Below are 52249 nucleotides of genomic sequence, written 5' to 3' on the forward strand. Positions count from 1 at the left end.
GAACTTGTTTCCGCTGTAAGCGGCTGCAAATATACAATGCTTTTTCTTTACCCGCCAAATCTTTTTTAGAAAAATTTTTGACTTTTTTTTTAAAGCTTTCCATTCTCAAAAGAACTTTAAAAACAACTCCCGTTTCCTATAAAAACCTTCGCTGTTTTTGCGGCTGCAAATATACACCCTCTTTTGATTCTGGCAAGTAAAAAAATAAGTTTTTTTACTTTTATTTTTTTAAGCTTTTATTTCCTTAAAAAATCACCGTATCCCAATATGTAATGAACTTCCCCGCTTCTCCTCTCAACCCTCGTTGTGTCCCAAAGCGGGTGCAAATATACTGCTGTTTTATTCCCCCGCAAGCTCCAAATAATAATTTTTTAAAGAAATCTTAAAACAAATTCCTAAACTTCTCAATAAAAGGAACTTGTAAGATAAAAAATTTTAAAGAAATATTGGGGAGACAAAAGTTAATGTTTCAGCATAAAGAAAAACTACTTCTTTTTAATATTTCAGCAATAAATATCCTCCTTTATATATAAGTATATTGCGCAGGCAAAATCAACCTATTATCTTTGCGCTCATTAAAACTACATATACATGATTAAGGTAAGCTTGCCCGATGGCAGTATAAAAGAATTTGAAAAAGGTACCACTCCAATGGATGTTGCTAACAGCATTAGCTCTGGACTGGCCCGAAACGTAATTTCAGCAAAATTCAATAATAATATCGTAGAAGTTTCTACGCCATTAACTACAGATGGAAGTTTAACCTTATTTACCTGGAAGGACGACGACGGCAAAAAAGCTTTTTGGCATTCTACCTCTCACGTAATGGCCCAGGCTATAGAAGAAATGTATCCCGGTTCTAAATTAACCATTGGTCCGGCAATTGAAAATGGATTCTATTATGATGTAGATTTTGGCGAACATAAGATTTCGGAAAACGATTTTAAAAAGATCGAAGACCGCATGCTTGAGATTGCCCGTGAAAAACATGACTTTAAATTAAGGGAAGTTTCAAAAGCAGATGCCCTCTCCTATTATAAGGAACAAAATAACCAGTTTAAAGTAGAGTTAATCGAAAACCTGGAAGACGGTGAGATCACTTTCTGCGATCACGACAACTTTACAGACCTTTGCCGCGGAGGCCATATTCCAAATACCGGCTTTATTAAAGCGGTAAAGTTAATGAGTGTTGCCGGCGCGTACTGGCGCGGCGATGAAAACAATCCGCAGTTAACTCGTGTTTATGGAATTTCATTTCCGAAGCAAAAAGAACTAAAAGAATACTTAGAACTACTTGAAGAAGCTAAGAAAAGGGATCACCGTAAGCTTGGAAAAGAACTTGAGTTATTTACTTTTTCTCAAAAAGTTGGACAGGGACTTCCATTATGGTTACCAAAAGGAGCGGCTTTAAGAGAACGACTGGAAGATTTCTTAAAAAAGGCACAGAAAAAAGCAGGTTACGAGATGGTGGTAAGTCCGCATATTGGTCAAAAAGAACTTTATGTAACTTCCGGCCATTATGCTAAATACGGTGAAGACAGTTTTCAGCCAATTCATACCCCTAATGAAGGTGAAGAATTCTTATTAAAACCTATGAACTGCCCGCATCACTGTGAGATTTATAACGCTAGCTCCTGGAGTTACCGTGATCTTCCAAAACGTTTTGCTGAATTTGGCACCGTTTATCGCTACGAACAGAGTGGAGAATTACACGGCTTAACCAGGGTTAGAGGTTTTACCCAGGATGATGCTCATATTTTTTGTACTCCAGATCAATTAGATGAGGAATTCAAAAAAGTGATAGACCTTACCTTATATGTATTTGATTCTTTAGGTTTTGAAAATTTCACCGCCCAGGTTTCCTTAAGAGATCCGGAGAATAAAGAGAAGTATATAGGATCTGACGATGTTTGGGAAAAAGCCGAAACTGCCATTATTAATGCAGCTAAGGAAAAAGGGCTAAATTATGTTGTTGAAACCGGGGAAGCCGCGTTTTACGGACCTAAGTTAGATTTTATGGTGAAGGATGCACTTGGCAGAAGCTGGCAACTTGGCACCATTCAGGTAGACTACAATCTGCCAGAACGTTTTGAACTCACTTACAAAGGAAGTGACAATGAGACACACCGCCCGGTCATGATTCACCGTGCGCCATTTGGTAGTATGGAACGTTTTATAGCCATATTACTGGAACATACAGCAGGTAACTTTCCATTATGGTTGATGCCCGAGCAGGCTATGGTGCTCTCAATCAGTGAGAAATATGAAAAATACGCCCAAAAAGTTTTAACTTTGCTGGAAAATAACGAAATTCGCGCTTTGGCAGACAACCGAAATGAAACCATTGGGAAGAAAATTAGGGAAGCCGAAATGAACAAATTCCCATATATGTTGATTATAGGGGAACAGGAAGAACAGGATGGTACGGTTTCTGTACGAAAGAGAGGGGAAGGCGATATTGGCACTATGCCAGTAGAAGACTTTGCCGCAATTATAAATAACGAAATCAAAAAAACGTTGAAGACGTTTGAAGTTTAACCAAAAATAGATCAGCCATAGCAATACGTAGAAAAAAATCGAAAAGACCGCTTAGAGCAGTTAAAGAGGATCAACACCGGATTAACCAAAAAATCAGGGCAGAAGAAGTTCGCCTTGTAGGTGATAATGTAGAAATGGGCGTTTATCCAACCAAAGAAGCATTAACCATAGCCGAAGATTTAGGTTTGGATTTGGTAGAAATATCTCCAGATGCTAAACCACCGGTGGTAAAAGCGATGGATTACAAAAAGTTTCTTTACGAACAAAAGAAACGCGAAAAGGCAATGAAAGCCAAAGCGAGCAAAGTTGTTGTAAAAGAAATACGTTTTGGTCCTAATACAGATGATCACGATTACGAGTTTAAAAAACGTAATGCAGAGAAATTTTTAAAAGATGGTGCAAAACTAAAAGCTTTTGTATTTTTTAAAGGTAGATCTATCGTTTTTAAAGATAAAGGGGAAATCCTATTGCTTAGATTAGCTCAGGATCTTGAAGAACTTGGAAAAGTAGAACAAATGCCAAAACTTGAGGGAAAACGTATGACTATGTTTTTATCTCCAAGAAAAGCAAAATAGAATAAAGAATAATAAGAGAGTTATAATATAAAAAGAGGATAACATGCCGAAAATGAAAACAAAGTCTAGTGCCAAAAAGCGTTTTAAGCTTACCGGTACTGGTAAAATAAAAAGAAAGCACGCGTTTAAAAGTCACATCTTAACAAAGAAGTCTAAAAAACGTAAGCTAGCCTTAACGCATAGTACTTTAGTACACGATGCAGATAAGGACAATGTTAAACTTATGTTGCGTTTAAAGTAACAATAAGCTCTTAACGGTTTAATTAATTTAAAAACCCTGGAGTTGGGCAACACTTCGACTGCGCTTAGTGTGACAGATTGAAGTTTAAGTTAAAAGTGTCGATTATCGACCGCCTGCTACAAAACACATATAAATATGCCAAGATCAGTAAATTCAGTTGCAAAGAGAGCCAGAAGAAAAAAGGTTCTTAAGCAAGCAAAAGGTTACTTCGGACGTCGTAAAAACGTTTGGACAGTAGCCAAAAACGCGGTAGAGAAAGCAATGCTTTACTCATATAGAGACCGCAAAGTAAAGAAACGTAATTTCCGTTCACTGTGGATATTGCGTATCAACGCTGCAGCCCGTGAACACGGTATGTCTTATTCTCAATTTATGGGAGCTGCAAAAGCAAATGGAATAGGTTTAAACCGTAAGGTACTTGCCGATTTGGCAATGAACCATCCAGAAGCTTTTAAAGCAGTTGTAGATAAAGTAAAGTAAATACAAACAGTTATACACTCTCTTATTTAAAAATCCGGTTCTTTTGAGCCGGATTTTTTTGTACTTATATTTACTAATGATCTATTATTTGCCACCAGTACACTAATATTATCAGCCAATTCAGCGTATAGGTATCTCCGCTTAAACTCCGTAAAGGCTTAAAACTAATTTTCGGGAACCGCCATTATTTCTATGTTCTGCCAAATAAATTCCCTGCCAGGTTCCTAAATTTAATCTTCCATTTGTAACAGGAATTTGAAGCGAACTGCCAAGTAAAGATGCTTTTATATGCGCAGGCATGTCATCTGCCCCTTCTAAAGTATGTTTGTAATATGGCATGTTTTCCGGAACCATTTCATTAAAATGACTCTCAAAATCATCGCGCACCGTAGGATCGGCATTTTCATTGATGGTAATTCCTGCTGAAGTATGTTTAATAAAAACATTCAACATTCCAGAATTAATTTCCTTCAATTCGGTTAATTCATTTTCAACTTCGCCAGTGACAATATGAAAACCTCTTGATCTCGCTTTTAATTTTATTTCCTTCTGAAAGAATTTCATAGTTACTTCTTATTATTTTCTTTTAAATAAATTCCTGTTGCAGTTAAAATCCCAACTGAAATTAATAATATTCCATATACCGAAGAAGGCAATGTAATTATATTAGTTAAATCTAATATGAGAAATATTACAAAAATTAAGTTGACCACACTTAGTATTTTCAATAAAAGACTTAGTTTCATCTTAGGTTTTTTGAGGCTTTTTCTTCGCCGCCGGGAAGAGCACATTATTTAGGATCAGCCTATAACCCGGGGAAGTTGGGTGTAAATCAAGTTCGGTCTTTGGATCCCCAACCCTATGCTGATAATCTTCAGGATCGTGGCCTCCGTAAAAAGTGAAAAATCCTTTTCCTTTTATTCCGTGAATATAACGTGCTTCACCATTTAATTTACTCTCTCCCATCACCAGGACATTGGCTTTAATATTATCAGGGTTATATGCTGTAGTTTGCCCCATAAATCCTTTAACCAATCGCGTGTGGTTTTGAGTTAACATAGTTGGCACTACATCCCATTTTGCTGAAAAATCCATCAGCGTAAAATAATCGGTTTCCTTCGGAATATTTCTTTTAGCAGTCATATCTATTGAAGAAAACTCGTAAACCATTGGGCTTCGTTCCAGAGTAAAATCGGTAAAAGCGAAAGTATTACTGAAATCGATTTTAGATTGATAACCGGGTTCGCTGGGGTCACCATCAAACATAGTTTCAGCAATATCCACGCCTTCTGCGGCGAGAGCAATATCAAAACTATCGGTAGCGCTGCACATGGCAAACATAAAGCCGCCACCAACAACATAATCCCTTATCTTTAGAGCTACGGCTAATTTCTCTTGTGAAACCTTATCATAGCCTAACTTTTGCGCCAAAGCTTCAGATTCTTCTTTTTCCTGAATATACCAGGGCGTGGCTCTAAATGTTCTGTAAAATTTCCCGTATTGGCCTGTGAAATCTTCGTGGTGTAAATGAAGCCAGTCAAATAAAACCAGGGCATCGTTTAGAACGGCTTCATCGTAAATAGTTTCGTAAGGAATTTCAGCATAAGTAAGCGCCATAGTAACCGCATCGTCCCAGGGTTTATTTCCCTGGGGAGAATAAACCGCAATTTTTGGAGCTTTCTCTAAGACCACGGTCTCCATATTTTGGGAAGGACTACTGATTTCTTCTAAAATAGACTGCGTTTTATCGTCACTTATTACTTCAAAAGAAACTCCTCGTATTTGGCATTCTTTACGTAATTCTTCGGTATCTGAAATTAAAAACGAACCACCGCGATAATTTAACAACCATCTAACTTCTAACTCTTCTTCTAAAGCAAAATAGGTTATTCCGTAAGCTTTTAAATGATTCTTCTGAGAGTCTCCGTCCATAGGAATAAGCAATTGTGATGCTAAAACCTGAATAGAATTTAGAAACAGGAAAACAAAAAAGACCAGAAGAACGGTAAATTTCCCGCTTTTCTGGTCTTTTAAAACAATGTTATTAAGTGTACTCCTCTTTATTTTATCAGAATTTTTAGAATGGAACTTCGTCATCGTCATCATTATTAAACCCACTATTCATAGAGCTACCAAAAGCTTCGTTCGCACTTGGATTAGGCAGGTTTGGAGAATTAAATTCATTCTCATCATTTTCGCCGGTATTCATTTTTGAATGATATTCAAAAGGCGAATCGAACTCTTCTAAGTTATCAAATTTACCAAGATGACCAATAAATTTAAGACGTATATTTTCCAGTCCACCGTTCCTGTGCTTGGCAACAATAAATTCTCCCTGCCCATCGGTTGGTGTACGTTCTTCATCATCCCACTCTTCAATTTTATAATATTCGGGACGATAAATAAAGGAAACAATATCGGCATCCTGCTCAATCGCTCCAGATTCCCTAAGGTCAGAAAGCAATGGTCGCTTGCTTCCTCCCCTGGTTTCCACGGCACGTGATAACTGGGAAAGTGCAATTACTGGGATGTTTAATTCTTTGGCAAGTGCTTTAAGGTTACGCGAAATTGTAGAAATTTCCTGCTCCCTGTTTCCGCCACCTTTCTGGCTTCCACCGGCAGTCATTAACTGCAAATAATCAATTACAATAAGCTTAATCCCGTGCTGGGAAGCCAACCTCCTGGCTTTTGCCCTAAGGTCAAAAATTGAAAGTGAAGGCGTATCATCTATAAATAGAGGTGCATTTTCAAGATCTTTTACCTTCACATTAAGTTGTTCCCATTCGTGCTTTTCAAGATTTCCCGTTCTTAATTTTTCTGAAGAAAGACCGGTTTCCGAAGAAATTAATCGGGTAATTAGCTGTACTGCCGACATCTCCAAAGAGAAAAATGCTACCGGCATATTCTGGCCAACAGAAATATTTCTGGCCATAGATAAGGTAAGGGCCGTTTTACCCATACCCGGACGTGCAGCAACAATAATAAGGTCACTGGGCTGCCACCCGGAAGTTAACTGGTCTAACTTATCAAATCCTGAAGGAACACCACTTAAACCTTCTTTATTCGAGATCTCTTCAATTCTATTCTTCGCCTGAATCACCAAACTTTGAGCAGTCTCTGTAGATTTTTGAATATTCCCCTGGGTTACTTCGTATAATTTGGCTTCAGCACTGTCTAAAAGATCAAAAACATCTGTAGATTCATCGTAGGCTTCTTCAATAATTTCGTTTGAAATTTTAATCAAACTACGCTGAATATATTTCTGAAGAATTATACGCGCATGAAATTCAATATGCGCTGAAGATGATACTTTTTGAGTTAACTGAATAAGGTAATAATCGCCCCCGGTTTTTTCAAAATTGCCATCTTTCTTTAATTGGTTAGAAACGGTTAATAAGTCAATCGCCTCTGTATTTTCGAAGAGTTTATGTATGGCTTCAAAAATTAATTTGTGGGAGTTTTTATAGAAAGCATCAGGGCTAAGGATATCAATAATTTCATCTACCCCTTTTTTATCAATCATCATTGCCCCTAACACAACCTCTTCTAAATCAACAGCTTGTGGAGGAAGTTTTCCTTTTTCAAGGCTAATTACGTTGCTTTTCTTTGCCGAAAATTGTTGTGGGGCGGTGATTTTTTCCATATCACGAAAGTATAAAATTTGTTAAGAGCATCTTAATTATAATTCACTTACTTAATTAACCAGTCATCAACAATCTGCCTGTTGAAAACTTAATAATAGTGTTGATAAGTGCAAAAAAAACCGAAACCAGGGTTTCGGAAATTTAAGAAGTTATGGTATGTAAGGTATTAGCTTTTAAAAACCCCCATATCTAAATACTTATCCATTCTTTTATTAACTAAATCTGTTGGTGATAAGTTTTTAAATTCAGAATAAGCTCCTAAAATTGCATTTTTTACCGTATTAAAAGTTTCCTCTCTATTGCTATGAGCACCTCCAATTGGTTCTTTTACAATTTCGTCTATCAATTTCTGTTTTTTCATATCCTTAGCGGTAAGTTTCAAAGCATCTGCCGCCTGCTCTTTATACTCCCAGCTACGCCAAAGAATAGAAGAACAAGATTCAGGAGAAATTACCGAGTACCAGGTGTTTTCAAGCATCATTACCTTATCGCCAACTCCAATTCCTAAAGCACCTCCACTGGCACCTTCTCCAATGATAACTACAATAATTGGCACTTTTAGCCTTGTCATTTCCAGGATATTGCGGGCAATAGCTTCTCCCTGGCCGCGTTCTTCAGCTTCAAGCCCAGGATATGCTCCCGGAGTATCTACAAATGTCACTACAGGAAGACCAAACTTCTCTGCAGATTTCATTAAACGCAAAGCTTTACGGTAACCTTCAGGATTTGCCATCCCAAAATTCCTATATTGTCTCGTTTTAGTATTATAGCCTTTTTGCTGACCTATAAACATAAAACTCTGATCTTCAATTTTACCAAGCCCGCCAATCATTGCTTTATCGTCTTTTACATTTCTATCGCCGTGAAGCTCTAAAAAAGTATCACCACAAATTGCATTTATATAATCTAAAGTATAGGGGCGGTTTGGATGCCTGGAAAGCTGAACCCGTTGCCAGGCCGTTAAATTCTTATATATATCTTTTCGGGTTTCCTTTAATTTCTTTTCAATTTGTCTGCAGGTAGCCGTAACATCAACATCGCTCTCTTCACCTATGTTACAGGCTTTTGCGTACTGCTCTTCCAACTCTTTAATGGGTAATTCAAATTCTAAATATTCCATAAGTTGATATGGTTTGTTTTTTATTAGCCTACAAATATAACAAACTTTAAAAGGAAGAATTATACAGAAAGACCATTAAATTTTGAGAAATTTCTTCTCTTATCTTTTGGCTCTATAAAGTAGAAAAATTGCCAGAATACCAAAACTGATATTAGGAAACCAAACAGCAATTAAAGGAGAAAAGGTAGATTGCTCGGCCATAGTCCCAAAAACCTTATCGAAAAATATAAATATAAAGGCTAAAGTAATTCCAACGGCAAGGTTTACACCCATCCCTCCACGACGTTTCATAGAGGAAACAGCTACCGCAATTATGGTAAGAATAAATGCGGAAACAGGAATGCTCCATCGCTTATAAGCTACCACCAAATATCTATTTATATTTCCAGAACCGCGGCGGCGTTCTTGTTCAATAAACTCGTTTAGCTCGGTATAGTTTAAAGTTTCAGCGATATAAGTTTCAGGGGTTAATTCATCAAATTCAAAAGGAAGAATGGTATCCAACTTATTCTGATGAATTATAGAATCTTCATCTACCCCAACAATTCGTTTATTTACATTGGTTAAAGAATAAGTAGTGTCTTCGGGATTAAATCTTAGGCTGGTGGCACTTATTTTATATTCAAGTTTATTGCCTTCAAAATGTTCTAAAGTGAAATTTCTAGCCGATTTCCCCAATGGCTGAAAATGGCTGGCATAGATAAATTCGTTATCATTTATTTGCCTATAAACATCCCTGGTTTCCTGGGTTTCGGCTCCTTTTTTAAGATATTCATATTTAAATTCATTAAAACCTTTACTGGCTTTTGGCGCGAGGAACATACCAAGAATGAGCGCTAAAATACAAACAATAGTTGCACCAATAAGATAAGGTCTTAAGAACCTCCAAAAAGAAACCCCACTACTTAAAAAGGCAATAATTTCAGTATTATTTGCAAGTTTGGAGGTAAACCAAATCACCGATAAAAACAGGAAAAGCGGAAATAATAAATTGGCAAAATAGATTGTAAAGTCTACATAATAAAGAGCCACTTCTATAAAAGGCACTTCATTATCCAGTATTTTCCCAATTTTTTCAGCAAGATTAACTGTAATTCCAATTGGTATAAATAGTAAAAGCATAAGGAAGAAAGTTCCCAAATAACGTTTTAATATGTACCAATCTAAAATTTTCAAAGTCTAAAGTCTTTTATCCATTTGTTTAACCATCATATTCTTCCATCTGGCAAAATCTCCGGCTAAGATATGTTTTCTGGCTTCACGTACCAACCACATGTAAAATCCGAGATTATGAATAGTAGCAATTTGCTTGCCGAGAAGTTCATTTACACTAAATAAATGCCTAACATAAGCTTTGCTATAATCTTTATCTACAAAAGTAGTTCCCATTTCATCTAGAGGAGAGAAATCGTCTTCCCACTTTTTATTTTTAATATTAATTGTCCCGTGAGCCGTAAAAAGCATCCCGTTACGGGCATTTCTGGTAGGCATCACACAATCAAACATATCTACTCCCAGTGCAATATTTTCCAAAATATTAATAGGTGTACCTACTCCCATTAGATATCGCGGTTTATCTTCCGGAAGAATTTCAGTAACAACTTCTGTCATCGCGTACATTTCTTCAGCAGGTTCTCCAACTGAAAGTCCGCCAATCGCATTACCCTCTGCTCCTACTGAAGCTATATATTCTGCCGATTGTTTCCTTAAATCTTTATAAGTACTTCCCTGAACTATGGGAAAAAGCGTTTGATCAAACCCGTATAAAGGATCTACTTTTTGCAAATGATTTACACACCTGTCCAGCCACCTATGCGTCATATGCATAGAACGTTTTGCGTATTTATAATCACAAGGATATGGTGTACATTCATCAAATGCCATAATGATATCGGCACCAATAGTCCGTTGAATTTCCATCACATTCTCTGGAGTGAAAACGTGGTAAGAACCATCTATATGTGATTTGAATTTTACCCCTTCTTCCTTAATTTTCCTTCTCGCAGAAAGGGAGTATACCTGGTACCCACCGCTATCGGTTAAAATATTTCGATCCCAGTTCATAAACTTATGTAAGCCACCGGCTTTCTTAAGAATTTCGGTTTGGGGACGTAAATATAAGTGATAGGTATTCCCTAAAATTATATCAGGATTAATGTCTTCTTTAAGTTCCCGCTGGTGTACTCCTTTAACCGAAGCTACTGTACCAACAGGCATAAAAATAGGAGTTTCAATCTTACCGTGATCGGTGGTAATGGTCCCGGCGCGGGCTTTACTACCGGTATCGGTACTCAACAAATCAAATTTCATAATACTTTTTAAGTGAGTGCAAAGATACTCAAGTAAACTTCCTTTTGACAAACCCAAGGGGTATTAAAATTTTTTTTTGATTTAAAGACAGCCGAGCTTTCAAATATCGCAATCGATTGAAAATTTAATAAAAGAAGTTTACACCAGGAAATTGTTAGTTACTTGGTTAGTTTTCTTAATAACTGGAAGGCAAGCACTTTGACAAAGCTTTATAAAAAGCTATTTTTGTGGCTATCATTTTAACAACACAATTTTACTTTAATGTCAAAGATCAAAGAATTAGAAGATTTTGCCACCCAGGTACGCCGGGATATTTTAAGGCAGGTTCACAAGGTGAATTCGGGACATCCGGGAGGTTCGCTTGGTTGCACAGAATTTTTCACCGCTTTGTACCAGGGCGGAATTATGGAACACAAACCCGAGTTTAACATGGACGGGAAAGACGAAGACCTTTTCTTTCTTTCCAACGGTCATATTTCACCGGTTTTCTATAGCGTTTTAGCTCGTAGTGGTTATTTTCCTGTAGATGAATTAAATACTTTCCGACTTATAGATTCCAGGTTGCAGGGGCACCCTACAACGCACGAAGGCCTGCCGGGAATTCGTGTTGCCTCAGGTTCCTTGGGCCAGGGAATGTCGGTTGCTCTTGGAGCTGCTCAGGCTAAAAAACTGAATAAGGATAAGCATTTAGTATTTTCCCTTCACGGAGATGGTGAATTACAGGAGGGTCAAAACTGGGAGGCTATTATGTATGCCGCCGGTAATAAGGTAGACAATATCATTTCTACAGTAGACGTAAATGGCCAGCAAATAGACGGAAGTACAGAAACCGTTTTACCAATGGGTAACCTGAAAGCTAAATTTGAAGCTTTTGGTTGGGATGTAATGGAGATTGAAGATGGTAACGATATGCAACAGGTAATTGATGGATTAACTGAAGCCAAATCCCGTACCGGAAAAGGAAAACCGGTTTGTATACTTATGACTACCGTTATGGGTAATGGTGTAGATTTTATGATGCATACCCACGCCTGGCACGGAAAAGCGCCTAACGATGAGCAATTAGAAACTGCGCTTTCTCAAAATCCTGAAACTTTAGGAGATTATTAAAAGCCCCACCTAGCCTCCCCGAAGGGGAGGAATTTGATTTTAAGGGGAATGGATATAAAATAATATAGATTTCCAGAAAAGTGGAAATGACAAAGAAATTTAGAATGAAGACATATACAGATACAGGAAAAAAAGATACCCGTTCCGGTTTTGGTGCGGGACTTACCGAGCTTGGCAGAACCAATCCTAACGTAGTAGCACTTTGTGCCGACCTTATAGGATCGCTTAAAATGCAGGATTTTATTGATGAAAATCCGCAGCGTTTCTTTCAGGTAGGAATTGCCGAAGCCAATATGATGGGAATGGCCGCAGGTCTTACCATTGGCGGGAAGATTCCATTTGCAGGTACTTTTGCAAATTTCGCGACGGGAAGAGTCTACGACCAAATTAGACAATCTATCGCCTACTCGGGGAAGAACGTAAAGATTTGTGCTTCTCACTCTGGAGTAACTTTAGGAGAAGATGGAGCAACCCACCAAATCCTGGAAGATATAGGCCTTATGAAAATGTTACCAGGAATGACGGTAATAAATACCTGCGATTTTAACCAGACCAAAGCCGCAACTTTGGCTATTGCTGAGCACGATGGCCCGGTTTACCTTCGGTTTGGACGACCAAAAGTAGCTAATTTCACTCCGGAAGATCAAAAGTTTGAAATTGGGAAAGCAGTTCAACTTTATGAAGGGGATGATGTAACTATAATTGCTACCGGCCATTTGGTTTGGGAAGCGATACAGGCGGCCCAAAAACTTTCAGAAAAAGGAATTAGTGCTGATGTGATCAATATTCACACGATCAAACCTTTAGATGCAGAAGCCATTATCAAATCGGTTAAGAAAACCGGATGTGTGGTAACTGCCGAAGAACATAACTTCCTTGGCGGTCTTGGAGAAAGCGTTGCCCGCACTTTAGCCGAAAATAATCCGGCACCACAAGAATTTGTGGCCACCCAGGATACTTTTGGAGAAAGCGGCACCCCGGAACAATTATTTGAAAAATACGGACTTAACGCAGAAGCGATTATTAAAGCCACAGAAAAAGTGCTAAAAAGAAAATAAAACTTCTTTTTAATTATCTTTAAAGCCTTTGAGAATGTGATTCTTAAAGGCTTTTTTTATTCAGTAAAAAATAACAGGCACTATTTGTGCGTTATTTAAACCTAACAATAAAACAATCTACTATGAAAAAATTAATGTTTATCGCTTTTTTTGTGTGCTCCTCTGCTGGACTCATAGCACAGGAAGCAGATTTTGGAATTAAAGGTGGTTTCAACTACGGGGCTACCGGAGATCTTAAAATGGAAAATGCTTCTAACGATTTAGGAGATATCATTGAAGGTAAAGAAAAATCAGGGTATCATATAGGGCTTTTCAGTCGTTTTGAGATTGTGGGAATTTTTCTTCAGCCAGAACTAATGTTCACTCGCCTGAATACCGAATATGAAACTTTCAACTATAAAATTGATAAAATTGATGCGCCTATTTTATTGGGCGTAAATGTTTTAGGACCCTTAAATATAAAAGCAGGTCCTTCATTTCAGTATATTATAAATAATGAGCTGGAAGATACTCCGCTAAAAATTGGCGATGTTGAAAAAGATATAACGGTAGGTTACCAGGTAGGTGCCGGTATAAATCTGGGTAGATTAGGTTTTGATGTAAGATATGAAGGCGCTTTTACCGAAAATACCGCTTTTAGTGAAGAAGCTTCAGATAATTTTTCAATAGATTCCAGACCTTCTCAATGGATTTTGAGTTTGTCTTACGCTTTTTAAGTTAAAAGTAACCAAACAGGAAAGTTCTATTCTGTTTAATAAAAAAGGAGAGGTTAAGTAAAAAGACTTTCTTCGTCAAGCTGAACTAGTTTCAGCTTCTAATATGTTTTAAAACAACTTAGATCCTGAAGCAAGTTCAGGATGACGTTTAAGTTAACTTTCTACTTAACCTCTTTTCTATATAAAATACTTAAGCTTTTACTTATTCAAAAGTATCGGGATCTAAATAATCTGGAGTTCCATTTCCGTTAGAATCTGGAAACTCTATACTACCATCTTCATTGATAATTATTTCATCACGGGTTGGTTTTCCATCACCATCATCATCGGCATCAGCAAAATTTGGAGTGTCGTCACCATCGCTATCATCGTCCAAAATATTGTTATTTTCATTTAAATCTTCCATCCAGCTGGGAATACCATCCCGATCGTGATCGGTTTCATTAACACGGAATAACTGCACGTTAAAAACCAAAGGACTATAAGGTGGAATACTGGTTTGTGAACTTGAAAAATATCCTAAACCTGAAGGAAAAATTAAAGCTCCAATGCCATAATCGTCATTAAAATCTACCGTATTATCTGGATTTACCTTATATCCAGAAGCTCCTTTAAATTCTATAATTCCTTCAGTAAAGCCTTTTATTAGTGTGGTAAGATCAAACCAAACAGGTGTATTTGCATTATCAAAAGCGGTAAGGTTTAATAGTTCCCCGCGGTAACTAACAAGAGTAGAATCGGTGAATTTTGGTTGTTGGCCTTCCCCTTCTCTAACCTTTAATACATACATATTGTATTCTACATCATTATTCACCACCGTTTTCATAATCAGGTTTTCCTCTTCAGAAAGTGGTGTTTTATCTGCATTTTCACCGGCAATTGTATCAAGACGAACCATATAATCAAAATCATCTGAAGGATTTTCAAACTCTTCGTAATTGTAAAAATGGGTGTCCAGGAAATTATTTATTGAATCGGCATCAGTCAAAGCCTGCTCTTCAGGGTCTCTTTCCTCAATTTGCGGCGTATTTCTATTATCATCATCGTTACAGGAAATTAGAGTTGAAGCTGAAATAAGGCTTAGAATAAAAAATTTGTTTAATCGCATTGTCTTTATTTTTGGCGCGCAAGATACAATATTCTTGTATTTTTGTTTAAGATTAACGCAGTTTTAAAGGAGAGATTTTATGAGAGTTGACAAGTTTTTATGGTGCGTAAGATATTTTAAAACCCGAAGCATTGCCACCAACGCATGCAAGCAGGGAAAAGTGAAAGTAGATGGCGCTAATGTAAAGCCCTCTAAAGAAATTTTTCCAAACGATAAACTTACCGTAAGAAAAAACCAGATAGATTATCAAATTGAAGTTTTAGACCTTCCTCCCAACCGGGTTGGCGCAAAACTGGTAAATCTTTATATAATTGATGTAACCCCAAAAGAAGCTTTTGAAAAATTAGAGCTTTTAAAATACTCTAAAGATTATTATCGTAAAAAAGGTACAGGAAGACCTACTAAAAAAGATCGTCGTGATATAGACGATTGGTTTGAAAACACAGATCCCAATCCAGATGACATCAAATCGTAGTTTTTCTTCGGCATTTTGGTCGCAACGCTACGAAGAAAACCAAACCGGCTGGGATATTGGCGAAATATCTCCCCCACTGAAACAGTATATAGATCAGCTTGCAGACAGGGAACTTAAAATATTAATTCCCGGCGCCGGAAATGGCTATGAAGCCGAATATTTATTTAAACAGGGTTTTAAAAATGTATATGTAGCCGATATTAGCAAAAATCCCCTAAAAAATCTAAAAAACCGTTTACCCAATTTTCCGGAAGAACAATTATTGCCCATTAATTTCTTTGAAATTGAAGATTCTTTTGATCTTATTTTAGAGCAAACCTTCTTCTGTGCGCTTCCGGTAAGTTCCAGGCAGGATTATGCAAAAAAATCTGCTGAAATTTTAAATGAGAATGGATTGCTAAGCGGACTGCTTTTTAAATTTCCGCTTACAGAACAAGGTCCGCCTTTTGGCGGAAACAAAGAAGAATATTTAACGTATTTTAGTCCGTATTTTAAAATTGAAATCCTCGAAACCTGCTACAATTCTATAAAACCAAGGCAGGGAAACGAATTATTTTTTAAATTCAGAAAAAAGTCAGTTTGACGCTGAACCCAAACATATAAGCAAATGAAAGAACGTGTACTTATTTTAAATCACGAACAAATTCAGCATAAAATTAAACGTATAGCCTACCAGGTTTACGAAAGCAATATTGATGAAAAGGAAATTATTCTTGCCGGTATTTCTAAAAAGGGCCATCAATTAGCCTTGCATTTAAAAGAAGCTTTAGAAACGATTTCTCCGCTAAAAATCAAGTTGTGCGAAGTTTACGTAAATAAGAAAAATCCGCTGGAAGAAATTACTACTTCGTTGGAACCCGAGGTTTATCAAGATAAATCGGTTATTTTGGTAGATGATGTTTTAAACTCTGGGACCACCTTAATTTATGGCGTAAGACATTTTTTAAATGTTCCGCTTAAACAATTTAAAACAGCGGTTTTAGTAGACCGAAATCATAAAAAATACCCTGTAAAAGCCGATTTTAAAGGAATTTCGCTCTCCACTTCTTTAAACGAAATGGTAGAAGTTTCTTTTGAAGCAAATAAATTTAAAGCAGAGCTTTTATAGTTTTTCTATAATTTGATCTACAATAAATTCAGGTTCTTTTTCGTCTACGTTTACGGTAATATCCGACTGGCTGTAATAATAGGCGCGCTCAAAGAGATGTTTCCTAATAAATTCTTCTAAAGTCTCCCGGGAGTCTAAATGACTAATTACCGGTCTATGAACTTTTTCCTGGAAAAGCCTTTCGGTTAATGTTGGGATAGATGCTTTTAAGTAAATACTTTTTGCATCTTTTTGGGCACAAATTCGGTCAAAATTATCTCCGTAACATGGCGTTCCCCCTCCTAAAGAGATCACCATATCTGAATTATTTTCCAAAATATCGTCTAAAATTTGTGATTCCAGTTTTCTAAAATAAAGTTCGCCTCTATCCTCAAAAATATCATTAATACTTTTTCCCTGGATCACTTCTATTTGATCATCGAGATCTACATATTTGTAATTCAGATTTTTAGCAAGCTTCTCTCCTACCACCGACTTACCCGATCCCATATACCCGGTTAAAAAAATTTTCATAGTTAAAGTACTTATTATTAGAAGGATTCAAATCTAATATAAATTTATCTCAATTTAGGCTTGAAAAATAAATTAATGAATGTATATTTGCACCCGCATTCGCAAAAAGACGGATGCTTTTTATTGATCTGGTAGCTCAGTTGGTAGAGCATCTCCCTTTTAAGGAGAGGGTCCTGGGTTCGAGCCCCAGCCAGATCACAAAATAAATTTTGATTTAGTTGGCGAGAAACCTGTCCCTAACGAAACGCAGTAAAGTAGAGTTTCGGGAAGCCCCAGCCAGATCACTTTTTAAGTTCAGAATTCTTAATTGAATTTATTTTTTTGAAATATTCACAACCGATCTGGTAGCTCAGTTGGTAGAGCATCTCCCTTTTAAGGAGAGGGTCCTGGGTTCGAGCCCCAGCCAGATCACTTTTTAAGTTCAGAATTCTTTGAATTCAATTTTTTGCAACAGCCCTAGGAAATGTACTATTTCCAGACTTGTTTTAAGCCCGGGTGCTGGAACTGGTAGACAGGCATGGTTGAGGGCCATGTGTCCATTAGGGCGTGCGGGTTCGACTCCCGCTCCGGGCACTTTCTAAATTCCTATCCTACTATTTTCTTTATTAATCCAAAAAACTTATAAGGTGGATACTTTAATGGTATATCCAGTTTTGTAGTTGAATTTACCACGCCTCTTTCGTGCGTAAAAGCCAGGAAACTTTCTTTACCGTGATATTTCCCCATTCCGCTATTTCCCACACCTCCAAAAGGCAATTTATGGTTCGCTACGTGTAAGAGCGTATCGTTTATACAGGCTCCCCCAGAACTTGTTTCCCGCAAAACTTGATCTGCGCCATTATCTTTTCCAAAATAATAAAGTGCAAGCGGTTTTTCATTCTTGTTTATATAAGATAAAGCTTGCTCTATTTCTTCAAATTCCATTACCGGTAAAATAGGCCCGAAGATTTCTTCCTGCATAATCTCATCTTCAGGTTTTACGTTATTTAAAATCGTAGGAGCAATATATTTTTCTTCTAAATTTACTTTTCCGCCGTAATATATATCGCCATCTAAATATTTCATTAACCTATTCATTGCATTTGGGTTTACAATTCGGCCATAATGATTAGAATTTGCGATATTATCTCCCAGCATTTCTTCAAAAGATTTAGAAATTTCAGCTAAGAGATCTTTCTTAATATCCTTGTGAACCAGCAAATAATCTGGTGCGATACAGGTTTGGCCTGCATTTATAATTTTACCCCAGGCAATTCTTTTTCCGGCAATTTTTAGGTTTGCCGCTTTATCTACTATACAGGGGCTTTTACCTCCCAGTTCTAAAACCACTCGGCTTAAATGCTCGGCAGCAGCTTTCATTACGGTTTTCCCCACACCCGGACTACCGGTAAAAAACATAACATCAAATGGAAATTTAAACAGCTCCTGGTTAGCTTCCTTCCCTCCCTGCACTACCGAAATATATTCTGAAGGAAAAAATTCTGAAATCATTTCTTTTATAACCCTGGCTACATTTGGTGTGTCTGGTGAAGGTTTTAGCACCGCACAGCATCCGGCAGAAATGGCACCAATTAATGGATTTATAGTAAGCTGAAACGGGTAATTCCACGGCGCGATTATTAGACCAATGCCCAGGGGCTCAAAATAGATTTTTGAGCCGGAAGGTTTAATTTGTAAAGGTGTCCCTACTTTTTTAGGCTGTGACCATTTCTTGAGGCTTTTAATATGATAATTCAACTCTTCTATAAGCAAACTGGTTTCGGTAAGAAAAGCTTCTTCCTTAGATTTATGAAGGTCTTCCCATAAAGCTTTATTCACTTTATCTTCATATTGAAGAATGGCTTTTTTTAATTTCTTTAACTGCTGAAGCCTGAAATCTATACTTTTAGTTTCCTGAGAAGCGAAAAACGTTCTTTGATTCTTATATATTTCGGCTATCTCTTTTGCTGAAGTTTCTTCCATATCCTTATTTTTTTCGACCTTTAAATTCATCCATTGTTTTATACACCCCAATTACCCTTCCTACAAACCAATCGTAAAACCAAATTGGAAAAAGTCCCTGTGAAAATCTTACAAAACGCATACTCCACGGCATACTTAGATAGATCCTGTTCTTTTCAATTGCTTTAATTATTTTTTTAGCCACTTTAGTTTGATCCAGAATAGGGATATTAGATTTCACCCCGTCAAACATTCCGGTATTAATATAATAAGGAGTAACCGTGGTTAGGCCAACGCCCGTTTTAAGCTGTTCCATTTCCAACCGTAAACTATCAGACCAACCGGTGGCAGCCCATTTGCTGCCGGCGTAAACCGCCATTTTTGGATTAGAGACCAGACCGGCAGAAGAGGTTATATTACAAATATGACCTCTTTTCCTTTTGATCATACCGGGAAGAAAAGTTAATGCAAGTTGCATTGGGGCAATGGCATTTACCTTCATTGTCTTTTCTATTTTTTCTGAAGAATTCTCGTGAAAATAACCACCATACACAATTCCGGCATTATTGATTAAAATATCAATTCCTCCAATTTCTTCCTCTACCTGCCTGGCCATTTCCTTTACCCACACGGTATTGGTGATATCTATGGTGTATCCATATACCTCCCCCAATTCCTCAAATTCATTAAGTGTTTTTTGTAAATTGAGTTTATCCACATCCCAAATTACCAATTTACCCCCATGCTTTAATACTTCCCTGCCCATTATTTTTCCTATACCAGATGCGCCACCGGTTATAAGGACAAGTTTTGAAGAAATCGTCGTCATAAATTTTAGTGTTTAACTTTTTAACTAAACAATTAAACATTTTAACACTTTCGTAAAGTGTTTAATGTTCAATTTTAATTAGATTTGACTATCTTAAACACAATATGGAACTAATTAAGCAAAATTTCAGTATAAAAGACCTTGAAAATTTAAGCGGAATCAAGGCTCATACCATAAGAATTTGGGAAAAAAGATATAATATCTTAAATCCCGATCGTACTTCTACAAATATAAGGACATACGATAGTTCTAATCTTCAAAAGATCTTAAACGTTGCTTTCTTAAACGAACACGGCTATAAAATCTCAAGGATTTCCAAACTCAGTGATGAAGAAATTGCTAAAATGGTAAGAAGTATTTCTGCCAGTACAAGTAAAGAAAACCGAGCTCAAAATTCATTTAAACTTTCTATGATGAATTTTGATGAAGAGCTTTTTAATAATACATACGAGACGCTACAGAAAGATAAAAGCTTCAGGCAAATTTTTCACCAGGTTTTTCTTCCCTTACTGGAGCAAATTGGTATGTTGTGGCAAACCGATACCATTAAGCCAATTCACGAGCATTATATTGTAGATCTTATTAAACAAAAATTATATTTTAATCTCGCTGAAATAAAGAAAGAGGTCAAACCAACTTCCGATAAGTTATACGTACTCTTTCTTCCCGAAAATGAAATTCACGATATTGGGATTATTTACCTGTATTATGAACTTCTATATCACGGGAACCAGGCAATTTATCTGGGCCCAAGTTTACCTTTAACCGATCTTGGCTATCTGTTAGAGCGCCACGACAACCTGAGTTTTGTAAGTTATTTTACCACCGCACCCGGAGATGTAGAAGATTTTATAAATCAATTTAACGAGGAAGTTTGCGAAAAGAAAACTTACGAATTATTACTTTTTGGGCATAAAATAAGGGAAATTCAGCATAAAGAGCTTCCCGCTTTTGTGAAAACCCACACCAACCTAAACCAATTTATAGATAACCTTTAAATATGAAGAAGAAAGTTGCTGTTATTGGTTCCGGATTTGCTTCCCTCGCTGCGGCCTGCTACCTCGCAAGAGATGGCTATAGGGTAGATATATTTGAAAAAAATGCAAACATCGGCGGGCGGGCACGCCAGCTAAAAAAAGACGGATTCTGTTTTGATATTGGTCCTACATGGTATTGGATGCCCGATGTTTTTGAACGTTTTTTTGCCGATTTTAGCAAAAAACCTTCAGATTATTATGAGCTGGAAAAACTAAGTCCCGCTTATAAAGTTTTCTTCGGAAAAAATGATAGCATTACCATAGAAGACAGCCTCGATAAAATTTGCGCGGCTTTTGAAGCCGAAGAACCCGGAAGTTCAATAAAGCTAAAACAGTTTATTGAGGAAGCTAAAAACAATTATGATATAGCCATTAAAGATTTGGTATATCGCCCCGGCGTTTCTCCTTTAGAATTAATTACGCCCACCACCGCAGGCAAAATAGGCCAGTTTTTTAGCACAATTTCTAAAGAAGTCAGGAAAGAATTTACCAACCAGAAACTTATTCAAATTCTTGAATTTCCGGTACTATTTCTTGGAGCTAAAGCCAGCCAGACCCCGGCTTTTTATAGTTTTATGAATTACGCCGATTTTGGCCTGGGCACCTGGCACCCCAAAGGCGGAATGTATAAGGTGATTGAAGCCATGGAAAACCTGGCTAATTCCCTGGGAGTTAAAATAAATACGAATGCCGCGGTTTCTGAAATTTTTGTTGAAAACAATACCGCAACAGGAATGCAGGTAAACGGTGAAAAAATAGAAGCCGATTATATTCTTAGCGGTGCCGATTATCATCATACCGAAACTTTACTGCCGGAATACAAAAGACAATACAAGGAGTCTTACTGGCAAAAAAAGACCTTTGCTCCTTCAGCTTTATTATTTTTTGCCGGTTTTAATAAGAAATTAGAGAATGTAACGCATCATACCTTATTTTTTGATACCGACTTCGAGAAACACGCAAAAGCAATTTACGATGATGCCGAGTGGCCAGAAAATCCGTTGTTTTATGCAAGCTTTCCATCAGTTACAGATGATGCCGCCGCGCCAGAAGGAAAAGAAGCCGGTATATTTTTAATTCCGCTGGCACCCGATGTGGAAGATACTCCAGAAATTAGGGAGAAATATTTTCAGAAAATTATAAGCCGGTTTGAAAGTTTAACCAATCAAAATGTAACCGATCATCTTCTTTTTAAAGAATCATTTTGCGTTAAAGATTTTAAAGAAGATTATAATTCTTATAAGGGTAATGCTTATGGCCTGGCAAATACCCTTTTACAAACTGCATTTTTAAGACCTAAATTAAAGAGTAAAAAAGTGCACAAATTATTTTTTACCGGGCAGTTAAGTGTTCCCGGCCCCGGCGTGCCTCCTTCACTAATTTCAGGAAAGCTTGCCGCGGGATTAATTCAAAAAGAAAATTAAATTATGAAAGCCATTTTTGACAATGTTTCACGGGCTTGTAGTAAAACTGTTACTCACCAATACAGCACCTCGTTCTCTACCGCGACCAGGATGCTCGCGCCCTCTATTCGTCAGGATATTTATAATATCTACGGCTTTGTGCGTTTTGCCGATGAAATTGTAGACACTTTTCACGACTATGATAAGGAAAAACTATTTAACGATTTTGAAGTAGATCTTTATAAAGCAATTAAAGATAAAATTAGCCTAAATCCTATTTTAAATTCTTTTCAGGAAACCGTACATAAGTATCAAATAGACGAATCGCTTTATCGCGCTTTTATGAAGAGTATGCGCTTAGATTTGCATAAATCTGACTATCTTAGTATTGCCGAATATAAAGAATATATCTACGGAAGTGCAGACGTAGTAGGCCTTATGTGTTTAAAGGTTTTTGTAAAGGGGGATCATAAAAAATATGAATCGCTGAAGCAATCTGCAATGAGTTTAGGCTCTGCTTTTCAGAAGGTGAATTTTTTAAGAGACCTTAAAGCCGATTTTGAAGATCTTAGCCGTAGTTATTTCCCCGGCACCAATCTTGAACAATTAGATGAAGCCAGCAAACAAAAGATTATAGCAGAAATAGAAGAAGATTTTAAACACGGTTTAAGCGGAATTTCGCATTTACCGGTAGAAGCTAAATTTGGTGTTTACACCGCATATATTTATTATAGAAAATTATTGCACAAGCTTAAAAAAGTACCTTCTTTAGAAATTAGGAACAGCAGGATAAGGGTTCCAGATTATCAAAAAGCAGGGCTCTTGGCCAAATCGTATATTTCTTATAGATTAAAACTTATTTAATATGGATATTTTATTATGGATTCTGGTTTTTCTGGGCACTTTCGCCGGTATGGAAGGAATGGCCTGGTTTACCCATAAATATATTATGCACGGATTACTCTGGAAACTGCACAAAGACCACCACCACAAAGACCACAGCCACTGGTGGGAACGCAACGATCTTTTCTTTATTTTTTACGCACTTGTTAGTATTGGTTTTTTCCTACTTTGGCGTTATGAAGATGTTTGGATTGGCCTACCCATTGGCCTGGGAATTTTAGCCTATGGCATTACTTACTTTACGGTTCACGATATTTTTATACACCAACGATTTAAAATGTTTAGAAATGCTAATAACCGTTTCGCTAAAGGAATAAGAAGAGCACATAAAATGCATCATAAACATCTTGGCAAAGACGATGGCGAATGTTTTGGAATGTTATTCGTACCTTTCAAATACTTTAAAAAATAAAATAGTAATGCTGCGTTAGTAATTTATGCTAGGTCCCGTATATTTTTATGTTATTATTGGTGGAGGACTTGCAGGCCTTCAATTAGCCCGGCAACTTAGCCGGGATGTTTTTTTCAAAGGAAAAAAGATTGCCATAATAGATTCTGATTTTTCTATTCCGGTTAAAACCTGGTGTTATTGGGAAAAAGGCTCAGGCAAATGGGATCATCTACTTACCAAATCCTGGAATAACGGAAAATTCATTTCTTCTGAAGAAAATATAGAATTACAACTTTCCCCTTATTCCTATAAGATGATAAAGGCTGCAGATTATCATCAAAAATTGCAGGAAGAGATAGAAGAATCTGGTGATATTGAATTTATTACCGATGAAATTCAGAAAATTGATCCCGTAACTATGAAAGCCAAAGGCCGAAAAACATCTTATGGCGCTACTCATTTTTTTGACAGCAGGGTAGATCCTTCTTACCTGGAAAGTAAAAAACACACTACTATTTTTCAGCATTTTAAAGGCTGGGAAGTAGAAACCGAAAAACCCACTTTTAGCCCAGATTCTTTTACGATGATGGATTATAGAATTAAGTATCCCGGCGCTACCGCTTTTACTTATATCCTCCCATTTACTGAAAGAAAAGCATTAGTTGAATATACTTTTTTCTCTCCCTTTTTAACTGAAGATAAAGTGTATGACGAAATGCTTCAGAAATATTTTGAAAAGGTTTTAAAAACAAAGGATTTTACGATTAAAAGCACTGAAACCGGCATAATCCCAATGACCGATTTCCCTTTTAATAAAGCAAACACTAAACAAATTACCAAAATTGGTACCGGTGGTGGCTGGGTAAAACCTTCTACCGGTTATTCGTTTAAAAACACAGAAAAGCGTATAAACCGAATTATTAAAAATATTAAAAGCGGAAAAATACCGGGAGAAAACTTAATCAATGAAAAATTCAGAAAGTACGATGCAATTTTTCTGGATGTACTCGCCCAGAATAATCAAAAAGGAGAAGAAATTTTTACCAAATTTTACACTAAAAATTCTCCACAGGATATTTTTAAATACCTGGATGAAGAAACTTCAGTTTCAGAAGACTTAAAAATTATGTTTTCGCTTTATAGTTTCGATTTTGTGAAATCATTTTTCAGGAAAACCTTTTAATTTATTCAGCTAAAAGCTGACTTAACAGGTTTCTAAAATTCTGACTATTCCAGTCGGCCGCGCCTTTTTTATCTACTACAATAGTTCCGCTTTTATCAATTACATAAGTAGAAGGTAAGGTATAACCATCTAAAGGTTTGGGATCTTCTGAGAGCATCCTGTAACTGGAGAAGTTATAGCCTTTACGCTTCAGGAAGTTGTTGGTAGTTTCGTGATCTTCGCCAGAGATAAAATAAAATGCTACATCGTCCTTATAATCTGTATAAAGTTCCTGGAAACTTGGCATTTCAGCAATACAGGGTGGGCACCAGGTAGCCCAGTAATTTACGATTATCACTTTTCCTTTAGATTCAGCAAAATCAACTCTATTCCCATCTTTCGTTTCCAAGGTCCAATTGTAAGTTTCCAGCTCTTTCCTGTCTTCTTCATCTGTTGCCGAAGGGCTAAACGCAAAAATTTTATTTACCACAATTTGAATGGGTTTCCGGGTTTGTGGGATAATCATTACCAGGATAATTACAATAAAAATAATGTTAGACCATTGATTCTTGAAAAGCTTCTTCATTGCCGAATTTTAATACTTAGACGTATATAACAAAGGTACTTAACATCTAAATTTAATCCATAAAAAAGAGGCTGATTAAAATTGATTTTCTCCACGTCACCCTGAACTTGTTTCAGGGTCTAACTCTTAAGAATTTAGATTCTGAAACAAATTCAGAATGACGAGACGATCAAAAATTAATCAGCCTCTTTATAAATATAATCCTAAACTAATTAAGCGGCGTTTTGCTTCTTAATTAAGTTTAAAGCTGAACCATGTTTATACCACTCAATTTGAGGTTGGTTATAAGTATGGTTTGTTTTAATAGTATCCTTACTACCATCAGCATGTACAATCTCTACAGTAATTTGCTTGTCTGGAGCAAAATCTTCAAGATCTATAAAGTTGAAAGTATCGTCTTCCTGGATAAGGTCATAATCGGCCTCATTGTCAAAAGTCAATCCTAACATACCTTGTTTCTTAAGATTGGTTTCGTGAATACGGGCAAAAGATTTTACCAATACCACTTTTACTCCCAGGTGGCGAGGCTCCATAGCCGCGTGCTCTCTAGAAGAACCTTCCCCATAATTGTGGTCTCCTACAACTACAGTTGGAACACCTTCTTTTTTATAAGTACGTTGTACTGCGGGAACACCGTCATACTCACCGGTAAGTTGACTTTTTACAAAGTTTGTCTTTTTATTGTAAGCATTAATAGCCCCAATAAGGCAATTGTTAGAAATATTATCTAAGTGACCTCTGTAACGTAACCACGGTCCTGCCATAGAAATATGGTCGGTAGTACATTTACCAAAAGCTTTAATTAACAACTTAGCTCCCATAAGATTTTTACCATCCCAGGGCTCAAATGGAGTTAATAACTGTAGTCTTTCACTGTCTTCAGCTACTTTTACAACTACAGAGCTTCCATCTTCGTTTGGTGGCACATACCCATCTTCTTCAACATCAAACCCATCAGAAGGTAATTCAATTCCTGTTGGTTCGTCTAACATCACTTCTTCCCCATCTTCATTGATAAGCTTATCGCGAGTTGGATCAAAATCCAATCTACCTGAAATCGCTATTGCAGCAACCATCTCTGGAGAACCTACGAAGGCGTGGGTATTTGGGTTACCATCGGCACGTTTTGAAAAGTTTCGGTTAAAAGAATGCACAATAGTGTTTTTCTCGTCCCCTTTTCTATCACTTCTATCCCACTGCCCAATACAAGGTCCACAGGCATTGGTGAAAATTGTAGCATCAAGATCTTCAAAGATCTTTAACAATCCATCACGTTCTGCAGTAAACCTAATTTGTTCAGATCCTGGATTAATACCAAAATCAGATTTTGCTTTTACTTTTTTATCTACCGCCTGTTTTGCGATAGAAGCTGCCCGGGTTAAATCTTCATAAGAAGAGTTGGTACAGGATCCTATTAATCCCCAGTCTACATTAATTGGCCAGTTGTTTTCTTTTGCTTTAGCACCCATTTCAGAAATAGGAGTTGCTAAATCTGGCGTAAATGGCCCGTTAAGGTGAGGCTTTAATTCTGATAGATTAATTTCAATTACCTCATCAAAATATTGTTCAGGATTTGCATAAACCTCATCATCTCCTGTTAAGTGTTCTTTAATCTCATTGGCGGCGTCTGCAACTTCAGCACGATCTGTAGCACGTAGGTAACGGTCCATAGACTCATCGTACCCAAAAGTTGAAGTGGTGGCACCAACTTCAGCTCCCATATTACAAATAGTTCCTTTTCCGGTAGCCGACATAGAGCGGGCACCTTCGCCAAAATATTCAATAATTGCTCCCGTTCCCCCTTTTACAGTAAGAATCCCGGCAACTTTTAAAATTACATCTTTTGCAGCGGTCCATCCAGAAAGGCTTCCGGTTAGTTTAACGCCAATAAGTTTTGGAAATTTAAGCTCCCAGGCCATTCCGGCCATTACATCTACCGCATCGGCACCCCCAACACCAATGGCAACCATTCCAAGCCCACCGGCATTTACCGTGTGAGAATCGGTACCAATCATCATTCCTCCAGGGAATGCATAGTTTTCTAAAACAACCTGGTGAATAATACCTGCTCCCGGTTTCCAAAAACCAATTCCATATTTGTTAGAAACAGATTCAAGAAAATCAAAAACTTCACTACTTGATTTATTGGCAGCCTGCAAATCTATTGCAGCTCCCATTTTGGCCTGGATAAGGTGATCACAATGCACTGTAGTTGGAACTGCAACCTGTTTTTTCCCGGCTTGCATAAACTGCAATAAAGCCATTTGGGCCGTTGCATCCTGGCAGGCAATCCTGTCTGGCGCAAATTCTACATAGTCTTTTCCTCTTTGGTAAGCCTCTTTGGCTGCACCATCCCATAAATGCGAATAAAGGATTTTTTCTGAAAGGGTTAAAGGTTTTCCAACCACCTCACGTGCAGTATTCACACGTTCGGCCATTTGGCTGTACACCTTCTTGATCATATCAATATCGTATGCCATATTATTATATATTTAGTTCTAAAAAAGTCTAGCAAATTTAAGGATTTCGAGTGGATTTTGAAAATAAGAAGTGATTATCAAAATTTAATGAAAATAATTTTACATTTCATAATTTATAATAACTTAAATTCAACTAAAGATAATATTGGGGATGAATATTATGAATTCCGCAAATTAATATAACCGAATTCTCAAAAATTCAATTACTCGTACTGAATAAATCAAAATTTAAACCCATTCTTGATAAGCAAATGCTGGTGAGACCTTACTTGAATTTCTTGAACCTGTTATTTTAAAGGTGGAATAAGTTTTTTTCTCAGAATTGAGAAAAAAGCCCCAAAAATAGAAAAGCCTTCCAGTACGAAAGTTATGCCCAATTATTTTCAAATAGAATTAAGCGAAATCCCAGCTCTTAATAAAGGTCTCGAATTATTTTTTCTTCTGAAATTCCTTCGGCTTCAGCTTTGTAATTTTTAATAATTCTATGGCGTAAAATTCCAATAGCTACCGCCTGTACATCTTCAATATCGGGGGAGAATTTTCCATTCACCGCTGCGTGAGATTTAGCGGCAAGAATAAGATTTTGAGAGGCTCTTGGCCCTGCTCCCCAATCTAAATAGTTTTTTACAAATTGCAGGGCTTCAGGAGAACCTGGTCTGGTTTTTCCTACCAGTTTCACAGCATATTCCACCACATTATCGGCCACAGGAATTCTACGAATTAATTGCTGAATTTCCACGATTTCTTCCGCAGAAAATAACGCATTTATCTTTTGAGTTTTATCTGAAGTTGTGCTTTTCACCACGTCTACTTCTTCCTGAAAACTTGGGTATTCCAGAAGAATAGAAAACATAAACCGGTCTAACTGCGCTTCAGGTAAGGGATAGGTTCCCTCCTGCTCTATTGGGTTTTGAGTAGCTAGTACAAAATAAGGATTGGCCAACTTGTAATTATGCCCGGCAATGGTTACAGATCTTTCCTGCATAGCTTCTAATAAAGCAGCCTGGGTTTTAGGCGGGGTTCTATTAATCTCGTCGGCAAGGACGATATTTGAAAAAACCGGACCTTTTATGAATTTAAAGCTCCTGTTTTCGTCCAGGATCTCTGCGCCCAAAATATCGCTGGGCATAAGATCTGGGGTGAATTGTATTCTTTTAAAATCGAGGCCTAAAGCCTGGGAAATGGTATTTACCATTAAGGTTTTGGCTAAACCGGGAACCCCAACCAACAACGAATGCCCTCCTGAAAAAACCGAAAGCAGGATTTGGTCTATAACCACATCCTGCCCTACTATTATTTTGGCAATTTCTTTCTTTAAATCCCGGTGTTTAACCACCAGTTTTTCTACTAGAGCAACGTCTGACATTGATAAAATGCTATTTTTTTAACCAGTTACTGCTATACTCACAGTCTTTAAACTTTCCGTTTACTTTTATATAGGTATCTCCTATTTTTTCCTGTTGCCACTCTTCTATAGCTTCTAACTGTTTATCTCTTAACGCAAGCTCTTTGATCTTTGTAAAATCTGTAGCGTAATTAGCTTCGTGCTCCGCTATTCTTTTATTTACTTTTATAAGTTTAAAAAACGGGCGCCCGGTTCTATCCTGGTCGCGCATTCTTAAAGAAAGTTCACCTTCCTGCAAATCTCCTACCTCATCATACAATTTTGGGTCTATCTTAGAAAGTTCAAAACGAGTATCACCCGTTCTTGGGTTTATAAGTTTCCCACCATCTCCCCTGGTTTCTTCTTCATCAGAAAATTCACGGGCAGCTTCAGCAAAATCTAAAACCCCTTCGTCTACTCTTTTTCTAATGCTATCAATTTTTGCCTTGGCTTCTTCTACTGAAGCATTGGTAACATCTGGAATAAGTAGTATATGTCTTAGGTCTATGTTTTGTCCTCTAATTCTATCTACCTGGATAATATGAAAACCGAATTCGGTTTCAAAAGGTTCGCTCACTTCCCCTGCTTGAAGACTAAAAGCTACGTCTTTAAATTCTTTTACAAAATTATCTTTTCTTGAAAGAGAAATTCTACCCCCGTCCCTTGCACTTCCAGGGTCTTGAGAATATAACACCGCTTTAGTGGCAAAGCTGGCGTCGTTATCTAAAACATCTGCCCTAAAGTCTTTTAAACGATCAATTACTTTTTGTTTTTCACTTTCAGGAATTTCCGGCTCTACAACAATTTGAGAAAGCTCTACTTCTTCTCCAAAAACCGGTAATTCGTCTTCGGGAATGCTTTCGTAATAAGCTCTTACTTCTTCAGGAGTAATTTCTACATTTTCCACAATTCTTTGCTGCATACGGTTTGCTAACTGTCGCTCTTTATTAAGCTCGAACAATTCGCTTCTAAATTCAGCTTCATTTTCTTTATTGTAGAATTCCAGGACTTTATCCATAGAACCTACCTGGCGTACCATTTCAGAAATTTGCTGATCTATATAACTATTAACCTCGGCATCCATTACAATAATACTATCCTGGATGGCGTGGTGTGCATAAAGTTTGTTTTCCATAAGGGAACCGGCCAGTTGGCAATCGGTCACATCTGCAGTAGACATTCCCTGGCTTTGCATATCTTTGTACATCATATCTACATCGCTGTCAAGAATAATATAATCTCCAATTACAGCCGCAATTCCGTCTACTTTACGACGTTCTGAATTGTTAGTTTCGGCAACGGTATTTTGTGCGATCTCCTCTTCTGGTTGAATTGAGGTACTATCGGTTACAATCACATCTTGCGAATAACCGGTAAAACCCAGTAAAACGGCCAAAAGAAAGCCCGTATTTTTAATTATAGATTTCAAATTGTTCATTTTTAATTGCATCTTTTGTAATATCTTTTTCCAGTTCTTTTATTAAATTTCTTTTTCGCTTATTAAGCAAAATCTTTTCTATGGTAGGTTCTGCATACTCAAATGGAGCATCCTGCCCATGTTCCAACACATCATTTACGTAGATCAAATATACACCTAATGAATCTTCTACCTCAAAAAAATTAGATTTGTTTAATAGATTGTCCCTATTATTAGATGATAACGCGGGGATCTTATCGTAAACCGTTTTAATCTTTACCCAAACCGAATCGTTTAACGAGTAATTTTTAAACTGAAGCGATAATTTTTCAAGTTCTTCTTTATCCTCTTCATTAAAGCGTTTGAGATAAGTTTTTATTTCCTCTATATTAGTATTATTCTCTTCCAGGCTTACATACCTTAGTTTCAATAAATCTTCAGTAAGTTTAAAATTTCCTTTATTTTCTTCAAAATACACCTTTTTCTCGCTCTTGGTTAAACTACTATCTAATTGCCTGCCTACTACAGCATCTTTATATGCACTTGTATAAAGTTCATTTTTATAGTTTTCTATAAGGTCTCTAAACTCTTTTTGCTGACTTTCAGGAAGGTTTAATTGCGCCCGGTCTATAAGTAATTGCTGTGTTGCCCAACGTGTAATGTAATTAGACACAATAAGACTACTGTCTTCTGTAGACGTATTTTCGTTAATTAAAGCATTAATATCTTCTTCATACAAATAAGAATCGTTCACTCTTACTATCACTTTACGCGCTTCATCTTTCTCAAAATAAGTACAACTTGCGAGCAAAAAAGCGGCAATTAAAGAAACTATAAAAAACGATGATATCTTCAAATTCATTAAGTTGAGATAGCAATTTACATACCATTTTTAAAAGACTAACAGCCTGTAATTTGCGCGTAGGCAAAAATAAGAATTCCTATAGGTTCTACAAGCTTATGGCTAAACGATTATAAGCTTCTTAAAATTATAATTTTAAAATGAAATAGGCTTGTTAAATTGAAAATGACTAAAATAATTTTGAAGCTGCAATAGTTTTAAGAGATTTTGTATGAATAATTAAAACCTGCTATTATATTTGCCAAAAACAATATTATTATGACACGCAGCAGTTTATTAATTGCTTTTTTATGTTTTAGCGTTTTTGTTAGCGCACAAACAAAAGTAGGAACCATAGATACCGATTACATCCTTTCCCAAATGCCCGAAATGGAAGAGGTAAATGAAGGCTTACAGGCTTACGATAAGCAATTACAACAAGATTTCCAGGGAAGTGTGAAAAAATATGACACCCTGGTAAAGAGCTACCAGGCAAATGTAGAAACACTTGCCGATGAAGCCCGGCAACAAAGTGAATCTGAAATTATTGAATTGGAAAACCAAATCAAGCAATTTAGACAAAGAGCCCAGGTAATGATGCAAATGAGACGAAACGAACTTACCAATCCGCTTTACGAAAAAATTAATGTCGCTATGCGAGCAGTAATACAGGAAGAAGGTTTTACGCAAATTCTTCACGCCGGTGGAAACAGTCTTGCTTTTTCGGCTGAAGAATATGATATTACCGAAAAAGTAATGAATAAAATGGGAATTGAAATTCCTGAAACAACAGAAGAAGAAGAAGAAGAAGAATAGAGTTTAGAGACTCTATTTCATTTAATACTGGAATAAATAAGTAAGACCCCACAGGTTCATAAAACTTGTGGGGTCTATATTTTTGAATAGCCGTCCAGTCTACCTACTGTAATTAGGCGACTCGTTGGTAATAGTTACATCGTGCGGGTGGCTCTCGTGAATTCCTGAAGCGGTAATCTTCACAAACTTTGCATTTTCCTTTAATGTTGGAATATCTTTCGCGCCGCAATAACCCATCCCGGCTTTTAAACCACCTACAAACTGGTGTATACTTTCTTCCAGCTCTCCTTTATAAGGAACCCTACCAACAATACCTTCCGGTACAAGTTTCTTTATATCATCTTCCACATCCTGGAAATAACGATCTTTAGAGCCTTTTTGCATAGCCTCTACAGATCCCATACCGCGATAGGATTTAAATTTTCTTCCTTCGTAAATAATTGTTTCCCCTGGAGATTCTTTAGTTCCGGCAAGCAAGGATCCAAGCATTACACAATCGGCTCCGGCAGCTAAAGCTTTAGGAATATCACCGGTATAGCGAATTCCGCCATCGGCAATTACCGGAACGCCAGTTCCTTTTAGTGCTGCTGCAACTTCAAGAACTGCAGAAAATTGAGGAAATCCAACTCCTGCCACAACTCTGGTAGTACAAATTGAACCGGGACCAATTCCTACTTTTACCGCATCTGCTCCGGCTTCAGCTAAATATTTAGCAGCTTCACCAGTAGCAATATTTCCTACTACCACTTCTAAATCAGGGAACTTTGCTTTTACGTCTTTTAAAACCGAAACCACACCTCTGGTATGCCCATGTGCAGTATCAATAATAATTGCATCTACCCCTGCATTAACCAAAGCCTCTGCTCTATCTACCGCATCTGCGGTTACCCCAATGGCTGCAGCAACACGAAGTCTTCCAAAGCTATCTTTATTTGCATTAGGCTTTTGGGTAAGTTTAGTAATATCCCTAAAAGTTATAAGCCCAACAAGCTTGTTATCTTTATTAACCACAGGAAGTTTTTCAATCTTATTTTCCTGTAAAATATCTTCTGCCTCGTCCAGCGAAGTGCCTTCGGCCACAGTTACCAGGTTTTCTGAAGTCATAACCTCAGCAATTGGCCTGCTATTATTTTTTTCAAATCTAAGGTCCCTGTTTGTAACAATGCCCAGCAATTTCCCATCATCGTCTACAATTGGGATTCCACCAATACTATGCTCGCGCATATTTGCTTTCGCATCGCTCACATTGGCAGTAATAGGTAAAGTAACGGGATCTATAATCATTCCGCTTTCGGCACGCTTTACTTTACGAACTTTAAGTGCCTGTTGCTCGGCAGTCATATTCTTATGCAAAACACCAATTCCGCCTTCCCTGGCCATAGCAATAGCCATCCTGGATTCGGTAACCGTATCCATTGCGGCCGAGATTATGGGCACATTTATAGAAATGTTTTTTGTGAATTTTGTGCGAATACTTACTTCTCGAGGTAGTACTTCAGAGTAAGCGGGAACTAGCAATACATCATCGTAAGTAAGGCCTTCTCCTAAGATTTTGGAATCGTGTGCGATCATAGCAATTAAAGATTTAATTGCGTGCAAATATAAGCTTTTTATAGCAAAATTTGGCTTAAAAGATATTAGTTATCAGAAAATTAAATTATAAGATTTAATGATAAGCGGTAAAGATTTTAGATGCTTCGTTATAGGCCGATTCAAAACTCGTCATTTTTATATTTGAATCTGCTTTTTTGGAATTGAAATAGGAAAGCATTTTTTCTGAAGGCATATTTCCTGTTAATTCGTCTTTGGCCATTGGGCAACCGCCAAATCCCTGGATCGCTCCGTCAAATCTTCTACAACCCGATTTGTATGCTGCATCAATTTTTTCGTGCCACTTTGTTGGGGTGGTATGGAGATGAGCTCCAAATTCAATTTCAGGATATTCTGGAATTAAATTTGAAAATAAATATTCAATTATATCAGGAGTAGAGCTCCCAATAGTATCAGATAAAGAAAGGATTTTCACTCCCATGGCCGACAATTTTTCTGTCCACTCCCCTACTATCTCCACATTCCATGGATCTCCATAAGGATTCCCAAAGCCCATAGAAAGATAGGCTACTACTTCTTTGTTTGTTTTTTCAGCAATTTCCAGGATCTCACTTAAAATATCTACCGATTCGGCGATGGTTTTATGCGTATTACGCATCTGGAAATTTTCAGAAATAGAAAACGGATAGCCCAGATAATCAATTTCGTTGTGAACGGAAGCATTCTCTGCACCCCGGGTATTGGCAACAATAGCCAGTAATTTACTTTTAGTGGTGCTCAAATCTAGTTTGGATAAAACCTCGGCAGAATCTGCCATTTGCGGGATTGCTTTAGGGGAAACAAAACTTCCAAAATCTATGGTATCAAATCCGCAGCGCAATAAAGATTGAATATACTGTACCTTTTTTTCGGTAGGAATAAAGGTTTTAATTCCCTGCATTGCATCTCGTGGACACTCTATAAGCTTGATTTTATCCATACTTTCAAAGATAGTATTTTAAGGAATATCTAAAAACCTTTAGAAATTAATTCATTTTATTAAATTGAAAGTATAATAGCACCGCTCTAACTAAGTTTCTTTTAAACTAATATAAAAACTGCAATTCCTATAAAAACTACAATTTGCAACCATTTTAAAACCACCCCAGAATGTTTATGTAATTTAAGATAGGTAGATATTTTTCCCGCCAGCAAGGCTACGCTTCCAAAAATAAGAATGGTTAAAAGCATAAAAATGGCTCCCAGAATATAAAATTGGATCACTGTATTTCCTCCGGGCTCCCAAAGAAAACCCGGAAAGAATGCGAGAAAAAAGATAGTAACTTTAGGGTTCAGCATATTCATTATAAAACCCTGTTTAAAAAGTGATAACAGGGATTTTTCTTTTATTCCTTCAGCCGAATAGGCAATTTCGGGATCACTTTTGTAAACCTGCCAGGCGAGATATAAAAGGTAAACAGCGCCGAACAGTTTAATAATAAAAAAGAGGCTTTCAGAACTTTTAATTATAGCTGAAACTCCAAAGGCCACAAGACTGGTATGAATAATAATCCCCGCAGCAAGCCCCAAAGCAGTTACAAGACCTTGTTTTTTTCCATTGGCCATTCCCTGTACCATTACATAAATAATATCGGGACCGGGAGAAATGGTAAGAATTGCCGAGGCAGTTAAAAACGGAATAAGTTGTTCTAACAAAATTTATCTTCTTTCAGATTTTTTCCTAGTAAGCAAAAAATAAATCACGTAAAACCAGCTAAAAATTCCGTGTATAATCATTAATAAAACCGAACGGTTACGCTCCCATGAGGTGATGGCAGCTACAACGGTTCCTAAACTAATCCCATTCCTAATTACTGTATGGGTAACTTCAGAAGTAGTTTCAGAGAAGCTATAGGCATCAAGACTAATTATAACTATTAATAAAAAACTTAGGTGAAATTTCTTCATTTATGACTTGTTTTTAGCTAAAATTGCCTGGTTAATCTTTTTTATTAATTCTGGGCCTTCATAAATAAACCCCGTATAAAGTTGTACTAAACTGGCACCGGCTTCAAGTTTTTCCAAAGCATCTTTTGCAGAATGAATTCCGCCTACACCAATTATAGGAAAAGCTTTATTGCTTTTTTCAGAAAGAAACCTAATCACTTCTGTAGCGCGATTTTTTAGGGGTTTTCCGCTTAGGCCGCCCATTTCGTTCTTGTTTTCTGACTGTAAATCATCTCGCGCAATGGTGGTATTTGTAGCAATAACCCCGGCAATTTTAGTTTCCTTAACTATGTCTATAATATCTAAAAGTTGCGCATCAGTAAGATCGGGTGCAATTTTTAGTAGAATTGGTTTCTGTTTTGGCTTTGTAGCGTTTAAGCTTTGCAGCGTATTTAGTAAATTAGTGAGTGGCTCTTTATCCTGTAATTCCCGTAAGTTTGGAGTATTGGGGGAACTCACATTTACCACAAAATAATTCACATAATTGTAGAGTGCTTCAAAACAAATCTTATAATCGTCTACGGCATTCTCGTTTGGCGTAATTTTATTTTTACCAATATTTCCGCCAATCAGCACGTTTTTATTTTTTTTTAGTCTTTCAACAGCGGCTTCTACACCATCGTTGTTAAAACCCATTCGGTTAATAATCGCGCCGTCTTCTTTTAATCTGAATAATCGCTTTTTTTCATTTCCGGGTTGCGGCTTTGGAGTCACGGTACCAATTTCAATAAAACCGAAGCCAAGATCTGATAATTCCTGAAATAGCTTTGCGTCTTTATCAAAACCGGCAGCAAGCCCAACCGGATTTTTAAACTTTAAACCGAAAACTTCACGCTCTAACCTCGAATCTTCCACCCGAAAATTCTTCCGCACAAAACTTTTAAAAGCAGCTGTTTTGCCGAATTTCTTTAGTGTTTTAAAGGTGAAGTGATGTACCCATTCCGGGTCAAAACGAAATAATAAAGGCCTAATCGAAGATTTATACATGGCGGTTGGTTTGTGCAAAAATAGCAGAAATCATAAAAAACCGGCAGTAAATCTTAAAAGGTTTTGAAGCTGAAACGTGAATGTTTAATTTTGAATCAAACTACTAACCAATGATTAATAAACAGCGCATCATAGATCGCTTTATTAGCTATATTACAATTGATACCCAAAGCGATCCCCATAGCACAACAACTCCAAGCACCGACAAACAATGGGTTTTAGCCCAAAAACTGGCTAGTGAATTAAAAGAAATGGGAATGACCGAGGTAAGCATAGACGATCACGCCTATGTAATGGCTACGCTCCCGGCAAATGTTCCGCATAAAGTACCGGTAATTGGATTTATTTCGCATTTTGATACTTCGCCAGATTTTAATGCTACCAATATAAAACCCCAAATTATTGAAAATTACGACGGTAATGATATTATCCTGAATAAGGAAAAAAACATCATATTATCTTCAGAATATTTTGATGATTTAAAACAATATAAAGGCCAAACCATAATTACAACCGATGGTACCAGCCTTTTAAGCGCCGATGATAAAGCGGGAATTACCGAGATTATGACCGCAATGAAATATTTGCTGGATAATCCTGAAATTCCTCACGGGAAAATTAGGGTAGGTTTTACACCCGATGAAGAAATAGGTCGTGGTGCTCATAAATTTGATGTAGAAAAATTTGGTGCAGAATGGGCGTATACTATGGATGGTAGCCAAATTGGCGAACTGGAATTTGAGAATTTTAATGCCGCAAAAGCAATTGTTAAAGTTAATGGGAAAGGTGTTCACCCCGGCTACGCAAAAGATAAAATGGTAAACAGCCAGTATATTGCCGTAGATTTTATTAACTCGCTACCGCGTTTGGAAACCCCAGAGCATACTGAAGGCAGACAGGGATTTTTTCACCTAAGTGATATGAAAGGCGATGTTGAAGAAACCGTGTTGGAATATATAATTCGGGATCACGATTTAGGCCATTTTGAAGCTCGTAAAGAAATGATACAGGACCTGGCTTCAGAGATTTGTTCGCAATATGAAAATGATTGTATTTCAGTTGAAATTATCGATCAATATTTTAATATGAAAGAAAAAATAGAGCCGGTAATGCATATTATTGAAATAGCTGAGAATGCAATGAAGGCAGTAAATGTTGAGCCTATTTTAAAACCAATTCGTGGCGGAACTGATGGCGCGCAACTAAGTTACATGGGACTACCCTGTCCTAATATTTTTGCCGGCGGCCACAACTTCCACGGGAAGTATGAATATGTACCGGTAGAAAGTATGCAAAAAGCCACTGAAGTAATTGTGAAAATCGCTGAATTAACTTCAGAAAATTATAAGTAATCAGTTTGTCTAAAAGTTAAAAATGGCAGTAAAATCGGTAGATCAGTATATTGAAACCCACCCAACCTGGGAGCAGGAATTACTTTCTTTACGTGAAATACTACAAAACACTGAATTGGAAGAATGTATAAAATGGGGTGCACCCGTTTATGCTTTAGATGGGAAAAATGTAGTAGGAATGGCTGCTTTTAAAAATCATTGTGCACTTTGGTTTTTTAATGGCGCTTTATTAAAAGAAAATACCGCTTTACTTTACAATGCCCAGGAAGATAAAACCAAAGCTTTAAGACAAATAAGGTTTAAAAAAGAAGATGAAATAAAACCGGAAATTCTTCAGAAGTATATAGCCGAAGCCATACAGAATCAACGGGAAGGAAAAGAAATAAAACCTTTAAAAAATAAAACACTGGTACTGCCTTTAGATCTCAAAGAGGCATTAGAAAAAGATGAACATTTCAAGAATTCCTATTATCAGTTAACTAAAGGTAAACAAAGGGAATACGCCGATTATATTTCTGAAGCAAAAAGAGAGGTTACAAAAAAATCCCGCCTGGAGAAAATTAAACCGATGATTCTAAGCGGGGTCGGGTTAAATGATAAGTATAAAAATTGCTAAGATCTTTTATAAGAACCTAAAACAGTTTCTGTTTCTAATATCTTAGATTCTGAAACGAGTTCAGAATGACGTTTTTTACAGTTCTTAAATCTTCTATAAAATAAGAATCCCCAGCGCTATGGCCTGGGGATTCTAAATTCTATTGATTAAAACAGAAAAAACTATTTCTTTTCTTTAATAGCTTTTGCCTTACTTTCTTTTTCTGGCTTCGCCGGTTCGTTGAGTTTTTTACTCATTTCCATCGAGATGGAAGAACGATCAAAGGTTATTTTTCCTGCTCCGGTTTCTATAATTACCGCATTATTTTTTTCGCTAAAATCAACAATTTTGCCGTGCATTCCGCTTTTGGTAACCACACGGTCACCACGCTTTAATTCTGATGCAAAATTACGTTCCTGTTTAGCTTTTTTCATTTGCGGGCGTATCATAAAAAAATACACCACCACAAACATTAATATTATTGGGGCAAACTGGGTTAATTGATCCATTTACTAGCTAGCATTTTCTTCGGTTTCTACAAAGGCTTTAATTCTAAGACGCTCTGTACCAGCTTCAGTATTAGCAGTTACTGTAACAGTTTTTGTTACCTGTCCTTTTCCAGAACCGTTGAATTTAACCAACATTTCACCACTTTCTCCTGGCTGAATTGGTTCTTTGGTCCAGGTTGGTACTGTACAGCCGCAAGTACTTTTTGCATTGGTAATTACCAATGGTGCCTGGCCGGTATTAGTGAATGTAAAAGTATGCTCTACGTTCTCACCTTTTGGAATATTCCCGAAATCATGTTCAGATTTCTCAAATTCCATTTTAGGATAAACAGTAGCCTGAGCATCACGCTCTGCAGCGCTTTCTACGTTTTCGGCTTTAACTTTTTCTGAGGCGTTATTGTTGTTTTCTTTACAAGAAGTAAATAGCAGCGCCCCTACTGCAGCTAACATTAAGATTCCATTTTTCATAATAGTGAACTTTATAATTTAATTTTTAAAAATAAGAAATTTTATTGACTACATAAGGCCCCGCCCTACTTTATTTAACTTATTATCATCTTTATATTCTTTAGAAAGTTTATCTAAAACTCCGTTAATAAAAATGCTACTCTTTGGGGTACTATACTCTTTGGCAAGTTCCAGGTATTCGTTAATAGTAACCTTTACCGGGATTGATGGGAACTTTAAAAACTCACAAATTGCCATTTTAATAAGGATCATATCAATTTCAGCAATTCTATCTTTATCCCAATTGGGGGTTTTCCCTAGCATTTCGTTGGCCAGAGTTTCATCATTCAAATACGTTTTTCTGAATAATTCTTTGGCAAAATCTTTATCCTCTTCATTTTTATATAGTTTCCCTATCTTAAGATTTTCAGCAGAATTAGGCTTTAATTTCTGAAGGAATTTCAGCACGGCCGTGTTTACCAGCGGTAGATCGTCTACCCAGGTAAGTTTCGCATCTTCTAGATAATCGTATAATTTTTCATTGGGTGCTATTACTTCTTTAAAAATAGCTATGATAAACTCTTTGTCTTCTTTAAAACTGGAATCGCGGGTTTCCATGTAATTTTCGTAAAGATCGCTCTTCTTTATCTCCTGCCAGATAATTTGTACATAATCATCATCCCTTTTCCAGTGTGTTATTTTTCTTGATTCCAGTGCGTCCTGCAGGCTTTCATTATGCTCTAGAATTTCAAAAATGGAGTTAGAAACAAATTTTTTATTAGGATCTTTATCTTCGCTGGTAGCAAGATGTTTTTGTTGGGATTTTTCTAAAAAGTTTTCGGCCTGGCCCTTTAGTTCTGCAATTAGGCTTAATTGTACAAGGAACAGGTCGTACATCTCTTCCATACTTTTAAGCAGGAATCTCTCCTCGGTTCCCAGGTTGTCGTTTTGGCTTTGGTTAAAGGCGTAAAGTGATTGCATTACTTTAACCCGAATATGTCTTCTTGTCAACATAAGTGTAAAAGAACTTTTTAGAATTAGAAAAGGCGAAAGAATATTCTTTCGCCTTGCAAAAATACCAAACTTTTGAAATTGATTACTTCAAATTTTGTTTTTTTCTATCATCAATTCTTTGCTGTGCAATTTTAAGTGCTGCAAAGTGGGATGTCATATCTTCCTTATCTGCTTTAGAAAGAATTTCTAGCGTAGTATTGTAGATATTTTCAGTCTTACGTATAATTTCCTTTTTATCATAATTCTCTAATTCGGCGTAAACATTTATAATTCCGCCGGCATTAATTAGAAAATCCGGAGCGTAAACAATTCCTCTTTCTCTTAAAATTGTACCGTGAGTAACCTCATCAGCCAACTGGTTATTGGCAGCACCGGCAATTACCTTAGCCTCAATACGGTTTACTGTATCATCGTTAATGGTAGCGCCAAGGGCACAGGGGGCGTAAATATCTACTTCGGCTGCATATACATCAGCGTCATCATAAATAATTGCTCCATATTTATTTTTTACTGCTTCAAGACGTTCTTCGTTAATATCACTGATAAAAACTTTAGCTCCATCTTGAGTTAAATGCTCTACAAGGGTCTCACCAACGTGACCAATCCCCTGAACCAATACGGATTTCCCTTCAAGATCGTCACTTCCAAATTTGTGTTTTGCAGCGGCTTTTATTCCCATAAAAACACCGTAAGCGGTTATTGGAGATGGGTTTCCTGCTCCACCTTTATCTTCAGAAATTCCGGTAACGTATTTAGTTACTTCACGAACAGTATCCATATCTGCAGTTTCCATTCCCACATCTTCTGCTGTGATATATTTTCCGCTAAGGGAATCTACAAAACGTCCAAAACTTTTCATAAGTTCAGGAGTTTTTTGGGTTTTAGCATCCCCAATAATTACGGCTTTTCCACCGCCAAGATTAAGTCCGGTAATCGCACTTTTAAAGGTCATACCTCGAGAAAGACGCAAAACATCATTTAAGGCTTCCCATTCACTGCTGTAATTCCACATTCGGGTACCACCAAGTGCTGGTCCTAAAACCGTGTTATGAATACCAATAATTGCCTTTAAACCTGTATCTTTGTCGTTGCAAAAAACTACTTGCTCGTGGTTGTCAAAAGAGAGCTGACCGAATACCGGTGCAGACTTTTTAAGTTCATTTGCATTTAGAACATCAACTTGCATAACTTGTTACATTTTATAAATTAGTGTTTTCATATTTCTGAAAATCACAGTGCAAAAATAAAGAATATTTCAACAAAGAGGTTTTTAAAACGTGTTAAAATAACATATCCTCAATTTTTAGCTTTTTTACTCTTAAATGAAGAACCTTAAGCATCTCAATAAATATTTCCTGAAGTATAAATGGAAACTACTAATTGGCCTCGTAATTACCATCGTTGCCCGTATTTTCGCATTGTATTATATTCCGTTAATCGGTGATTCTACTGATGCGATAGAGCAATATATTAACGGTGAAATAAGTACTATTGACGTTCTTAGAACCGAACTTGCTATAAACATTGCGCTAATTATAGGAGCAACATTAGTAGCTGCATTTCTTACCTTTTTAATGCGACAGACCTTTATTGTGGTTTCGCGTTATATTGAATTTGATCTTAAAAACGAGATTTACAAACACTACCAGGAACTTTCGCTTAATTTTTATAAAAAGAACCGTACCGGCGATTTAATGAATAGAATTAGCGAAGATGTGAGTAAAGTAAGGATGTACCTTGGCCCGGCCATTATGTACACGGTTACCACGTTCACTTCTACCGTTGTGGTTTTAATTTTTATGGTTCAGGCAGCGCCAGAGCTCACTTTATATACTGTAGCACCCTTACCGGTTTTAGCATTTTCTATCTATAAAATTAGCGTTGCCATTCATAAACGCAGTACTGTAGTGCAACAATATCTTTCCAGGCTCAATACATTTACACAGGAGAGTTTCAGTGGAATTGCCGTTATAAAATCTTACGGGATGGAAACCCAGATTAACCACAATTTCGTAGACCTGGCTAATGGAAGTCGCGATAAAAATATTGATTTGGTTAAAGTCCAGGCTTTTTTCTTCCCGCTAATGGTATTATTAATAGGGATTAGTAATGTACTGGTAATTTATATAGGTGGTAATCAATATATAAACGGCGAGATTGATAATATTGGAGTTATTGTTGAATTTCTCCTCTATGTAAATATGCTTACCTGGCCAATTGCATCTATAGGTTGGGTAACTTCTTTAGTACAGCAAGCTGATGCTTCCCAGGAACGCATCAATGAATTTTTAGACGAAAAACCTGAAATTACGAATAAGAAAAAAACACCAGATGAAATTCACGGGAGCATCGCTTTTAATAATGTGAGTTTTACCTACGATGATACGAATATTACTGCGCTTAAAAATGTTTCTTTTGAAGTTGAAAGTGGAGAAACTCTCGCCATAATTGGAAAAACCGGCGCAGGAAAATCTACCATCCTGGAACTTATTGGAAGACTGTATGATGTTGACCAGGGCACTATTAGTATAGACGGAAAAAATATTGAAAATCTAAACCTGGATAGCTTAAGAAACAGCATTGGTTACGTTCCCCAGGATGCATTTTTATTTAGTGATTCTATTAAAAACAATATCAAATTCGGAAAAACCAATGCCAGCGACGAAGAAATTTTTGAAGCTGCCAAAAATGCATCGGTTCATAAAAATATTGTTGGCTTCAGCAAAGGTTATGATACGGTTTTAGGAGAACGCGGTATAACGCTTTCCGGCGGTCAAAAGCAACGTGTTTCTATTGCGCGTGCCATAATTCACGATCCTAAGATCTTATTGTTTGACGATTGTCTTTCTGCCGTAGATACTGAAACTGAAGAGGCTATACTGAATAACCTTTTTAAAATTTCAAAAGAAAAAACGACCATAATTGTAAGTCACAGGATTTCTTCAGCAAAAAATGCCGATAAAATTATTATCCTGGAAGACGGCGCTATAGTGCAACAAGGGACTCATTCCCAATTACTAAACCAGCAAGGCTATTACAAAGAATTGTATGCAAAACAGCTAAATGAAAAAGAAATGTGAAAATTTTTTGCTAGATGTTAAAAATTTTTAGATTTTTGAGCAGTACTAAACCAAATTATAAAGAATCTATTTTATGAGCGACAAGGGAATGATGGAGAAAGAAGAAATATTCTCTAAAGTGCTAAGGGCCGGAAGAAGAACTTACTTCTTTGATGTGAGAGCCACACGTGCAGACGATTATTACCTAACTATTACCGAGAGTAAAAAGTTTACCAACGATGACGGTTCTTTTTTCTACAAAAAACACAAAATTTACCTTTACAAAGAGGATTTTGCCGGTTTTAATGAAATTTTACAGGAAATGACCGACTTTATTCTGAATGAAAAAGGAGAAGAGGTAATTAGCGAACGTCACCAGAAAGATTTCAAAAAAGAATATGAAACTTCAGAAAACGGTGAGACGCAAGGTGTTTCTCCAGAGAAGTTTACCGATGTGAGTTTTGACGACATCTAAAATTTTACCTGAGCATTGAGATTAATTGCTCTAATGCTTAACTTAAAATTACAGTAATTTTATAAAGTGCCTCGTGCATTTGTTTCGAGTTAACTATTTAAAAACTATACAAAACCGTCCCGATATTTTCAGGACGGTTTTTTTATATTTATAACTAAATAAAAATAACATGCAAAGACTTTTACCCCTACTTATTTTCTTTCTTTGTTTTAGCGCTTTTACCCAACAAGAAGAACTGAGTTTAGATTATTACCTACCCCAGGATGTAAGTTACAATGAAGAAATTCCAAAACCCCAGGATATTATTGGCTACATCCCGGGAGAATGGCACGTAACCCACGATTTACTTTTAAATTATATGCGGGAACTTGCAAGAGTTTCCCCGCGAATTGAGGTAGAAAATCGCGGCAAAACCTATGAAGGCAGACCGCTTATTCTGCTTATTATAACCTCAGAAGAAAATCATAATAACCTGGAAGAAATCAGGGAAAATCATCTTGCTCTAACCCGGGAAAACGCTTCTTCGCTTAATACCGAAGAAATGCCCATTGTAGTAAACCAGGGGTTTTCCATTCACGGGAACGAAGCAAGCGGTTCTAATGCTGCGCTTTTAGCAGCTTATCACCTGGCTGCGGCTGAAGGTGAGGAAGTTCAGGAATTATTAGACAATACGATTATTCTTTTTGACCCAGCTTTTAATCCTGATGGTTTACAACGTTTCTCCTACTGGGCTAACACCCATAAAAGTGAAAATATAAATCCCGATCCGCAGGATAGGGAGTACGATGAAGTTTGGCCGGGCGGAAGAACAAATCACTATTGGTTTGATATGAATCGTGACTGGCTGCCGGTACAATTACCGGAGTCTCAGGCTCGCATTGAAACTTTTCATAAATGGATGCCGAATATTTTAACCGATCATCATGAAATGGGCTCTAATTCCAGTTTTTTCTTTCAGCCAGGAATTCCCTCAAGAACACACCCGCTTACGCCCGATATTAACCAGGAACTTACAAAGGAAATCGGCACTTATCACGCAGCAGCTTTTGATGAGTTAGGCTCCTTTTATTATACCGAAGAGAACTACGACGACTTTTACTACGGAAAAGGCTCTACTTTCCCCGATATCAATGGAAGTATAGGAATTCTTTTTGAACAGGGAAGTTCCCGTGGCCACGCCCAGGAAACCGATAACGGTATTCTTACTTTTCCGTTCACCATAAGAAATCAATTTACTGCGGCACTTTCTACTTTAGAGGCTGCTAAAAATATGCGAGAGAAAATTCTTAATTATCAACGCAATTTTTATAAGAATGCCCGCAATTCTGCTGAAAATGGAGCTTATGTTTTCGGCAGTGAAAAAGATGCTTCATCAGCTTACGAACTGGCGAAAATCCTGGAAAAACATAAAATAGAAATTCATAAAATCAAGGAAAATTTTGAATCTGACGGGAAGAATTTCAAAAAAAATTCGGCTTATGTAGTTCCTAAAAATCAGCGCCAGCATAGATTGGTAAAAGCTATGTTTGAGCGTAGAACCGAGTTTGAAGATAGTTTATTCTACGATATTTCGGCCTGGACGCTTCCTTTAGCTTTCAACCTGGATTATGCTGAAGACGTAAAAATGAATAAAGCCGGGGAGAAAATAAAAAACCTGGAAAAGCCAGAAATTGATCAGGTAGAAATAAGCAATTATGCTTATGTGATGCACTGGCACGATTTCTATTCACCGAAAGCTTTAAATATGATCCTGGAAAAAGGTTTGCGTGCAAAAGTTGGGATGCAACCATTTTCTTTGGAAAATAAAGAATACGATTATGGAACAATTTTAATTCCGGTTCAAAATCAAGAATTAGAGGCTGATAAAATGCACCAATTTCTGCAAGAAGTATCTCAAAAATCAAATGTACAAATAGAAGGGATAAACACCGGTCTAACCCAGGGCGTAAACCTTGGAAGTAATCAATTTAGAGCATTGCAACCTGCTAAAGTTGCTTTAATTGTAGGCGAAGGGATCACGCCGTACGATGCTGGTGAGATCTGGCATTTATTCGATCAGCGTTACGACATGAAAATTACAAAACTTGACACCCGAAATTTTTCAAGAGCAGATCTAAGTAGATATACTGACATTATTCTGCCAAATTCCTGGGGCAGCGCTTTAGATGATAGTGATATTGATAAATTAAAAGAATGGGTTCGCGATGGCGGAACTTTAATTGGTTATCGCAATGCCGCTCGATTTTTTGAAAAAGAGGATTTTATGGATCTCGAAATTAAAAAAGACAGCCTGGTGGCCGAAAATATTAGTTTTGAAGAACAACGAGATTTTAGAGGTGCACAGGGAATTGGCGGCGCTATTTTTGAAGCTAATATAGATCGTTCTCATCCAGCGAACTTTGGTTATACAAATGATAAACTTCCTTTATTTAGAAATACTACGATTTTTGTAGAAGCAGATAAACAGAGTTATAATAATCCAATTCAGTATACCGAGGAACCTTTACTAAGCGGTTATATTAGCGCACCGAGATTAGATTCTATTGCCGGGACGGTTCCGTTTAAACATACAGGAATGGGACGCGGAAATGTTATATTGTTCACCGATAATACCAACTTTAGAGCTTTCTGGTTTGGAACCAATAAATTATTGATGAATGCTATCTTCTTTGGCGATGAGATGTAAATTTCTGGATAGATGCACGCAACCTTTTGCGGTTGTGTGCATCTATTTAATATAACTAAAAACCAAAAGATGAAAAATTTGCTCTTTATTGTATTATTCGCAGCGATAACAAGTTGTTCTACCACTCCAAATAGTCCAGACCTTAATTTAGATAACCAAGAAATTACCGGAATATGGCAATTAACCGAAACCCTCGCCGATCCCGGTGACGGAAGCGGTACCTGGCAAACTGTTGAAAATGGAAGAACCCTCGAATTTACCTCTAATGGTTTAGTGAAGACTTCAGGTAGCTTTTGCAACGAAGAGGAAATAAATGAAACCTCGTACGATAACGCTGAAAAAATGATAAGTACAGATTGCGGTGAAAATACTTTTGAGCTTAAATATGAATTAAAAGAAGGAAAATTATTTATTTATCCTCATAGCCCAAGATGTATTGAAGCTTGTGGGAGTAAATATGAAAAAATAGAAGATTAAATTTTAACCTACCCGCAAGCCGTTTTCAACTTTAAAATCGGGGTTTAGTAGCACAATATCATTGTTTTTACCTACTGCCCCCAAAACCAAACATTCGCTCATAATATTAGCGATTTGTTTCTTCGGAAAATTAACCACCGCTACAATTTGCCTGTTGAGTAAATCCTCTTTTTTGTAACGCTTAGTGATTTGAGCGGAAGTTTTTCTTTCCCCAATTTCTTTTCCAAAATCGATAAGCATTTTATAGGCAGGATTTTTAGCTTCAGGAAAGTCGGAAATTTCAGTAATAGTCCCTATTCGCATTTCCACTTTTTCAAAATCTTTCCAGGAAATTTCCATAGTTTATTTTTAAGTCCAATTTAGAAAAAAAGTGGCTATTCCGAAGTGAATTCGTAAATTACCTTGTGGCGAGCCAGTGAGGCATAAATATGGAAAAATATTTTAATTTCAAGGCAAGCACGGGAGCATTTTAATTCTCAACTATCGAGTAAATTTATAAGAAAAGAGACTATGGCCAGAACTGCTTCAAATATGATCGCTTTGGGTACCAGGGCCCCAGATTTTAACCTTGTAGATGTAATTACCAGCAATAGGTATTCTCTTGAAAATATTCGGGGAAAAAAGGGCACTTTAATTATGTTTATAAGCAACCACTGTCCTTTTGTAAAACATGTAAACGAAGAAATAGTGAGACTGGCGGGCGATTACCGTGTTTTGGGTTTTGGTTTTGCCGCTATTATGAGTAATGATGTAGAAAATTACCCGGCAGATCATCCTGATAATATGAACGAGGTAGCCAGGAAACATCAATATTCTTTTCCTTATCTCTATGACGAATCCCAGGAAGTAGCAAGAGCTTATAAAGCTTCCTGTACACCAGATTTCTATCTTTTTGACGATGAATTAAAACTAATCTATCGCGGCCAGTTAGATGATTCCAGGCCCGGAAATGGAATTCCCGTAAACGGTAGACATTTGCGGGATGCTATGGATGCCGTTCTTTCTAATAAAAAAGTTCCTGAGCTACAGAAACCCAGTTTGGGCTGTAGTATTAAATGGAAATATGCCCCGGAATCTTAAGCATAGAAATTTGCTCATTTTTAAAGCAAAAAGTAACAATCAGTTAATCTTATCACAAAGCAAGTAAATCCTATTGGTTTAATAGGTTTTACTGAATATTATTCTTTAATTTTATAATTCGAATCACTAAAAATATAATATTATGAGCGAATTAAAATTAGGAGATAAAGCACCAAATTTTGATGCTGAAACTTCAGAAGGAAAAATCAATTTTTACGATTATTTAGGAGATAGCTGGGGAATTTTATTTTCGCACCCTGCCGATTATACTCCGGTTTGTACTACCGAGTTAGGAACGGTAGCGAAATATAAAGATAAATTTGAAGCCCGTAACACTAAAGTAATGGCTTTAAGTGTAGACGGCGTTGAATCTCATAAAGGCTGGATAGACGATATTAACGAAACCCAGAATACTACGGTTAATTTCCCAATTATTGCCGATGAAGATAAGAAGGTTTCTAACCTATATGGAATGATTCACCCAAAAGCCGACAACACGCTTACAGTACGTTCGGTTTATGTAATTGGGCCAGATAAAACCATTAAATTAATGATTACCTATCCCGCCAGTACCGGGAGAAATTTTGATGAATTACTTAGGGTAATAGATTCGCTACAACTTACCGCCTATCAAAAAGTAGCCACACCGGCTAACTGGAAGCACGGAGACGATGTAGTGATAAGTCCTTCGGTTTCTAATGAAGATGCCAAAGAGATGTTCCCTAAAGGTTTTAAAGAGGTAAAACCATACCTTAGAATGACCCCGCAACCAGATTCTAAGTAAAACGAACTGCTATTAAGCACGTCATTCTGAATTTGAATCGGGATTCTAAGCTTTTATATTTCGAAACAATTTAGATTCTGAAATAAATTCAGAATGACGCATAAAAAAAGACCTCACAAGTTTCGAAACTTGTGAGGTCTTTTTTTATTCAAATTCCCCCTCCAGGGGTTAGGGGGCTGTTATTTTACCGAAACCAATTCCACATCAAAAACCAAAGCTGCGTTTGGCGGTATCACACCACCGGCGCCCTGTTCCCCGTAAGCCAAATGCGACGGAATCACAAAACGAGCCTGGTCTCCAACATTCAATAGTAAAATACCTTCATCCCATCCGCTAATTACGTGCCCAACTCCTACCGGAAATTCCAACGGCTGATTTCTCTTGTAAGAAGAATCAAAAACACTACCATCGGTAAGCATTCCTTTGTAATGAACTGAAACGGTTTGTCCTTTTTCAGGTTTTGCGCCTTCGCCTTTCTTTTCAATTTTATACCGAAGTCCGCTTTCTGTGGTTTTAAAACCTTCTGAAAGTTTTCCTAGCAGTTCGTCTTCCCTTTTTTTAGCAGCTTCTTCTCTTTTAGCTTTAGCTCCATCAAATTGTCTAAAAGACTCTACAGCATTATAGTTTTCTGCTTTCTCTCCAGCTCTAAGGATTTCCAATTTTTCAATTTTATCTCCTTGCTTAATACTATCTACCACATCCTGGCCTTCAATAACGCTACCAAAAACAGTGTGTTTCCCGTCTAACCAGGGAGTTTCGGTATGCGTAATAAAAAACTGGCTTCCATTAGTACCGGGACCGGCGTTTGCCATAGAAAGTTTTCCCGGGGCATCGTGTTTTAAATCGGGGTGAATTTCATCTTCAAATTTATAACCAGGGCCACCAACACCTGTACCCTGGGGATCACCACCCTGAATCATAAAATTAGGAATCACACGGTGAAATTTAAGATCGTTATAATAAGGTTTTCCCTGCGGAAAAGCTTCGTTTTCCATTTTACCTTCAGCAAGACCTACAAAGTTACCCACTGTACCGGGTGCTTTTTCAAATTCAAGTTCCACTAAAATCTGGCCTTTAGTGGTATAAAATTTTGCATATAATCCGTCGTTCATTTTCTTATATTTTTAAGGTGCAAAGATATCTATTTTAATAGAATGCATTAATATACTTTTTCAGCATTTACGTAAGTTTCCAAAACTTTTATTCCAGGAATTTCAGCGGCATCAACTTTCATAATATCCTTATCAAGAATTATAAAATCGGCAAATTTACCTGCTTCAATACTTCCTTTTTCTTTTTCTTCAAAATTAGCGTAAGCCGCCCAAATAGTCATTCCTTTTAAAGTTTCTTCGCGAGATAAGGCCTGCTCCATCATAAAGCCATCTTCAGGATAATTATCAGTATCCTGTCTAGCTACAGCCGCGTAAAAAGTAAGAAACGGGCTCACTTCTTCTACCGGAAAATCGGTTCCAAGGGCAACAATCCCAGCTTGGTCCAGTAATTTTTTAAAGGCATATGCCCCTTGCATTCTTTCTTCACCCAAACGATCTTCTGCCCAATACATATCACTGGTTGCATGTGTAGGCTGTACCGACGGAATAATATTTTTGCTGAAATATTTAAAATCTGCCGTATCTATCACCTGGGAATGTTCTACCCTCCAACGGCGGTCTCCACCATCTTTTAAGAGTTCATCGTAAATTTTTAAAACCAGGTAATTAGCTGAATCTCCAATTGCGTGAGTATTTAACTGAAACTTTGAAGCAGCAAGGCGTTCAGCGGTTTCTTTAAAATCTTCAACCGGTGAAAGTAATGCTCCAAAATGCCCGGCACGATCGCTATATTCTTCTTTTAAAGCCGCGCCCCTGGAACCCAGTGCCCCATCGCCATAAAATTTAACCGACCGTACATTTAATCTTTCGGTTTTAATTGGGTCTTTGTCCAGATAATAATCAAGGTTCTCCTCGGTGTTACTAATCATCGCATACAGCCTTATTTTAAGACTTTCCTCCTGGTGAAGGCTATCCATAAGTTCTATAGTTTCCCTATCAATTCCCGCATCTACCACTGTGGTAAGTCCGTATTCAAAAGAAATTTTTTGAGCGTCCAGCAAGGCGTTCACCTGCTCTTGCGTAGAAGGTTCCGGTTGGGCATTGGTAATTAGACTCATAGGATTATCTACAATAATGCCGGTAAGCCTGCCATTTTTTTGTTCAATATCGCCACCATCAAAAGGAGTTACGGTAGTTATTCCCGCTTTATCTAACGCAGCCTGATTGGCTAAAAGTGCGTGGCCATCTATACGGGTAACAGCAATTGGAGTATCGGGAAATAATTCATCCAGGGTATCTTTTGTGGGAAATTCTTTGTTTTCCCAATCGTTTTGATCCCATCCTCTCCCGGTTATAAATTCTGCGCCACGTTGATTTTGAAAATCAACAATTCGTTGTACAACCTCATCAAAACTTTTGGTGCCGGTAAGGTCTACCCGTTGTTGCTGTAAGCCCAAGCGGTAAAAGTGAGCGTGCCCGTCTATAAAACCGGGAAATACACTTTTGCCTCCTGCGTCAAGCTTTTCAGCTATATCATATTTTTCCTCAAGCGCTTCAGCTGTGCCTATTTCCAGAAATTTACCGTCTTTAGTTACAAAAGCTTCAGCAGTACTAAAGTTCTCGTCCACAGTATAAATTTCAGCATTAAAAACCAGAAGGTCGGCTTTTTCTTTATCTATAGAATTACAGGAAATAAGCATCAGGCTGAATAGCCCAAGAAGTAATATTTTTTTCATTGTTTTCAATTTTCGTATAAAAATAATCAAGTAGGGTGAAGATAATAAATATTTGAGCATTTATTATCTTCATCCCTCTTCCAGAACCGTGCATACGGGTCTCGTACACGGCTCATGTTAAATCTTATTCAGTACTGTTTGATAGTACTGATGCAAAGTGTTCCCTTCAACTGTGTCCATTGCGTACAACCCTAATTCTGAGAAGTACTTATTGGGCAGGGCATAGTGTATTAAATTGGTGGAGGAGTTTCTCCATCGGGTTACCGATATCTT

At 37.1% G+C, this 52249-nt stretch carries 51 protein-coding genes and 3 tRNA genes; 27 read left to right on the plus strand and 27 right to left on the minus strand.

Annotation, left to right across the window (positions count from 1 at the left end):
- The first annotated feature begins 591 nt into the window (after positions 1-591).
- The 4 genes from thrS to rplT all read left to right on the plus strand — a co-directional run bounded on the left by thrS (position 592) and on the right by rplT (position 3834).
- On the plus strand, positions 592-2538 hold the full coding sequence (gene thrS, locus BM084_RS16145; RefSeq protein WP_075327582.1) for a threonine--tRNA ligase: 1947 nt from the start codon (positions 592-594) through the stop codon (positions 2536-2538).
- A gap of 23 nt (positions 2539-2561) precedes the next feature.
- Complete coding sequence (gene infC / locus BM084_RS16150; RefSeq protein ID WP_075327583.1) at positions 2562-3113, plus strand: translation initiation factor IF-3; 552 nt, start codon at positions 2562-2564, stop codon at positions 3111-3113.
- Between the two features lie 43 nt (positions 3114-3156).
- On the plus strand, positions 3157-3354 hold the full coding sequence (rpmI, locus tag BM084_RS16155) for a 50S ribosomal protein L35 (RefSeq protein ID WP_037319922.1): 198 nt from the start codon (positions 3157-3159) through the stop codon (positions 3352-3354).
- Positions 3355-3489: 135 nt separating this feature from the next.
- Entirely contained in the window at positions 3490-3834 is a 345-nt protein-coding gene (gene rplT, locus BM084_RS16160) for a 50S ribosomal protein L20 (protein ID WP_075327584.1), read from the plus strand.
- A 141-nt stretch (positions 3835-3975) separates the two neighbouring features.
- Here rplT and BM084_RS16165 read toward each other — a convergent pair whose 3' ends face one another.
- The 6 genes from BM084_RS16165 to tgt all read right to left on the minus strand — a co-directional run bounded on the left by BM084_RS16165 (position 3976) and on the right by tgt (position 10908).
- A complete protein-coding gene (locus tag BM084_RS16165; protein ID WP_075327585.1) occupies positions 3976-4398 on the minus strand; it encodes a secondary thiamine-phosphate synthase enzyme YjbQ in 423 nt (140 codons plus the stop codon).
- A 183-nt stretch (positions 4399-4581) separates the two neighbouring features.
- Entirely contained in the window at positions 4582-5766 is a 1185-nt protein-coding gene (locus BM084_RS16170; RefSeq protein WP_093306115.1) for an asparagine synthetase B, read from the minus strand.
- A gap of 145 nt (positions 5767-5911) precedes the next feature.
- Positions 5912-7477, minus strand: a complete 1566-nt coding sequence (dnaB, locus tag BM084_RS16175; protein WP_093306082.1) for a replicative DNA helicase — start codon at positions 7475-7477, stop codon at positions 5912-5914.
- 167 nt (positions 7478-7644) lie between these two features.
- The gene (locus BM084_RS16180; RefSeq protein ID WP_075327587.1) at positions 7645-8598 is read right to left on the minus strand and encodes an acetyl-CoA carboxylase carboxyltransferase subunit alpha; all 954 of its coding nucleotides are present in this window, start codon (positions 8596-8598) and stop codon (positions 7645-7647) included.
- 99 nt (positions 8599-8697) lie between these two features.
- On the minus strand, positions 8698-9774 hold the full coding sequence (locus BM084_RS16185) for an LptF/LptG family permease (protein ID WP_093306084.1): 1077 nt from the start codon (positions 9772-9774) through the stop codon (positions 8698-8700).
- Between the two features lie 3 nt (positions 9775-9777).
- Positions 9778-10908, minus strand: coding sequence for a tRNA guanosine(34) transglycosylase Tgt (gene tgt / locus BM084_RS16190; RefSeq protein WP_075327589.1), 1131 nt, complete (start codon positions 10906-10908; stop codon positions 9778-9780).
- Between the two features lie 261 nt (positions 10909-11169).
- On the opposite strand from tgt, the gene BM084_RS16195 reads away from it, so the two are divergent.
- From BM084_RS16195 to BM084_RS16205, 3 genes are all read left to right on the plus strand, one after another.
- Positions 11170-12018 carry a transketolase gene (locus tag BM084_RS16195; RefSeq protein ID WP_093306087.1) on the plus strand — a complete coding sequence of 283 codons (849 nt, stop codon included), beginning with the start codon at positions 11170-11172 and terminating at the stop codon, positions 12016-12018.
- A gap of 104 nt (positions 12019-12122) precedes the next feature.
- The gene (locus BM084_RS16200; protein ID WP_093306089.1) at positions 12123-13076 is read left to right on the plus strand and encodes a transketolase family protein; all 954 of its coding nucleotides are present in this window, start codon (positions 12123-12125) and stop codon (positions 13074-13076) included.
- 122 nt (positions 13077-13198) lie between these two features.
- Positions 13199-13792 (plus strand): outer membrane beta-barrel protein, encoded by a 594-nt coding sequence (locus BM084_RS16205; protein ID WP_075327592.1) that lies wholly within the window; start codon positions 13199-13201, stop codon positions 13790-13792.
- A 202-nt stretch (positions 13793-13994) separates the two neighbouring features.
- Here BM084_RS16205 and BM084_RS16210 read toward each other — a convergent pair whose 3' ends face one another.
- On the minus strand, positions 13995-14900 hold the full coding sequence (locus BM084_RS16210; RefSeq protein WP_075327593.1) for an FKBP-type peptidyl-prolyl cis-trans isomerase: 906 nt from the start codon (positions 14898-14900) through the stop codon (positions 13995-13997).
- Between the two features lie 79 nt (positions 14901-14979).
- Between BM084_RS16210 and BM084_RS16215 the strand changes: the two genes are divergently transcribed.
- Genes BM084_RS16215 through BM084_RS16225 form a run of 3 tightly spaced genes read left to right on the plus strand, consistent with a single transcriptional unit; the run spans position 14980 to position 16483 of the window.
- Positions 14980-15375, plus strand: a complete 396-nt coding sequence (locus BM084_RS16215; RefSeq protein WP_075327594.1) for an RNA-binding S4 domain-containing protein — start codon at positions 14980-14982, stop codon at positions 15373-15375.
- Positions 15335-15958, plus strand: coding sequence for a methyltransferase (locus BM084_RS16220; RefSeq protein WP_317040678.1), 624 nt, complete (start codon positions 15335-15337; stop codon positions 15956-15958). The genes BM084_RS16215 and BM084_RS16220 overlap by 41 nt, the downstream gene beginning before the upstream one ends.
- Before the next feature lie 24 nt (positions 15959-15982).
- On the plus strand, positions 15983-16483 hold the full coding sequence (locus BM084_RS16225; protein WP_075327596.1) for a phosphoribosyltransferase family protein: 501 nt from the start codon (positions 15983-15985) through the stop codon (positions 16481-16483).
- Here BM084_RS16225 and BM084_RS16230 read toward each other — a convergent pair.
- Positions 16478-16996 carry a shikimate kinase gene (locus BM084_RS16230; RefSeq protein WP_075327597.1) on the minus strand — a complete coding sequence of 173 codons (519 nt, stop codon included), beginning with the start codon at positions 16994-16996 and terminating at the stop codon, positions 16478-16480. The genes BM084_RS16225 and BM084_RS16230 overlap by 6 nt on opposite strands.
- Before the next feature lie 125 nt (positions 16997-17121).
- Between BM084_RS16230 and BM084_RS16235 the strand changes: the two genes are divergently transcribed.
- From BM084_RS16235 to BM084_RS16245, 3 genes are all read left to right on the plus strand, one after another.
- Positions 17122-17194, plus strand: a tRNA-Lys gene (locus BM084_RS16235).
- A 140-nt stretch (positions 17195-17334) separates the two neighbouring features.
- A tRNA-Lys gene (locus BM084_RS16240) sits at positions 17335-17407 on the plus strand.
- 78 nt (positions 17408-17485) lie between these two features.
- Positions 17486-17569, plus strand: a tRNA-Leu gene (locus tag BM084_RS16245).
- 12 nt (positions 17570-17581) lie between these two features.
- Here BM084_RS16245 and BM084_RS16250 read toward each other — a convergent pair.
- Both BM084_RS16250 and BM084_RS16255 read right to left on the minus strand, forming a co-directional pair.
- The gene (locus BM084_RS16250; RefSeq protein WP_232228861.1) at positions 17582-18988 is read right to left on the minus strand and encodes an aldehyde dehydrogenase; all 1407 of its coding nucleotides are present in this window, start codon (positions 18986-18988) and stop codon (positions 17582-17584) included.
- A complete protein-coding gene (locus tag BM084_RS16255; RefSeq protein WP_075327598.1) occupies positions 18963-19766 on the minus strand; it encodes an SDR family oxidoreductase in 804 nt (267 codons plus the stop codon). Before BM084_RS16255 ends, BM084_RS16250 begins: the two co-directional genes overlap by 26 nt.
- A gap of 104 nt (positions 19767-19870) precedes the next feature.
- Between BM084_RS16255 and BM084_RS16260 the strand changes: the two genes are divergently transcribed.
- Genes BM084_RS16260 through BM084_RS16280 form a run of 5 tightly spaced genes read left to right on the plus strand, consistent with a single transcriptional unit; the run spans position 19871 to position 24683 of the window.
- Positions 19871-20764, plus strand: a complete 894-nt coding sequence (locus BM084_RS16260) for a MerR family transcriptional regulator (RefSeq protein ID WP_075327599.1) — start codon at positions 19871-19873, stop codon at positions 20762-20764.
- A 2-nt stretch (positions 20765-20766) separates the two neighbouring features.
- On the plus strand, positions 20767-22227 hold the full coding sequence (locus BM084_RS16265) for a phytoene desaturase family protein (RefSeq protein WP_093306091.1): 1461 nt from the start codon (positions 20767-20769) through the stop codon (positions 22225-22227).
- A 3-nt stretch (positions 22228-22230) separates the two neighbouring features.
- Positions 22231-23070: a phytoene/squalene synthase family protein gene (locus BM084_RS16270; protein ID WP_093306093.1), complete on the plus strand. Its 840-nt coding sequence runs from the start codon at positions 22231-22233 to the stop codon at positions 23068-23070.
- A gap of 1 nt (position 23071) precedes the next feature.
- Positions 23072-23521, plus strand: coding sequence for a sterol desaturase family protein (locus BM084_RS16275; protein ID WP_075327602.1), 450 nt, complete (start codon positions 23072-23074; stop codon positions 23519-23521).
- Between the two features lie 25 nt (positions 23522-23546).
- Positions 23547-24683, plus strand: coding sequence for a lycopene cyclase family protein (locus tag BM084_RS16280; RefSeq protein ID WP_093306095.1), 1137 nt, complete (start codon positions 23547-23549; stop codon positions 24681-24683).
- A gap of 1 nt (position 24684) precedes the next feature.
- On the opposite strand, the gene BM084_RS16285 is transcribed toward BM084_RS16280, so the two are convergent.
- The 5 genes from BM084_RS16285 to BM084_RS16305 form a co-directional block, all read right to left on the minus strand.
- Positions 24685-25248 carry a TlpA family protein disulfide reductase gene (locus BM084_RS16285; RefSeq protein WP_093306097.1) on the minus strand — a complete coding sequence of 188 codons (564 nt, stop codon included), beginning with the start codon at positions 25246-25248 and terminating at the stop codon, positions 24685-24687.
- A gap of 212 nt (positions 25249-25460) precedes the next feature.
- Positions 25461-27728, minus strand: coding sequence for an aconitate hydratase (locus tag BM084_RS16290; protein WP_075327605.1), 2268 nt, complete (start codon positions 27726-27728; stop codon positions 25461-25463).
- A 412-nt stretch (positions 27729-28140) separates the two neighbouring features.
- The gene (locus BM084_RS16295; RefSeq protein WP_093306099.1) at positions 28141-29094 is read right to left on the minus strand and encodes an AAA family ATPase; all 954 of its coding nucleotides are present in this window, start codon (positions 29092-29094) and stop codon (positions 28141-28143) included.
- Between the two features lie 10 nt (positions 29095-29104).
- A complete protein-coding gene (locus BM084_RS16300) occupies positions 29105-30550 on the minus strand; it encodes a peptidylprolyl isomerase (RefSeq protein WP_245764397.1) in 1446 nt (481 codons plus the stop codon).
- Positions 30525-31391 (minus strand): peptidylprolyl isomerase, encoded by an 867-nt coding sequence (locus tag BM084_RS16305; protein ID WP_075327608.1) that lies wholly within the window; start codon positions 31389-31391, stop codon positions 30525-30527. Before BM084_RS16305 ends, BM084_RS16300 begins: the two co-directional genes overlap by 26 nt.
- Positions 31392-31649: 258 nt before the next feature.
- Here BM084_RS16305 and BM084_RS16310 point away from each other — a divergent pair, with 258 nt between their 5' ends.
- Positions 31650-32186 (plus strand): OmpH/Skp family outer membrane protein, encoded by a 537-nt coding sequence (locus tag BM084_RS16310; RefSeq protein ID WP_093306103.1) that lies wholly within the window; start codon positions 31650-31652, stop codon positions 32184-32186.
- 99 nt (positions 32187-32285) lie between these two features.
- Here BM084_RS16310 and guaB read toward each other — a convergent pair whose 3' ends face one another.
- From guaB to BM084_RS16335, 5 genes are all read right to left on the minus strand, one after another.
- Positions 32286-33758: an IMP dehydrogenase gene (guaB, locus tag BM084_RS16315; protein ID WP_075327610.1), complete on the minus strand. Its 1473-nt coding sequence runs from the start codon at positions 33756-33758 to the stop codon at positions 32286-32288.
- A 94-nt stretch (positions 33759-33852) separates the two neighbouring features.
- Entirely contained in the window at positions 33853-34716 is an 864-nt protein-coding gene (locus tag BM084_RS16320; RefSeq protein ID WP_075327611.1) for a hydroxymethylglutaryl-CoA lyase, read from the minus strand.
- A 101-nt stretch (positions 34717-34817) separates the two neighbouring features.
- Entirely contained in the window at positions 34818-35432 is a 615-nt protein-coding gene (locus BM084_RS16325) for a LysE family translocator (protein ID WP_093306105.1), read from the minus strand.
- A gap of 3 nt (positions 35433-35435) precedes the next feature.
- Positions 35436-35684 carry a hypothetical protein gene (locus BM084_RS16330; RefSeq protein WP_075327613.1) on the minus strand — a complete coding sequence of 83 codons (249 nt, stop codon included), beginning with the start codon at positions 35682-35684 and terminating at the stop codon, positions 35436-35438.
- Positions 35685-36710, minus strand: coding sequence for a quinone-dependent dihydroorotate dehydrogenase (locus tag BM084_RS16335; protein ID WP_075327614.1), 1026 nt, complete (start codon positions 36708-36710; stop codon positions 35685-35687). It abuts the gene before it with no gap.
- 110 nt (positions 36711-36820) lie between these two features.
- On the opposite strand from BM084_RS16335, the gene pepT reads away from it, so the two are divergent.
- A complete protein-coding gene (gene pepT, locus BM084_RS16340) occupies positions 36821-38062 on the plus strand; it encodes a peptidase T (RefSeq protein WP_075327615.1) in 1242 nt (413 codons plus the stop codon).
- 22 nt (positions 38063-38084) lie between these two features.
- Positions 38085-38678, plus strand: coding sequence for a YdeI/OmpD-associated family protein (locus tag BM084_RS16345; protein WP_075327616.1), 594 nt, complete (start codon positions 38085-38087; stop codon positions 38676-38678).
- A gap of 161 nt (positions 38679-38839) precedes the next feature.
- On the opposite strand, the gene yajC is transcribed toward BM084_RS16345, so the two are convergent.
- The 4 genes from yajC to BM084_RS16365 form a co-directional block, all read right to left on the minus strand.
- Positions 38840-39166 carry a preprotein translocase subunit YajC gene (yajC, locus tag BM084_RS16350; protein WP_070053409.1) on the minus strand — a complete coding sequence of 109 codons (327 nt, stop codon included), beginning with the start codon at positions 39164-39166 and terminating at the stop codon, positions 38840-38842.
- Positions 39167-39169: 3 nt separating this feature from the next.
- On the minus strand, positions 39170-39634 hold the full coding sequence (locus tag BM084_RS16355; RefSeq protein WP_075327617.1) for a DUF1573 domain-containing protein: 465 nt from the start codon (positions 39632-39634) through the stop codon (positions 39170-39172).
- A 48-nt stretch (positions 39635-39682) separates the two neighbouring features.
- Entirely contained in the window at positions 39683-40627 is a 945-nt protein-coding gene (gene nusB, locus BM084_RS16360) for a transcription antitermination factor NusB (protein ID WP_093306107.1), read from the minus strand.
- An 82-nt stretch (positions 40628-40709) separates the two neighbouring features.
- Positions 40710-41813: a Glu/Leu/Phe/Val family dehydrogenase gene (locus BM084_RS16365; protein WP_093306109.1), complete on the minus strand. Its 1104-nt coding sequence runs from the start codon at positions 41811-41813 to the stop codon at positions 40710-40712.
- A gap of 136 nt (positions 41814-41949) precedes the next feature.
- Between BM084_RS16365 and BM084_RS16370 the strand changes: the two genes are divergently transcribed.
- The 4 genes from BM084_RS16370 (at position 41950) to BM084_RS16385 (ending at position 47324) form a co-directional block, all read left to right on the plus strand.
- Positions 41950-43707 carry an ABC transporter ATP-binding protein gene (locus tag BM084_RS16370; RefSeq protein ID WP_075327620.1) on the plus strand — a complete coding sequence of 586 codons (1758 nt, stop codon included), beginning with the start codon at positions 41950-41952 and terminating at the stop codon, positions 43705-43707.
- Positions 43708-43780: 73 nt separating this feature from the next.
- A complete protein-coding gene (locus tag BM084_RS16375) occupies positions 43781-44161 on the plus strand; it encodes a PUR family DNA/RNA-binding protein (protein ID WP_075327621.1) in 381 nt (126 codons plus the stop codon).
- A 169-nt stretch (positions 44162-44330) separates the two neighbouring features.
- Complete coding sequence (locus BM084_RS16380) at positions 44331-46847, plus strand: M14 family metallopeptidase (protein WP_093306111.1); 2517 nt, start codon at positions 44331-44333, stop codon at positions 46845-46847.
- A gap of 69 nt (positions 46848-46916) precedes the next feature.
- Positions 46917-47324, plus strand: coding sequence for a hypothetical protein (locus BM084_RS16385; RefSeq protein ID WP_075327623.1), 408 nt, complete (start codon positions 46917-46919; stop codon positions 47322-47324).
- A gap of 3 nt (positions 47325-47327) precedes the next feature.
- Here the strand turns inward: BM084_RS16385 and BM084_RS16390 are convergent, their stop codons facing one another.
- Positions 47328-47663, minus strand: a complete 336-nt coding sequence (locus BM084_RS16390; protein WP_075327624.1) for a tRNA-binding protein — start codon at positions 47661-47663, stop codon at positions 47328-47330.
- Positions 47664-47834: 171 nt separating this feature from the next.
- Between BM084_RS16390 and BM084_RS16395 the strand changes: the two genes are divergently transcribed.
- Both BM084_RS16395 and BM084_RS16400 read left to right on the plus strand, forming a co-directional pair.
- Positions 47835-48404 (plus strand): thioredoxin family protein, encoded by a 570-nt coding sequence (locus BM084_RS16395; protein ID WP_075327625.1) that lies wholly within the window; start codon positions 47835-47837, stop codon positions 48402-48404.
- 142 nt (positions 48405-48546) lie between these two features.
- A complete protein-coding gene (locus BM084_RS16400; RefSeq protein WP_075327626.1) occupies positions 48547-49188 on the plus strand; it encodes a peroxiredoxin in 642 nt (213 codons plus the stop codon).
- 179 nt (positions 49189-49367) lie between these two features.
- On the opposite strand, the gene BM084_RS16405 is transcribed toward BM084_RS16400, so the two are convergent.
- Both BM084_RS16405 and BM084_RS16410 read right to left on the minus strand, forming a co-directional pair.
- Positions 49368-50300: a peptidylprolyl isomerase gene (locus tag BM084_RS16405; RefSeq protein ID WP_075327627.1), complete on the minus strand. Its 933-nt coding sequence runs from the start codon at positions 50298-50300 to the stop codon at positions 49368-49370.
- A 47-nt stretch (positions 50301-50347) separates the two neighbouring features.
- On the minus strand, positions 50348-51976 hold the full coding sequence (locus BM084_RS16410; protein ID WP_093306112.1) for an amidohydrolase: 1629 nt from the start codon (positions 51974-51976) through the stop codon (positions 50348-50350).
- Between the last annotated feature and the right edge of the window lie 273 nt (positions 51977-52249).

This window comes from Salegentibacter agarivorans (assembly GCF_900113135.1).
Classification (GTDB): Bacteria; Bacteroidota; Bacteroidia; order Flavobacteriales; family Flavobacteriaceae; genus Salegentibacter; species Salegentibacter agarivorans.

Excerpts from the sequence above, each read along its gene's own strand:
- BM084_RS16170 (WP_093306115.1), bottom strand. The coding sequence starts at position 5,766 with ATGGACGGAGACTCTCAGAAGAATCATTTAAAAGCTTACGGAATAACC.
- BM084_RS16270 (WP_093306093.1), top strand. The coding sequence starts at position 22,231 with ATGAAAGCCATTTTTGACAATGTTTCACGGGCTTGTAGTAAAACTGTT.
- BM084_RS16200 (WP_093306089.1), top strand. The coding sequence starts at position 12,123 with ATGAAGACATATACAGATACAGGAAAAAAAGATACCCGTTCCGGTTTT.
- BM084_RS16265 (WP_093306091.1), top strand. The coding sequence starts at position 20,767 with ATGAAGAAGAAAGTTGCTGTTATTGGTTCCGGATTTGCTTCCCTCGCT.
- BM084_RS16225 (WP_075327596.1), top strand. The coding sequence starts at position 15,983 with ATGAAAGAACGTGTACTTATTTTAAATCACGAACAAATTCAGCATAAA.
- thrS (WP_075327582.1), top strand. The coding sequence starts at position 592 with ATGATTAAGGTAAGCTTGCCCGATGGCAGTATAAAAGAATTTGAAAAA.
- BM084_RS16400 (WP_075327626.1), top strand. The coding sequence starts at position 48,547 with ATGAGCGAATTAAAATTAGGAGATAAAGCACCAAATTTTGATGCTGAA.
- BM084_RS16330 (WP_075327613.1), bottom strand. The coding sequence starts at position 35,684 with ATGAAGAAATTTCACCTAAGTTTTTTATTAATAGTTATAATTAGTCTT.
- BM084_RS16255 (WP_075327598.1), bottom strand. The coding sequence starts at position 19,766 with ATGACGACGATTTCTTCAAAACTTGTCCTTATAACCGGTGGCGCATCT.
- BM084_RS16215 (WP_075327594.1), top strand. The coding sequence starts at position 14,980 with ATGAGAGTTGACAAGTTTTTATGGTGCGTAAGATATTTTAAAACCCGA.
- pepT (WP_075327615.1), top strand. The coding sequence starts at position 36,821 with ATGATTAATAAACAGCGCATCATAGATCGCTTTATTAGCTATATTACA.
- yajC (WP_070053409.1), bottom strand. The coding sequence starts at position 39,166 with ATGGATCAATTAACCCAGTTTGCCCCAATAATATTAATGTTTGTGGTG.
- BM084_RS16275 (WP_075327602.1), top strand. The coding sequence starts at position 23,072 with ATGGATATTTTATTATGGATTCTGGTTTTTCTGGGCACTTTCGCCGGT.
- nusB (WP_093306107.1), bottom strand. The coding sequence starts at position 40,627 with ATGTTGACAAGAAGACATATTCGGGTTAAAGTAATGCAATCACTTTAC.
- BM084_RS16290 (WP_075327605.1), bottom strand. The coding sequence starts at position 27,728 with ATGGCATACGATATTGATATGATCAAGAAGGTGTACAGCCAAATGGCC.
- rpmI (WP_037319922.1), top strand. The coding sequence starts at position 3,157 with ATGCCGAAAATGAAAACAAAGTCTAGTGCCAAAAAGCGTTTTAAGCTT.
- BM084_RS16165 (WP_075327585.1), bottom strand. The coding sequence starts at position 4,398 with ATGAAATTCTTTCAGAAGGAAATAAAATTAAAAGCGAGATCAAGAGGT.
- BM084_RS16385 (WP_075327623.1), top strand. The coding sequence starts at position 46,917 with ATGAAAAATTTGCTCTTTATTGTATTATTCGCAGCGATAACAAGTTGT.
- BM084_RS16365 (WP_093306109.1), bottom strand. The coding sequence starts at position 41,813 with ATGCAAGTTGATGTTCTAAATGCAAATGAACTTAAAAAGTCTGCACCG.
- BM084_RS16395 (WP_075327625.1), top strand. The coding sequence starts at position 47,835 with ATGGCCAGAACTGCTTCAAATATGATCGCTTTGGGTACCAGGGCCCCA.
- BM084_RS16320 (WP_075327611.1), bottom strand. The coding sequence starts at position 34,716 with ATGGATAAAATCAAGCTTATAGAGTGTCCACGAGATGCAATGCAGGGA.
- BM084_RS16390 (WP_075327624.1), bottom strand. The coding sequence starts at position 47,663 with ATGGAAATTTCCTGGAAAGATTTTGAAAAAGTGGAAATGCGAATAGGG.
- BM084_RS16210 (WP_075327593.1), bottom strand. The coding sequence starts at position 14,900 with ATGCGATTAAACAAATTTTTTATTCTAAGCCTTATTTCAGCTTCAACT.
- BM084_RS16405 (WP_075327627.1), bottom strand. The coding sequence starts at position 50,300 with ATGAACGACGGATTATATGCAAAATTTTATACCACTAAAGGCCAGATT.
- BM084_RS16410 (WP_093306112.1), bottom strand. The coding sequence starts at position 51,976 with ATGAAAAAAATATTACTTCTTGGGCTATTCAGCCTGATGCTTATTTCC.
- BM084_RS16195 (WP_093306087.1), top strand. The coding sequence starts at position 11,170 with ATGTCAAAGATCAAAGAATTAGAAGATTTTGCCACCCAGGTACGCCGG.
- dnaB (WP_093306082.1), bottom strand. The coding sequence starts at position 7,477 with ATGGAAAAAATCACCGCCCCACAACAATTTTCGGCAAAGAAAAGCAAC.
- BM084_RS16335 (WP_075327614.1), bottom strand. The coding sequence starts at position 36,710 with ATGTATAAATCTTCGATTAGGCCTTTATTATTTCGTTTTGACCCGGAA.
- BM084_RS16205 (WP_075327592.1), top strand. The coding sequence starts at position 13,199 with ATGAAAAAATTAATGTTTATCGCTTTTTTTGTGTGCTCCTCTGCTGGA.
- BM084_RS16295 (WP_093306099.1), bottom strand. The coding sequence starts at position 29,094 with ATGTCAGACGTTGCTCTAGTAGAAAAACTGGTGGTTAAACACCGGGAT.
- BM084_RS16370 (WP_075327620.1), top strand. The coding sequence starts at position 41,950 with ATGAAGAACCTTAAGCATCTCAATAAATATTTCCTGAAGTATAAATGG.
- BM084_RS16375 (WP_075327621.1), top strand. The coding sequence starts at position 43,781 with ATGAGCGACAAGGGAATGATGGAGAAAGAAGAAATATTCTCTAAAGTG.
- rplT (WP_075327584.1), top strand. The coding sequence starts at position 3,490 with ATGCCAAGATCAGTAAATTCAGTTGCAAAGAGAGCCAGAAGAAAAAAG.
- BM084_RS16280 (WP_093306095.1), top strand. The coding sequence starts at position 23,547 with ATGCTAGGTCCCGTATATTTTTATGTTATTATTGGTGGAGGACTTGCA.
- BM084_RS16260 (WP_075327599.1), top strand. The coding sequence starts at position 19,871 with ATGGAACTAATTAAGCAAAATTTCAGTATAAAAGACCTTGAAAATTTA.
- BM084_RS16285 (WP_093306097.1), bottom strand. The coding sequence starts at position 25,248 with ATGAAGAAGCTTTTCAAGAATCAATGGTCTAACATTATTTTTATTGTA.
- BM084_RS16180 (WP_075327587.1), bottom strand. The coding sequence starts at position 8,598 with ATGGAATATTTAGAATTTGAATTACCCATTAAAGAGTTGGAAGAGCAG.
- BM084_RS16300 (WP_245764397.1), bottom strand. The coding sequence starts at position 30,550 with ATGAACAATTTGAAATCTATAATTAAAAATACGGGCTTTCTTTTGGCC.
- BM084_RS16310 (WP_093306103.1), top strand. The coding sequence starts at position 31,650 with ATGACACGCAGCAGTTTATTAATTGCTTTTTTATGTTTTAGCGTTTTT.
- tgt (WP_075327589.1), bottom strand. The coding sequence starts at position 10,908 with ATGAAATTTGATTTGTTGAGTACCGATACCGGTAGTAAAGCCCGCGCC.
- BM084_RS16345 (WP_075327616.1), top strand. The coding sequence starts at position 38,085 with ATGGCAGTAAAATCGGTAGATCAGTATATTGAAACCCACCCAACCTGG.
- BM084_RS16380 (WP_093306111.1), top strand. The coding sequence starts at position 44,331 with ATGCAAAGACTTTTACCCCTACTTATTTTCTTTCTTTGTTTTAGCGCT.
- BM084_RS16250 (WP_232228861.1), bottom strand. The coding sequence starts at position 18,988 with ATGAATTTAAAGGTCGAAAAAAATAAGGATATGGAAGAAACTTCAGCA.
- BM084_RS16230 (WP_075327597.1), bottom strand. The coding sequence starts at position 16,996 with ATGAAAATTTTTTTAACCGGGTATATGGGATCGGGTAAGTCGGTGGTA.
- BM084_RS16355 (WP_075327617.1), bottom strand. The coding sequence starts at position 39,634 with ATGAAAAATGGAATCTTAATGTTAGCTGCAGTAGGGGCGCTGCTATTT.
- guaB (WP_075327610.1), bottom strand. The coding sequence starts at position 33,758 with ATGATCGCACACGATTCCAAAATCTTAGGAGAAGGCCTTACTTACGAT.
- BM084_RS16305 (WP_075327608.1), bottom strand. The coding sequence starts at position 31,391 with ATGAATTTGAAGATATCATCGTTTTTTATAGTTTCTTTAATTGCCGCT.